The organism is Nonomuraea roseola (genome assembly GCF_039535395.1).
GTDB classification, from domain to species: Bacteria; Actinomycetota; Actinomycetes; order Streptosporangiales; family Streptosporangiaceae; genus Nonomuraea; species Nonomuraea roseola.
The window spans coordinates 1-46,534 of the sequence record NZ_BAAAXC010000003.1; the positions used below are offsets into that span (position 1 = coordinate 1).

General features: G+C 70.9%; 48 protein-coding genes and 3 pseudogenes. 27 read left to right on the forward strand and 24 right to left on the reverse strand.

The features are described 5' to 3' along the window. Positions 1-499: 499 nt before the first annotated feature. Entirely contained in the window at positions 500-853 is a 354-nt protein-coding gene (locus ABFX55_RS00610; protein WP_346116557.1) for a hypothetical protein, read from the reverse strand. Between the two features lie 66 nt (positions 854-919). On the opposite strand from ABFX55_RS00610, the gene ABFX55_RS00615 reads away from it, so the two are divergent. After that, the gene (locus ABFX55_RS00615; RefSeq protein ID WP_346116559.1) at positions 920-1,258 is read left to right on the forward strand and encodes a cupin domain-containing protein; all 339 of its coding nucleotides are present in this window, start codon (positions 920-922) and stop codon (positions 1,256-1,258) included. Positions 1,259-1,630: 372 nt separating this feature from the next. Here ABFX55_RS00615 and ABFX55_RS00620 read toward each other — a convergent pair whose 3' ends face one another. Further along, positions 1,631-2,680 (reverse strand): LacI family DNA-binding transcriptional regulator, encoded by a 1,050-nt coding sequence (locus ABFX55_RS00620; RefSeq protein ID WP_346116560.1) that lies wholly within the window; start codon positions 2,678-2,680, stop codon positions 1,631-1,633. A gap of 241 nt (positions 2,681-2,921) precedes the next feature. Between ABFX55_RS00620 and ABFX55_RS00625 the strand changes: the two genes are divergently transcribed. The 4 genes from ABFX55_RS00625 (at position 2,922) to ABFX55_RS00640 (ending at position 7,295) form a co-directional block, all read left to right on the forward strand. Beyond that, positions 2,922-3,806 carry a carbohydrate ABC transporter permease gene (locus ABFX55_RS00625; RefSeq protein WP_346116562.1) on the forward strand — a complete coding sequence of 295 codons (885 nt, stop codon included), beginning with the start codon at positions 2,922-2,924 and terminating at the stop codon, positions 3,804-3,806. Beyond that, complete coding sequence (locus tag ABFX55_RS00630; RefSeq protein WP_346116564.1) at positions 3,806-4,630, forward strand: carbohydrate ABC transporter permease; 825 nt, start codon at positions 3,806-3,808, stop codon at positions 4,628-4,630. The genes ABFX55_RS00625 and ABFX55_RS00630 overlap by 1 nt, the downstream gene beginning before the upstream one ends. Before the next feature lie 21 nt (positions 4,631-4,651). Continuing rightward, a complete protein-coding gene (locus tag ABFX55_RS00635; protein ID WP_346116566.1) occupies positions 4,652-5,914 on the forward strand; it encodes an ABC transporter substrate-binding protein in 1,263 nt (420 codons plus the stop codon). A gap of 166 nt (positions 5,915-6,080) precedes the next feature. After that, on the forward strand, positions 6,081-7,295 hold the full coding sequence (locus ABFX55_RS00640; RefSeq protein ID WP_346116568.1) for a hypothetical protein: 1,215 nt from the start codon (positions 6,081-6,083) through the stop codon (positions 7,293-7,295). Between the two features lie 47 nt (positions 7,296-7,342). On the opposite strand, the gene ABFX55_RS00645 is transcribed toward ABFX55_RS00640, so the two are convergent. After that, a complete protein-coding gene (locus tag ABFX55_RS00645; protein WP_346116569.1) occupies positions 7,343-7,777 on the reverse strand; it encodes a hypothetical protein in 435 nt (144 codons plus the stop codon). 56 nt (positions 7,778-7,833) lie between these two features. Between ABFX55_RS00645 and ABFX55_RS00650 the strand changes: the two genes are divergently transcribed. Continuing rightward, entirely contained in the window at positions 7,834-8,454 is a 621-nt protein-coding gene (locus ABFX55_RS00650) for a TetR/AcrR family transcriptional regulator (RefSeq protein WP_346116571.1), read from the forward strand. Between the two features lie 76 nt (positions 8,455-8,530). Here the strand turns inward: ABFX55_RS00650 and ABFX55_RS00655 are convergent, their stop codons facing one another. Both ABFX55_RS00655 and ABFX55_RS00660 read right to left on the reverse strand, forming a co-directional pair. Further along, positions 8,531-9,778: a PP2C family protein-serine/threonine phosphatase gene (locus ABFX55_RS00655; RefSeq protein ID WP_346116573.1), complete on the reverse strand. Its 1,248-nt coding sequence runs from the start codon at positions 9,776-9,778 to the stop codon at positions 8,531-8,533. Positions 9,779-9,812: 34 nt separating this feature from the next. Beyond that, a complete protein-coding gene (locus ABFX55_RS00660; RefSeq protein WP_346116575.1) occupies positions 9,813-10,619 on the reverse strand; it encodes an AraC family transcriptional regulator in 807 nt (268 codons plus the stop codon). Positions 10,620-10,673: 54 nt separating this feature from the next. Between ABFX55_RS00660 and ABFX55_RS00665 the strand changes: the two genes are divergently transcribed. Further along, on the forward strand, positions 10,674-11,891 hold the full coding sequence (locus ABFX55_RS00665; protein WP_346116577.1) for an MFS transporter: 1,218 nt from the start codon (positions 10,674-10,676) through the stop codon (positions 11,889-11,891). On the opposite strand, the gene ABFX55_RS00670 is transcribed toward ABFX55_RS00665, so the two are convergent. Both ABFX55_RS00670 and ABFX55_RS00675 read right to left on the reverse strand, forming a co-directional pair. Continuing rightward, positions 11,882-12,238, reverse strand: a complete 357-nt coding sequence (locus tag ABFX55_RS00670) for a hypothetical protein (protein WP_346116579.1) — start codon at positions 12,236-12,238, stop codon at positions 11,882-11,884. The genes ABFX55_RS00665 and ABFX55_RS00670 overlap by 10 nt on opposite strands. Positions 12,239-12,416: 178 nt before the next feature. Next, positions 12,417-12,920 carry a MarR family winged helix-turn-helix transcriptional regulator gene (locus tag ABFX55_RS00675; RefSeq protein WP_346116581.1) on the reverse strand — a complete coding sequence of 168 codons (504 nt, stop codon included), beginning with the start codon at positions 12,918-12,920 and terminating at the stop codon, positions 12,417-12,419. Positions 12,921-13,030: 110 nt separating this feature from the next. Between ABFX55_RS00675 and ABFX55_RS00680 the strand changes: the two genes are divergently transcribed. Beyond that, complete coding sequence (locus ABFX55_RS00680; protein ID WP_346116583.1) at positions 13,031-13,828, forward strand: alpha/beta fold hydrolase; 798 nt, start codon at positions 13,031-13,033, stop codon at positions 13,826-13,828. 21 nt (positions 13,829-13,849) lie between these two features. After that, complete coding sequence (locus tag ABFX55_RS00685) at positions 13,850-14,359, forward strand: cupin domain-containing protein (RefSeq protein ID WP_346116585.1); 510 nt, start codon at positions 13,850-13,852, stop codon at positions 14,357-14,359. Positions 14,360-14,420: 61 nt separating this feature from the next. On the opposite strand, the gene ABFX55_RS00690 is transcribed toward ABFX55_RS00685, so the two are convergent. Beyond that, positions 14,421-16,043, reverse strand: a complete 1,623-nt coding sequence (locus ABFX55_RS00690) for an amidohydrolase (RefSeq protein WP_346116586.1) — start codon at positions 16,041-16,043, stop codon at positions 14,421-14,423. A gap of 32 nt (positions 16,044-16,075) precedes the next feature. Next, a complete protein-coding gene (locus ABFX55_RS00695; RefSeq protein ID WP_346116588.1) occupies positions 16,076-16,681 on the reverse strand; it encodes a TetR/AcrR family transcriptional regulator in 606 nt (201 codons plus the stop codon). A 95-nt stretch (positions 16,682-16,776) separates the two neighbouring features. Here ABFX55_RS00695 and ABFX55_RS00700 point away from each other — a divergent pair, with 95 nt between their 5' ends. The 4 genes from ABFX55_RS00700 to ABFX55_RS00715 all read left to right on the forward strand — a co-directional run bounded on the left by ABFX55_RS00700 (position 16,777) and on the right by ABFX55_RS00715 (position 21,084). Next, positions 16,777-18,231, forward strand: coding sequence for a purine-cytosine permease family protein (locus ABFX55_RS00700; protein WP_346116590.1), 1,455 nt, complete (start codon positions 16,777-16,779; stop codon positions 18,229-18,231). Beyond that, positions 18,228-19,325, forward strand: a complete 1,098-nt coding sequence (locus ABFX55_RS00705) for a C45 family autoproteolytic acyltransferase/hydrolase (RefSeq protein ID WP_346116592.1) — start codon at positions 18,228-18,230, stop codon at positions 19,323-19,325. The genes ABFX55_RS00700 and ABFX55_RS00705 overlap by 4 nt, the downstream gene beginning before the upstream one ends. A gap of 44 nt (positions 19,326-19,369) precedes the next feature. After that, the gene (locus ABFX55_RS00710; RefSeq protein WP_346116594.1) at positions 19,370-19,867 is read left to right on the forward strand and encodes a MarR family winged helix-turn-helix transcriptional regulator; all 498 of its coding nucleotides are present in this window, start codon (positions 19,370-19,372) and stop codon (positions 19,865-19,867) included. Positions 19,868-20,013: 146 nt separating this feature from the next. After that, positions 20,014-21,084: a glycerophosphodiester phosphodiesterase gene (locus tag ABFX55_RS00715; RefSeq protein ID WP_346116596.1), complete on the forward strand. Its 1,071-nt coding sequence runs from the start codon at positions 20,014-20,016 to the stop codon at positions 21,082-21,084. A 117-nt stretch (positions 21,085-21,201) separates the two neighbouring features. On the opposite strand, the gene ABFX55_RS00720 is transcribed toward ABFX55_RS00715, so the two are convergent. Then, positions 21,202-22,092 (reverse strand): diacylglycerol/lipid kinase family protein, encoded by an 891-nt coding sequence (locus ABFX55_RS00720; protein ID WP_346116598.1) that lies wholly within the window; start codon positions 22,090-22,092, stop codon positions 21,202-21,204. Between the two features lie 98 nt (positions 22,093-22,190). On the opposite strand from ABFX55_RS00720, the gene ABFX55_RS00725 reads away from it, so the two are divergent. Together ABFX55_RS00725 and ABFX55_RS00730 are read left to right on the forward strand one after the other, a co-directional pair. Continuing rightward, the gene (locus ABFX55_RS00725) at positions 22,191-22,937 is read left to right on the forward strand and encodes a phosphatase PAP2 family protein (protein WP_346116600.1); all 747 of its coding nucleotides are present in this window, start codon (positions 22,191-22,193) and stop codon (positions 22,935-22,937) included. Then, complete coding sequence (locus ABFX55_RS00730) at positions 22,924-23,601, forward strand: phosphatase PAP2 family protein (RefSeq protein ID WP_346116602.1); 678 nt, start codon at positions 22,924-22,926, stop codon at positions 23,599-23,601. Before ABFX55_RS00725 ends, ABFX55_RS00730 begins: the two co-directional genes overlap by 14 nt. A 46-nt stretch (positions 23,602-23,647) precedes the next feature. On the opposite strand, the gene ABFX55_RS00735 is transcribed toward ABFX55_RS00730, so the two are convergent. From ABFX55_RS00735 to ABFX55_RS00755, 5 genes are all read right to left on the reverse strand, one after another. Next, positions 23,648-24,439 carry a DUF1206 domain-containing protein gene (locus ABFX55_RS00735; protein WP_346116604.1) on the reverse strand — a complete coding sequence of 264 codons (792 nt, stop codon included), beginning with the start codon at positions 24,437-24,439 and terminating at the stop codon, positions 23,648-23,650. Positions 24,440-24,502: 63 nt separating this feature from the next. Continuing rightward, positions 24,503-25,402 (reverse strand): DNA-3-methyladenine glycosylase family protein, encoded by a 900-nt coding sequence (locus ABFX55_RS00740; protein ID WP_346116606.1) that lies wholly within the window; start codon positions 25,400-25,402, stop codon positions 24,503-24,505. 39 nt (positions 25,403-25,441) lie between these two features. Next, entirely contained in the window at positions 25,442-26,581 is a 1,140-nt protein-coding gene (locus ABFX55_RS00745) for a serine hydrolase domain-containing protein (protein WP_346116608.1), read from the reverse strand. A 174-nt stretch (positions 26,582-26,755) separates the two neighbouring features. Then, positions 26,756-27,415: a TetR/AcrR family transcriptional regulator gene (locus tag ABFX55_RS00750; protein ID WP_346116609.1), complete on the reverse strand. Its 660-nt coding sequence runs from the start codon at positions 27,413-27,415 to the stop codon at positions 26,756-26,758. Then, positions 27,412-28,935 carry an N-acyl homoserine lactonase family protein gene (locus tag ABFX55_RS00755; protein ID WP_346116610.1) on the reverse strand — a complete coding sequence of 508 codons (1,524 nt, stop codon included), beginning with the start codon at positions 28,933-28,935 and terminating at the stop codon, positions 27,412-27,414. Before ABFX55_RS00755 ends, ABFX55_RS00750 begins: the two co-directional genes overlap by 4 nt. Before the next feature lie 120 nt (positions 28,936-29,055). On the opposite strand from ABFX55_RS00755, the gene ABFX55_RS00760 reads away from it, so the two are divergent. Further along, positions 29,056-30,267 carry an acyltransferase family protein gene (locus ABFX55_RS00760; protein WP_346116611.1) on the forward strand — a complete coding sequence of 404 codons (1,212 nt, stop codon included), beginning with the start codon at positions 29,056-29,058 and terminating at the stop codon, positions 30,265-30,267. 48 nt (positions 30,268-30,315) lie between these two features. Here the strand turns inward: ABFX55_RS00760 and ABFX55_RS00765 are convergent, their stop codons facing one another. Both ABFX55_RS00765 and ABFX55_RS00770 read right to left on the reverse strand, forming a co-directional pair. After that, a complete protein-coding gene (locus ABFX55_RS00765; RefSeq protein WP_346116612.1) occupies positions 30,316-30,927 on the reverse strand; it encodes a TIGR03619 family F420-dependent LLM class oxidoreductase in 612 nt (203 codons plus the stop codon). A gap of 58 nt (positions 30,928-30,985) precedes the next feature. After that, a pseudogene (locus ABFX55_RS00770) lies at positions 30,986-31,492 on the reverse strand (hypothetical protein); the annotation flags it as partial. Between ABFX55_RS00770 and ABFX55_RS00775 the strand changes: the two are divergent. Further along, a pseudogene (locus ABFX55_RS00775) lies at positions 31,392-32,477 on the forward strand (YibE/F family protein). The pseudogenes ABFX55_RS00770 and ABFX55_RS00775 sit on opposite strands and share 101 nt — an antisense overlap. On the opposite strand, the gene ABFX55_RS00780 reads toward ABFX55_RS00775, so the two are convergent. Further along, complete coding sequence (locus tag ABFX55_RS00780) at positions 32,393-32,803, reverse strand: hypothetical protein (RefSeq protein ID WP_346116630.1); 411 nt, start codon at positions 32,801-32,803, stop codon at positions 32,393-32,395. The pseudogene ABFX55_RS00775 and the gene ABFX55_RS00780 sit on opposite strands and share 85 nt — an antisense overlap. Positions 32,804-33,115: 312 nt before the next feature. Here ABFX55_RS00780 and ABFX55_RS00785 point away from each other — a divergent pair, with 312 nt between their 5' ends. Next, a complete protein-coding gene (locus ABFX55_RS00785) occupies positions 33,116-33,277 on the forward strand; it encodes a hypothetical protein (RefSeq protein WP_346116614.1) in 162 nt (53 codons plus the stop codon). Between the two features lie 614 nt (positions 33,278-33,891). After that, the gene (locus ABFX55_RS00790; RefSeq protein WP_346116616.1) at positions 33,892-34,275 is read left to right on the forward strand and encodes a CPCC family cysteine-rich protein; all 384 of its coding nucleotides are present in this window, start codon (positions 33,892-33,894) and stop codon (positions 34,273-34,275) included. A gap of 75 nt (positions 34,276-34,350) precedes the next feature. Here ABFX55_RS00790 and ABFX55_RS00795 read toward each other — a convergent pair whose 3' ends face one another. From ABFX55_RS00795 to ABFX55_RS00805, 3 genes are all read right to left on the reverse strand, one after another. Beyond that, on the reverse strand, positions 34,351-34,473 hold the full coding sequence (locus tag ABFX55_RS00795) for a hypothetical protein (RefSeq protein WP_346116618.1): 123 nt from the start codon (positions 34,471-34,473) through the stop codon (positions 34,351-34,353). A gap of 183 nt (positions 34,474-34,656) precedes the next feature. Next, positions 34,657-34,962 (reverse strand): hypothetical protein, encoded by a 306-nt coding sequence (locus ABFX55_RS00800; protein ID WP_346116620.1) that lies wholly within the window; start codon positions 34,960-34,962, stop codon positions 34,657-34,659. A gap of 42 nt (positions 34,963-35,004) precedes the next feature. Further along, the gene (locus tag ABFX55_RS00805) at positions 35,005-36,363 is read right to left on the reverse strand and encodes a YibE/F family protein (protein ID WP_346116622.1); all 1,359 of its coding nucleotides are present in this window, start codon (positions 36,361-36,363) and stop codon (positions 35,005-35,007) included. A gap of 220 nt (positions 36,364-36,583) precedes the next feature. Here ABFX55_RS00805 and ABFX55_RS00810 point away from each other — a divergent pair, with 220 nt between their 5' ends. After that, positions 36,584-37,438 (forward strand): TIGR03619 family F420-dependent LLM class oxidoreductase, encoded by an 855-nt coding sequence (locus tag ABFX55_RS00810; protein WP_346116624.1) that lies wholly within the window; start codon positions 36,584-36,586, stop codon positions 37,436-37,438. A gap of 49 nt (positions 37,439-37,487) precedes the next feature. On the opposite strand, the gene ABFX55_RS00815 is transcribed toward ABFX55_RS00810, so the two are convergent. After that, positions 37,488-38,699 carry an acyltransferase family protein gene (locus ABFX55_RS00815; RefSeq protein ID WP_346116611.1) on the reverse strand — a complete coding sequence of 404 codons (1,212 nt, stop codon included), beginning with the start codon at positions 38,697-38,699 and terminating at the stop codon, positions 37,488-37,490. Positions 38,700-38,819: 120 nt separating this feature from the next. On the opposite strand from ABFX55_RS00815, the gene ABFX55_RS00820 reads away from it, so the two are divergent. The 5 genes from ABFX55_RS00820 to ABFX55_RS00840 all read left to right on the forward strand — a co-directional run bounded on the left by ABFX55_RS00820 (position 38,820) and on the right by ABFX55_RS00840 (position 44,108). Next, on the forward strand, positions 38,820-40,343 hold the full coding sequence (locus ABFX55_RS00820; protein WP_346116610.1) for an N-acyl homoserine lactonase family protein: 1,524 nt from the start codon (positions 38,820-38,822) through the stop codon (positions 40,341-40,343). Continuing rightward, positions 40,340-40,999: a TetR/AcrR family transcriptional regulator gene (locus tag ABFX55_RS00825; protein WP_346116609.1), complete on the forward strand. Its 660-nt coding sequence runs from the start codon at positions 40,340-40,342 to the stop codon at positions 40,997-40,999. The genes ABFX55_RS00820 and ABFX55_RS00825 overlap by 4 nt, the downstream gene beginning before the upstream one ends. A gap of 174 nt (positions 41,000-41,173) precedes the next feature. Further along, positions 41,174-42,313, forward strand: a complete 1,140-nt coding sequence (locus tag ABFX55_RS00830) for a serine hydrolase domain-containing protein (RefSeq protein ID WP_346116608.1) — start codon at positions 41,174-41,176, stop codon at positions 42,311-42,313. Positions 42,314-42,352: 39 nt separating this feature from the next. Beyond that, the gene (locus ABFX55_RS00835) at positions 42,353-43,264 is read left to right on the forward strand and encodes a DNA-3-methyladenine glycosylase family protein (protein WP_346116626.1); all 912 of its coding nucleotides are present in this window, start codon (positions 42,353-42,355) and stop codon (positions 43,262-43,264) included. Between the two features lie 52 nt (positions 43,265-43,316). After that, positions 43,317-44,108: a DUF1206 domain-containing protein gene (locus ABFX55_RS00840; RefSeq protein WP_346116604.1), complete on the forward strand. Its 792-nt coding sequence runs from the start codon at positions 43,317-43,319 to the stop codon at positions 44,106-44,108. 46 nt (positions 44,109-44,154) lie between these two features. Here ABFX55_RS00840 and ABFX55_RS00845 read toward each other — a convergent pair whose 3' ends face one another. Continuing rightward, entirely contained in the window at positions 44,155-44,832 is a 678-nt protein-coding gene (locus ABFX55_RS00845; protein ID WP_346116602.1) for a phosphatase PAP2 family protein, read from the reverse strand. Continuing rightward, the gene (locus tag ABFX55_RS00850; protein WP_346116600.1) at positions 44,819-45,565 is read right to left on the reverse strand and encodes a phosphatase PAP2 family protein; all 747 of its coding nucleotides are present in this window, start codon (positions 45,563-45,565) and stop codon (positions 44,819-44,821) included. Before ABFX55_RS00850 ends, ABFX55_RS00845 begins: the two co-directional genes overlap by 14 nt. A 98-nt stretch (positions 45,566-45,663) precedes the next feature. Between ABFX55_RS00850 and ABFX55_RS00855 the strand changes: the two genes are divergently transcribed. Further along, a complete protein-coding gene (locus ABFX55_RS00855; RefSeq protein ID WP_346116628.1) occupies positions 45,664-46,059 on the forward strand; it encodes a diacylglycerol/lipid kinase family protein in 396 nt (131 codons plus the stop codon). Further along, positions 46,059-46,534: pseudogene (locus tag ABFX55_RS00860) on the forward strand (hypothetical protein); the annotation flags it as partial. The gene ABFX55_RS00855 and the pseudogene ABFX55_RS00860, both read left to right, overlap by 1 nt.

A 46,534-nucleotide genomic window follows, 5' to 3' on the forward strand; every position in this document is an offset into this window, starting at 1 on the left:
ACTGCCTTAATATGCACTCTAAATTCGTTCCAGGGCTGCAGCCCTGGCCTACGGAACGGGAAACATGCATGCTGGAAACAGCCTACCGCCGAGCGCCATGCTGGGTAGGTCGCTCCCTGCCCGCGCTCGAGCAGCCGCCGCCGCGCAGCGTTCCTGGGTGAACGCGCGTGCCCAGCCCAATGACCATGCACCAGGCCGGGCTCGACCGACGAGCCCTGTGATAGCTCGGCTGGACCGCGTCCTGATAGGCTCCAGCACCGCGGCAGGGCGGGGGCGTATAACTCTCTGGATCGCGCCTGTAGGGCGCGATGACGGTGACCGCGTGCTCCACCGCCTCCAGCGCCCCGCGATGCCCGACATCTGCTGAACATACACCCACTCGCTGCATGACGACCTCGCCCGCCGGGAGCGCAGAGCGTGAAGTCATACCACGGCCCGCCCCCCCTGTCTGGGCAGGCGCATGAGGTCCGACAGCTGCTCGGGGCGCTCGACCCCCAAGCTACGAAGGGTCGAGCCGCTCGTCGACAGCATCATCAACGCCCCGAGCGAGGATTCTTGCGGCAATCGTGCGCATTCCTAGTCCACTCACTAGCCCCCGCCCCAGGCCCGCCAGAGTGTCGGCATGAGCCCCAACCAACCTCTTCTGTGACCTGCCAGACCGCGCCTGCGCCTCTTTTCCCCTTCTTTTTTCCCCCCCCCTTTTTCCTATTTCCTTTTTCCCCCCCCCCTTTTTTTTACTTTGTTTTTTTTTTTTTTTTCCTTTGCCCTTTTTTTTTCTACCTTTTTTCTTTTTTTTCACCCCCTCCCCTCTTGCTTTGTCCGCCTTTTTTTTTCTTTTTTTTTCGCCCCCCACTTTTCCCCCATTTTTTTTTTTATTCTTACCTTCACCGCACTCTGGAGCCCGCGGATCGTCGCACGGGTGAACGACTACGACGTCAGGATCGCCAAGGTCGAGGGCGAGCACCTCTGGCACGCCCACGACGACACCGACGAGTTCTTCCTGGTGCTGGACGGCGAGCTGGCCATCGCGCTGCGCGACGACGACTCGAGAACGGAACGGACCGTCACCCTGCCCAAGGGCGCCGTCTTCGTCGTCCCGCGCGGGATCGAGCACAAGCCGTCCTCGCCCGCGGGGGCCTCGATCCTGATGTTCGAGCCGACCGGCACCCTGAGCGTGGGCGATCGCCACGAGGCCGTGCCCTCCCACGTCGACGCCACCACCGGCCATGCCCTCACCGGATCCGCCCCTGCCAGGTGAGGACCTCTCCGAAGGGCGACCGGCGAAGGCATCCCCCGCGACGGCGGCCCGGTCCGCGAGCCGAGCCACTGTCGCGGGGAAGCGCGGCAGCAATCAGCCGAGCGGGACGCCCACGCGGAGGTCGTCGAAGTCGACGGCGGCCCGGCCCGTGACCGACTGCACCGATCCTGGTCCAGTGATCGGCTTCGGGTAGGTGACGGTGACCCGCGGCGTCGCCTCCCCGCCGACGAAGGCCTTGATCTCGGTGTCCCGCAGTTCGACCCGGAGCGTCGTCGGTATGCGTGGCCGCCAGGCGACCCGGCGGCCCGCGATGCGCGCGCGGGCCGTCCCCAGGACGGCTCGGCGGCCACGGGCGCCCGGCCCGGGGCGTTGCTACGCGTGCCCGTCCCCCACGGGGAGCGAGGTCGCTCGAACCACGAGCTGCGGGTCGAAACGACCCCGCGTGTCCTCTTCGCCTTCGATGCCGAGCAGGATCCGGACCGCGCTGGCGCCGAGCGCCGCGGAGGGGTGCCGGATGGACGTGAGCGGCACGATCGCGAAGTCGGCGAACTCTATGTCGTCGTAGCCGACGAGCGAGAGATCCTCCGGCACCCGGACCCCCGCCACGATGAGGCCGTGCAGGAGCCCGAGCGCGAGCAGGTCGTTGCCCGCCAGGATTCCGTCGGGGAGGCCGGACCTCGGGCGCTCGAGCAGCGTCCGCGCGACCGTCTCGCCGACCTTCGCGGTCTGGACCTGCACGCGGACGACCTCGAGCGAGGCCGGTGCCATGGACTCGGCGACCGCTCGCCTGGCCCCTGCCAGGCGCAGGTCGATGTGGGGGTGCGTGCCGCCCACGAACAGCAGGCGCCGCCTGCCCTGGGCGAGCAGGTGGGAGGCGGCGAGGTAGCCGCCCCGCTCGTTGTCGCCCGAGATGGCCGGATAGCTGTGCGGGCCCGGGGCGATGCCGACCAGGACGAACGGTGTCCCCCGCCTGCTCAGCCCGAGCAACTCCGCGGGAACGTCGCCCACCGGAGCGGCCACGACGCCGCTCACCTGCTGGGACTCGAAGAAGTTGATGTAGGCGCGCTCGCGCTCGGGGCTCTCGTCGCTGTTGGCGACCAGGATGAAGCGGCCGTGCGCGGCGGCCTCCGCCTCCGCGCCCGCCGCGATCTCCGCGTAGACGGGGTTGCCCGCGCTGGAGACGAGCAGCCCGAGCGCGAGGCTGTGGCCGACGCGCAGCCGCCGCGCCGCGTCGTTGCCGACGTAGCCGAGCTCGTCGGCGGCCTCGAGGACGCGCCGGCGCAGTTCGGGCGAGACCCGGTTGGGCTGGGTGAAGGCATAGGAGACGGTCGCTCGCGAGACTCCGGCACGCGCCGCGACGTCGCCCACCGTGGGGGCGGAACCGTCGGCCTTCGACCGCCGTGGCACCGGTTCAGAGGTCATCGGACTCCTTGTCGTCCATGGTCGACTGCAAGCCTAGCGCAGTTGTGAATCGATTCACGCCGCACCATTGACACCCGATGGGGCGACGCGTAATCTGCCCGACATGCTGTGAATCGATTCACAGCATGTCATGGAGTTGGCCTCTCGATGGCCGTACCCCCGCCATGGACATCTGCGAGAGGAGTCACACGTGGCCTTGCCGCATGCGACGACGACACCGTCTGGGATACGGGAGCCCTCCGTGGCCGGCCGGACCCGCCGCGAAGTGGGCGTGCGCGCCCCGTGGTGGTTCGTGGTCCCGGCGATCGCGGTCTACCTCTTCATCGTCGTCGTCCCCAGCGTCAACGGCGCGCTGTTCTCCTTCACCGACTGGAACGGGCTGCGGCCCGACTGGGCGGTGGTCGGCCCGGACAACTACGCCAGGGTCTTCGCGGACAGGACCGCCCGCGACGCCCTCGTCAACACGCTGGTCCTGGCCGCGGCGGCGACCGTGGTACAGAACGTCGTCGGGCTGCTGCTGGCCCTCGGCGTCAACAGCATGGTCAAGAGCCGCTACGTGCTCCGCGTGATCTTCTTCGCCCCCGTGGTGCTCACGCCCCTGGTCGCGGGGTACGTGTGGAGCTTCCTGCTCTCGCCCAACGGCGCGGTCAACGACGCGCTGCGCGCCGTCGGCCTGGGCTCTCTGGCGCACGACTGGCTGGGTGACCCCGACACCGGGCTGTACGCGATCGTCGCCGAGATCGTCTGGCAGTTCTCCGGCTACTCGATGGTGATCTACCTCGCAGGACTGCAGGCGATCCCCTCGGAGGTGCTGGAGGCGGCCACGATCGACGGGGCGGGCGCGTGGAGCAAGTTCCGCCGCGTCGTGCTGCCGCTCCTCAACGGCGCGGTCGTGATCAACGTGATGCTCTGCCTGATCGGCGGGCTCAAGCAGTTCGACCAGGTGATGGCCATGACCGGCGGCGGGCCCGGCACCGCGACGGAGACGATCTCCACGACGATCTACAAGAGCGCCTTCTCGCTGGGCGACTTCCCGTTCTCGATCGCGCTCGCGGTCGTCATGACCGTGGTCATCGCGGTGCTGGCAGGGATCCAGTTCCGCCTGACGCAGAGGAAGAGCTCCTGATGCACGCGCGATACACCTGGCGGACGCTCACCCGCGAGGCCACGCTGATCCTGCTGGCCCTGGTGTTCCTCATCCCGCTGGTCGGCCTGCTCAACGTGTCGCTGAAGTCGCAGGACAGCCAGACCAGCGCCCTGGCCTTCGACTTCCCGCCCACCTTCGACAACTACGCGCAGGCCTGGAACCAGGCCAGCCTGGGCGCGGCGCTGGCCAACAGCTTCGCCATCACGGCCGTCAGCGTCGTCCTCATCATCGCCTTCTCCGCTCTGGCCGCCTACCCGCTGGCCAGGGTGACCCGCGGCTGGTCGCGCCACACCTTCTCCTTCGTCATCGGCGGGCTGCTCATCCCCGGTCAGCTCGCGCTGCTCCCGCTGTACGCGACCATGCGGGACCTGGACCTGCTCGGCTCCATCTGGTCGGTGATCCTGATCAACGTCGGGCAGCAGATGCCGTTCTCGGTCTTCCTCTACACGATGTTCCTGCGCGAGCTGCCGCTCGACTACGAGGAGGCGGCCCTGCTCGACGGGTGCGGCCCGGTGCGCTCGTTCGTCACCGTCGTCTTCCCGCTGCTGCGGCCCGTCACCGGCACCGTGGTGATCCTCAACACCGTCGGCATCTGGAACGAGTTCTTCACACCGCTGCTCTACCTGGGCGGCAGCGACAACACCACCGCTCCGGTGGCCATCTACGGCTTCGTCAGCCAGTACGTCTCCCAGTGGCCGCTCATCTTCGCCGGCCTGGTGATCAGCGTCATCCCGATCCTGGTCGTCTACTTCGCGCTGCAGAAGCACATCATCAAGGGCTTCGCCGGCGGACTCAAAGGCTAGCCCCACCCTCAGGAGTCTGACATGAAGATGATCAAGACGTTGGCCTGCCTCGCTCTGGCGGCCACCGCGTGCTCCACCTCGACCGGCGACACCACCGGCGCCTCCTCCTCCAACCAGATCCTGACGCTGGCCGCCGCGGGCCAGGGTCCGGCCAAGGCCGCGGTCGAGGCGTTCGAGAAGGCCAACCCCGGCGTCACCGTGAAGACCACCTTCACCGAGGACGACGCCTCCTACCAGCAGCAGCTGCGCACCCAGCTCGCCTCGGGGACCGCGCCCGACGTGTTCCGCATGTGGCCCGGCGGCGGCAACACGATGGCCGTGCGCGACCTGGGCGAGGACGGCATGCTCATGGACCTGTCGGGCGAGAGATGGGCGGGCGGGCTGAGCAGCGACCTCAAGTCCGTGACCAGCGACCCGGCGGGCAAGGTGGTGGCCGTCCCTGTGACGATCGGCGCCATCGGCGCGGTCTGGAACGACCAGGCCATGCAGAAGAGCGGGCTGAGCAAGCCGACCACGTGGCCCGAGGTCCTGCGGTTCTGCAAGGACGCCAAGGCCAAGGGCGTCGTGCCGTTCGCGCTCGGCCTGAAGTCGGCGTGGGTGACCCAGCTCGTGCCGTACGCGCTGACCGCCTCCCTGGTCTACGGCCCCAACGCCGGCTTCACCCAGCAGCAGAAGGACGGCAGGACGACCTTCGCCGCCTCGCAGTGGAAGCAGGCGCTGGAGAAGTACCTGCAGATGCGTGAGGAGGGCTGCTTCAACGACAGTCCCAACGGCGTCGGCTACGACGAGCAGATGCAGATGTTCGGCCAGGGCAAGGCGCTGGGCGTGGTGCACGTGCTGTCGGCGGTGCAGTCGGCGGTCGAGTTCGCCCCTCAGGGCACCACCTTCTCGATGACCCCGTTTCCCGCGACCGACAGCGCCGACGGCACCTACGTGCCGGTGTCGGTGGGCATCGTCTACGGCGTCAACGCCAAGGCCAAGAACCCGGACCTGGCCAAGAAGTTCATGCGCTTCCTCGCCTCCCCCGAGGGTCAGGCGCTGTACGCCACGGCCTCGGGCAGCAGCCCGGCGATGGGCAGCCCCTCCTTCAATGCCGACGCGCTGCAGCAGCCGGTGCTCGACGCGGTCGAGTCGGGCAGGTCCACGCTCTACCCGGACCAGGGCTGGCCCAACCCGAAGGTCCAGCAGGAGCACCTGACCTCGATCCAGGAGCTGTTCAACGGGACCGTGGACGTGCCCACGGTGCTCACCCGCATGGACGAGGCGTTCGCCTCCACCAACTAGCCACCACTCCCCCGTCCTCGAAGGAGACCATGACGTTGGGCACCACCGCCGCGCTTGAGACCATCCCGCCGAACGATGAGCGTTCCGGCCCCAGGACGCGCGCCGCGCGGTCCGGCACGCGGCTCGACCTCCCGGCCGCCCGGTGACGGCCGCGGTGGAGACGGGCATGGAGGCGTGTCTGTGGATCACGCCCAAGATGTTCGACGACCTGCGTGACCCGGCGCCGGGGATGGCGGCGTTCTTCGACCACCACGCCGCCTGGCTGAGCGACCGGCCCGTCACGGTGGTGTTCTGCGCGGGCAACGGCGATCACGTGCTCAACTACGCGGGCGGCCACGCCTGGGACGACCGCTTCGACTGGGCCCGCTACAACTGCTTCGCCCTCGGGCCCGGCGGGCCCGCCGCCATAGCCAGGGCGCACAACCGTGACTGGCTGGCCAGGGTGCGCGACGGCGGCGAGCGCTCGGCCAACCCGTACTCGGCGGGGCCGATGTTCGCCCTCTCCGACCAGCCCATGGACTACCGCACGCTGGCGGGGATCTACGCCGCCGTTCGGGCGGAGGCGGGCAGACGCGGGCTTCGGGTGAACCTGCTGGAGTATCTGGAGCCGGGCCCGGAGTTCTGCCGCAGCGAGTGGAAGACCGTCAGGCACCCCGAGGCGGCGGCAGGCTCCGCCGACGCGGGAGGCCACCTGGTCCCCGGGGTCATCGACGTGACGGCCCCGCTCTCGGCCGACCCTCGTCCGTATGCCGCCTTCCCCTCCGGCATCCCGTCCGGGCTGCCTGCCGGAGACTTCGTCGCCGCGCAGACGGCGGCGTTCGCGGCCGACTTCGGGCTGGACGGCGTCATGCTCGGCAACCAGTTCGGCCTGGTCGGGTTCTGGCACCCGGACAACGCGCCACCGCTCACCCCCGAGCGGTCGGCCGGGATCGAGCGGTTCTTCGTGCGGCTGCGCGAGGCCATGGGCGAGCGCCTCGTCTACTGGATGGACACCTACTGGCGGGCCGAGGTCGAACGGGCGGCGTGGGGCATGACCGACACCGCCTACCAGACCCTCGACGCGATCCTCGTCAGCACGTTCGCCGTGCTGGTCGAGCGGACCGAGATCGTGCCCAACCTGCTGAGCAAGGCCGCGCTGGGCCGCCCCCGCGCGCTGCTCGGCCTGGACTTCGTCGATCCCTGGTACTGGTACCGCACCTACCTCGACGACCGGCGCACCTACCTCTACCAGCGGGAGGTCCTGGCCGCGCACGCCGCCTCCGTGGCCGGTGTCTCCTTCTTCGCCAACGACACCTTCGGCCACTTCGTGCCCGAAGCCGAGCTGACGGCCACGCTCGAGGTGGTCAGGAAAGGGGAGATCGGCGCGGCGACTCGGCTCTGACCCCGGGACGGCGTGGTGGCGTACGCCGCGTAGCCGGCGAATCGTCTCTACGTGGTGCGGAGGATCAGCGACCACAGGCACTGCTTCCGGCGGCCCCCGAGCGGCTCCGTGAGCGAGGCGGGGCTCAGTACGACCCCGGTCGCGGCGTGGAGCCGGTGCCTGTGCTGCTCGTCGGCCCCGACGAGCGCGGGGTGATCGGTGTTCGCGTCCAGCATGCGCCTGGCCGCGGGCATCGTCAGAGCGAGGTCCCGCCACTCCCTGACCAGCGCGTCGTGGAGGTCGCGCGGCCACTCCTCCAGCACCGCGTCGAGCCTGGCGTCGAACGCCCGGTACCAGCGCCGCTGCACCTCCTGGAGGAACCCGCCGAAGTCGCCGAACTCGGCGTCGACCTCCGCGGCCAGGCCGGGCGGAACGGTCGTCAGCCCGGAGGCCAGCACGGCATGGACCAGCTCATGGCGGCGATGCACCCGATCCCACGACATCGTGGACACCTACTCTGTGTCGGAAACATACACACTGTATGTCGTATACTTCCCGCATGCCACCTGTCAAGAGTCGTCGTGAGCAGTACTCGCAGGCGACCAAGGCCGCGCTGCTCGAAGCGGCCACCCGTCGTTTCGCCGACCACGGCTTCGCCGGCACGGCGCTCGAGGATGTCGCGGCCGACATCCAGGCCAGCCGTGGCGCGGTCTATCACCACTTCGCCAGCAAGACCGCGCTGTTCGAGGCGGTGGTCGAGGCGCTGGAGACCGAGATGATCCGCGAGGTCATCGAGGCGGCCGCGACGGGGCCCGACACCTGGCAGGCGGCGATGACGGCGATGGAGATGTTCCTCGACCACTGCTGCGACCCCGACTACGGACGCGTGGTCTGGCAGGAGGCGCCCATCGCGCTGGGCTGGAAGCGCTGGAAGGAGTGCGAGGAGAAGTTCGCCTACGGCCTCATCGAGCAGCTCATCAAGGCGCTCGTCGACAGCGGGGAGGTGCCGCCGCTGCCGCTGGAGCCGATGACCCGCATCACCTTCCACATTCTCGGATCCGCGGGGATGGCGCTGGCCGAAGCCTCCGCGCAGGACAAGCGCAGGGTCAGGGACGAGTACTCCCTGGCGATCCGGCACCTGCTGAACGGAGCGCGCAGGCGGACGGACAGTTCTTCCTGACCTCGTTCAGCGCGCGAGCCCACTCCCACCCATCGGTCGTTCACCGGTCCCGACCGGCGGGCACCGTGGCCGGTCGTCACCCCAGGGTGAGTTGATACTGCCGGTGGGCGCGCCATTCGACCGTCAGCACGGTGGCGTCGTCCTGCAGCCGTTCGTGCTGGTGCTCGAGGATGGTCTGGATCAGCCGGCGCAGGGTCTCGGGAGCCGGCACGCCGTCGGCTTCGCGGCGGATGACGAAGTCGATGAAGCGCTCAAGGCCGAACAGCTCCCCCTCCGGGCTCTGGGCCTCGATGATGCCGTCGGTGTAGAACAGCAACCGGTCGCCGGGCTGCAGCCGATAGTGGAGCAGGCCGGTGGAGGTATCCATGCGAAAGCCCATCGGCGGGTCGGGGAGGCTGGCCAGGGTGGCGACCAGCCGCCCCTCACGGATCACCAGCGGGGGGTGGTGTCCGCGGTTGACCCAGCTCAGCAGACCGCTCTGAAGGTCCAGGGAGGCCAGGATGCCGGTGGCGAAACGGCCGGTGAACTGCTCGGCGATCTCCGCGTCGATGATCTCGCTGGTCGCGAACAGATCCACGCCCTGACGGCGGCTGTTACGGCAGGCGCCCACGGCGAGGGTGGCGGTCAGTCCCGCGGCGGTGTCGTGGCCCATGGCGTCGAAGATCGACAGGTGCAGCGTGTCGCCGTCGATGGCGTAGTCGTAGGCGTCGCCGCCGACGGCGTAGGCGGGCTCTAGAGCGGCGCTGACCACCACGTCGTTGTTGGCGAAGGTCCCCGGCGGCAGCAGGTTCCACAGCACCTCGGCCGACAGCGCCATGGGGCTGGTGCGCACCAGCTGCGCGTAGGAGTCGCTGTGGGGACGCTTGCTGACGACCAGCACCGAGATCAGGGCCGCCAGCTGGCTGACCCGCCACTGGATGATCTCCCCGCCCTCCGGGACGGTCACCCCGAGCACGCCGACCCGTTCGGTTCCGTCCAGCAACGGCGCCCACAACCGCATCGGGCCCTCGCCCGCGGGCACGTGGGCCCTGTCGGCCGCGTGCGGATCGGAGAGGGAGCGCGCCTGGACGATCTCCACCTGCCGGAAGGCCCGCCCTGCCATGGTGACGTCGACGCGGATGGGTTCGAGCGGCTCGCCGAACACGTCGTGCTGGCCAGGCAGCGGCACGAGCAACTGCTGCTGCAGGTCGGCCACGTAGATCAGGGTATGGGAGAAGCCGACCAGCTTCGCGTGCTCGGCGACCAGGGCCGGGAGGTCCTCCATCGCGGCCAGGTGGTGGGCGTGCAACAGGCCGCCCAGCATCCGCTCACCGTCGTTTCCCACGCTCCTGCCCTTCTGGCCGGCGGTTCCCCTCCGCCTACAGTGGCTCTCCCTGCAGTGGCTCTCCTACCCTCCTGGCGCACATCGGCTCATCCTGCCTTGGGCGGCGGCTGTGGGCGCCGGGGGTGTAGCCGAAGGCGCGGCGGAAGACGTCGATGAAGGCGCTGGTGGACGACCAGCCGCAGCGATGGGCGACCGAGGTCACCGGCACGTCGTCGGCCAGCATGCGCAGGGCGTGGTACAGGCGTAGCTGGGTGCGCCACTGGGGGAAGGTCATGCCCAGTTCGCGGCGGAAGAGACGGCTGAGGGTGCGCTCACCGGCTCCTGCGGTGGCCGCCAGGGTGGCCAGGCCGCGCGGGTCGGCGGGGTCGCGGCGCAGGAGGTCGCAGACGGCTGCGAGCCGGGGGTCAGTGGGGGCGGGCAGCTGGACGGCCTGCTGGGGCGAGGCGCGCAGCTGGTCGAGCAGGACCGCCCGCAGGCGCAGCCGTTCGGGGGTGTCGTCGTGCGGGTCTCGGGTGCAGGCGAGGATCAGTTCGCGCAGCAGGGGGCTGACGGCAAGGACGGTGGGAGCGTCGAGGCCGAGGGGGTTGGTGTCGGCGGGCAGGCCGAGCAGGTGCAGGTCGAGGTGGCCGTGGGCGCGGTGGGCGTGGACGCATCCTGCCGGGACCCAGATGGCCCTGGTGCCCGGGGCGAACCAGGTGCCCGCGTCGGTGGTGACGGCCAGCACGCCGGAGCCCGCGTAGACGATCTGGTGGTCGTCGTGACGGTGCGCGGCGATGCTCTCTCCCGGAGCCAGCGCCTGGGTGCGGGTGGGCGCCTCGGGAGTGTGGCGGATTTCCGACATACATTGGCATTTTATCGGAAGAGCGCGAGCGCGCTGCGCGGCCACGATGGACAGGTGTCGACGAACCAGACCCCACGCATCCGGCCCATCACGCTGCTCTCGTCGGGGCACGCCTGCGTGGACGTCTACCAGGGCGCGGTGGCCGCCCTCGTGCCGTTCTTCGTCTCCGAGCGGGCCTACACCTATGCGGCGGCCTCCGGAATCGTGCTGGCCGCCTCCCTGCTCTCCTCGGTGGTGCAGCCACTGTTCGGGGCGCTGACCGACAGGTGGGCGCTGCCGTGGCTGCTGCCGGTGAGCACGCTGGTGGGCGGCGCGGGCGTCGCGCTCGCCGGTGTCGGCGACTCCTACCCCCTCACCCTGCTCGTGGTCGCCGTCTCGGGGCTCGGCGTCGCCGCCTACCACCCTGAAGCCGCCCGCGTCGCACGCGAGGTCAGCCGCGGCAGTCACACCGCGATGGGCTGGTTCTCCCTCGGCGGCAATCTCGGCTTCGCCGCCGCCCCTTTGCTGGTCTCCGCCGTCATCGCCACCGGCGGCCTGCGCGCCTCACCGCTGCTGGCCGTCCCCGCCCTCGCCGGGGCGGCGCTGTGCGCGGCCGCGCTGCGGGCGGTCAGGACGCCCGCGCGGGCGACGGCCGCCGCCCGCGCGAGCCTGGCCACCGGCCGGGACGACTGGCCCTCCTTCCTCAGGTTGTCAGGGGCCGTCGGCTGCCGCTCGATCGTCTTCGTCGGACTCAGCGCGTTCATCTCGCTGTACGCGCGCCAGCGCACCGGCGGAGGAGACCTCTCGGGTACGGCAGCGCTGTTCGTGCTCTACCTCGGCGGCGCCGTGGGCACCGTGGCCGGTGGGAGACTCGCCACCCGCTTCGGCCGCCTCCCCGTGGTGCGGTGGTCCTACGCCCTGACCGTGCTCGCCGTCGCCGGCGTCGTCTTCGCCCCCGGCCCGTCGTTCCATCTGTTCGCGGCGCTCGCCTCGGCGGGGCTGTACGTGCCCTTCTCCCTGCACATCACCCTCGGCCAGGACTACCTGCCCCGGCGCGTGGGCACCGCGAGCGGCGTCACCCTGGGCCTGGCCGTCAGCGTGGGAGGCCTGGCCAGTCCTCTTGTCGGCGCCGTCGCCGACGCCACCTCCCTGCAGGCCGCCCTCGCCCCGCTGATCGCCCTGCCCGCCCTCGGCTGGCTCCTCCTGCGCACCCTGCGCGAGCCCGGCCTGCCGCGAGCAGCCCCCGGCGGACCGGGGCCCGGCGCGGGGGCCGCCAGGGCGGGTCACGAGTAGAGCCGTACCTCCTCGCCCGAGTCGGCGTCGCACTGCCCGTGCTCGTTCTCCTCCTCGGCGGTCTGGAACTGCCGGCAGTTCCAGGAGGTCCCGTCGACCGTCACCGTGACGCTGTCGTCCTCGCCCTGCGGGAGATCGCGCAGGTAGGCGTTGGCCACCTTCAGAGCGGTGGCGCACGCGGTGGCCTCGTCCTTCTGGCTGTCGGCGGTGACGCTCAGCCCGTTGGAGGCCTGACCGCACTGGAAGACCTGCGCGGACTCCTGCGCGGAGGCCGCCGACGCGGTGGCGGCGGCGACAGCGCCCGCCACCATCAGGGCCGTGAACGAACGCGTCGTGATCCTTGCCATAGACGACCTCTCCCCCGTATCCGGAAGTGTCCTGACGCCTTCAGCATGACCCGCGAGACGGCTGCGGCAGGCCACGGTCACGTGAGGAGCGTTCAAAACGACTGTCTGGCCAGGGCGCGCAACGGCGATCCAAACCTCGCGTTCGGGTAAGCGCTCGCGGGGAGTCACGCCGCCCGGATCACCCGGGGGTCGGGGTGTCGCCGTACGACTCCAGCAGGGCGGCCAGCGTGGCGGCCAGGTGCTCGCGCTCCTCCTGACCGAGGGCCTCGAGGAGACGGGCCTCGTTGGCCACGTGCAGAGGCAGGACCCTGTCGATCACCTCGAGCCCGCGATCGGTGAGACGGATCTTGACCGAGCGTCGGTCAGCGGTGTCGCGCACCCGCGTGACCAGGCCTTTGTCCTCCATCCGGTCCACGCGCAGGGTGATCGCGCCCGTGGTGACGAGGGAGGTCTTGAGGAACGTGCCGGCGGTCAGCTCGTACGGCTCGCCCGAGCGCCGCAGGGTGGACAGCACGTCGAACTCGCCGGGCTCGAGGCCGTGCCCTGCCAGGAAGTCCTTGATCTCCTTGTCCCACATGCGGGAGATCCGCATGATCCGGCCGACGACCCCGATCGGCCGGATGTCGATGTCGGGACGCTCGCGGCGCCACTGCTCCAGCACCGCCGCCACCGCGTCGGCCATGAACCCTCCCACGGGAACTAAGTGAGCACTCATCTAATTGACACTCACACAACCACTGATTATCTTAGCGCTCATCTTATCAGCAACGACCTTACGAGTGGGGACCGACCATGCCTTTCATCCCAGTCCGCGACACCGACGTCCACTACGAAGCCGAAGGGCAAGGGCCCGGCCTGGTGCTGGTCCACGGCACAGGCGGCGACGCCGACAAGGTCTTCGGCAACGTGGTGCACCACTTCAGCGCCACCAGGACCGTCGTGCGGCCCAACTTCAGCGGCAGCGGGCAGACCACCGACGACGGCACGGAGCTGACCGTCGACCTGATCACCGATCAGGTCGCCGCGATCACGCGGCAGGCGGTACGCGGCCCCGTGGACCTGCTCGGCTTCTCCCTCGGCGCGGTCGCGGCCGCCGCCGTCGCCGCCACCCATCCCGAACTGGTGCGCAGGCTCGTCCTGGTCGGCGGCTGGGCGCACTCGACCGCCCCCCGCGACCGGTTCTACTTCGAGACCTGGCGCAAGCTCCTCGACACCGACCGCGAACTGTTCAAGCGGTTCTCCACCCTGACCGGCTTCGGCCCGGCCACCCTGAACGCCTTCGGCCACCAGGGTCTCGCCCACTCCCTGGCCGACGAGTGGCCCCCGCCCGGCATCGGCCGCCAGATCGACCTGGGCGCCAAGGTCGACATCCGCGACCTGCTGCCCAAGATCACCGCACCCACCCTGGTCATCGGCCTCGCCGGAGACAACATGATCCCGGTGGACGGCTCGCGGCAGCTGCACGCCGCGATCCCCGGCAGCCGCCTGGTCGAGATCGAGGACGAGGGTCACATGGACTGGTTCGCCGACCCCACCCGGCTGATCGACCTCACCCGCGCATTCATCGACGCGCCCGACGCGACCGTCTAGACCTCACCTCAGGAGTCAGAGATGTCCTATCCGGATCCCCGCTACCTCGGCGAAGACGGCGAAGTCAACGCGCTCTTCCGTCCCGCCACCACCGCCCCCGACTTCGTCTCGGCGCCCGTGACGTCCTCAGGACCCCGCGTCAGCGGGGGAACCGCCTACCACTACCTGTCCACCACCGCTTCCACCGGCGGGGAGTACGGCCTCTACCGCGTGGACATGGGCCCGGAGTTCGGCGGCCCGAGCACCCACTTCCACAGGTCGATGTCGGAGTCGTTCTTCATCCTGTCGGGCACGATGCGGCTGTTCGACGGCGAGCGCTGGGTCGACGCCACCGCGGGCGACTACCTGTACGTCCCGGTCGGAGGGCTCCACGCCTTCCGTAACGAGTCGGGCGAGCCGGCCTCCATGCTGATGCTCTTCGCCCCCGGCGCTCCCCGCGAAGAGTACTTCGAAGGGATCACCCGGCTCGCCGGACTCGACCCTGCGGAGCGGGCCGAGTTCTTCCTCCGCCACGACAGCTTCTTCGTCTGACCGCGGACCTGCCGATCACGGACCTGCCGCGCCTTTGTCCCGCTGCGGCCCCGCGCAGGCGTCACAGGCTCGCGTCGCGGTGGGTGGGGCGGCCGTCGAGGACCGTGAGCAGCACGGGCAGGTCGGGCAGGTCGGTGGCGGCGGTGGTGAGCGGGTCGTCGGCCAGGACGGTGAGGTCGGCGCGGTGGCCGACGGCGAGCCGTCCGGCCTCGTGCTCCTCGCCCGCCGCGTGGGCGGCGTTGACGGTCATGCCCTGGAGGGCCTCGAGGGCGGTGAGCGCCTGCTCGGGACCGTGCGGCGGCAGGCTCAGATCGCGGCTCGGCCGCCGGTGGCGGGCCCCGGCCATCACGCCCAGCGGGGGGAAGGGGGCGATGGGCCAGTCGGAGCCCAGGACGACCCTGGCGCCGGAGTCCCACAGGTCGCGGCAGCGCCAGGCGCGCGAGGCCCGCTCCTCGCCGAGGCGGCGCGACCAGTTGTCGGTGTGGTCGGCCCTGGTGTAGTCGCAGCAGTGGGTGGGCTGCATGGACGCGATGACGCCGAGCCGGGCGAAGCGGCGCAGGGTGTCGTCGGGCACGGTCTCGATGTGCTCGACGCGGTGCCGCACCCCGCGCTCGCCCGTGGCCATGGCCTTCTCGACGGAGTCGAGGACGTGCCGTACCGCAGCGTCACCGATGGCGTGGGTGGCCGTGGGCACCCCCGCCCTGTGCAGTTCGCCGACGATGTGGGTGTAGGCCTCGGGGTCAGGCCAGAAGGAGTGCGTGGACTCGCCGTGACAGTCGGGGCGCTCCAGCCAGGCGGTGCCGTTGTCGACGGTGCCGTCCATGAAGAGCTTGACGCCCTCCGTCCGCCACAGCGCCCCGCCCGCGCCCTGCTGCTCGATGAGGGCGCGCAGCGCGGCGGCGTCGGCGCCCGGCTGGCACCAGGGCGCGACGCGCAGCCGCACCGGCAGCTCTCCGGCGGCGTCGAGCTCGGCGTAGAGCGCGAGGCTGTCGCCGTTGGCGTCCATGGCGTGGCCGCCGGTGAGCCCCGCGGCCGCCATGTCCCGCAGGGCGGCGGCGAGCCTGGCGCGGCGCTCGGCGTGCGTGGGCCGCGGGGCGGCGCGCTCGACGAGTTCGCAGGCGGCGTCCTCCAGGAGCAGACCGGTGGGCCGGCCCGCGTCGTCGCAGACGACCTCGGCCGCCTGGGCGAAGGCCCGCGGCCCGTCGACGCCCGCGAGTTCGAGCGCGCGCGGGCTGGCCAGCATGGAGTGGGCGTCGAAGAGCAGGAGGAGGGCCGGGACGCCGTCGAGCACAGGGGCGAGGGCGGCGGCCTCGACGGGCCGCTCCCCGAAGACGTTCGGGTCCAGGCCCCAGGCGTGCAGCCAGGCGCCGGGCGCGAGGGTGCGGACCTCGCCGGCCAGCGCCTCGCGCACCGCGTCGAGGTCGGCGCAGCCCGAAAGGTCCAGCCCGTGGGTCAGCTCGGCACCCGAGACGGGGTGGAGGTGCCCGTCGACCAGGCCGGGGGTCACCACGGCCCCCCTGAGGTCGATCACCGTCGTCGAGGGGTCCGCGAGGGCGCGTATCCGGCGGTCGTCGCCCAGGGCGGAGATCCGCCCTCCGGACACGGCCAGGGCGGTCTGCGGGAGGAAGCCGCCGGTGAGGGGGTCGAGCAGGCGGGCGGAGAGCAGGACGAGACGGGTGCGCACAGCGGTTCCTCGAAGCACGGGTAGGGAGAGGGTCAGTCGGAGGCGGCGAGCGTGCCGCTCGCCAGGCCGAGCTCGCGCTCGGCCGTGGTGACGGCCATGCGCGTCACCGCCTCGGGGCGATTGCCGGTGTCGGTGTTGGCATGGACGCCGAGGCCGTCGAGCACGACCAGGATCTGAATGGTCGCCACCTCGGGGTCGTCCGTATGGAACTCCCCCCGCTCGACGCCCTGCCTGATGAGCTCGCCCAGCCGCCCACGCCAGGCGGCCTCCTGCTCGGCGACCCGGTCGCGCAGGACGGACCGGTAGCGGCTGAGGTGCCGCGCGTTGATCCAGAGCCTGCTGATGTCGTCGTAGGCCTCCCCCTCGGCGTGCTCGAAGAAGCGCGCCAGGTGCTGCGTGGCTGTCGCTCCGGACCGCTCGGCCGGCAGGAGCGCGTCGAGCTCGGCGCTCGCCGCGCTGCCGAACGCCTCAGCCACGAGGTCCTCCGCCGAGGGAAAGTAGTGGCTGATCAGCCCCGGCCGTACCCCGAGCGCCTCGCCGATCCGCCGCAGGGTGACGCACTCGAGCCCTTCGGTCAGGGCGACGGTGGCGGCCGCGTCGACGATCTCCGCCCGCCTGGCGGCCGGAGCTTTCCTCATTCGCTTGCCCTGGACGCTTGACGACATACCCGGGATGTTATTGAGTGTGCGACCAATAAGCAAGCACGTGGGTACGACCAGCACCGGAGGGCTCCATGGCGGCCACGATCCCCGACCCGCGTCCAGACACGCACACCGCACACGAGACCCCGCCGCCCTCGAACCGGCCCGGCCGCATCGAGGTTCACGGCATCGACCACATCGCCGAACACGAGCGGCACGGCCGCGCCCGCGAGCTGTTCACCGTCTGGGCTGCGGCGAACGTCAACTATCTGAGCCTGGTGGTCGGCGGCGCCCTCATCCTCATGGGCCTGAGCCTGTGGCAGGCCCTCGTGGTGATCGTCGCGGGCAACCTGTTCTGGGTGGCGGTCGGCCTGCTCGCCGTCTCCGGCCCCGCCTCGGGCACACCGAGCGAGGTGGTCATGCGGGCGATGTTCGGCATCCGCGGCAACCGCGTGAACATCGCGGTCACCGGCTGGGTGATCTGCATCTGCTACATCGCGCTCAACATGGCCGCGGCCGCGCTGGCCGCCTTCTCCCTCGTCGGGAAGGCCGGCATCGCGCCGACCACCGGCGTCAAGATCGCCGTCGTGGCGGTCATCGCCGCTCTCACCCTGGCCATCAGCGTCTACGGGCACGCCACGATCGTGAAGCTCTACCTCCCGATCACCGTGGTCCTCACCGCCGCGTTCGCCGTCGTGGCCTTCAGCGTGCTCGGGCACGCCGACTTCGGCTACGAGCCCGCCGAGCCGCTGACCGGCGGCGCCCTGTGGGCGACGCTCGTCGCGGGCGTCACCCTCATCGCCTCGGGCCCGCTCTCCTACACCAACAGCGCCGACTTCTCCCGCTACCTGCCCCGCGCGACCTCCCCGAGGGCGATCGTGGGCTGGACCGCGCTCGGCGGCTTCCTGCCCAGCGTCGTCGTCACCTCCCTGGGCGCGTTCGCCGCGACCGCGGTCGACATGACCGACCCGCAGACCGCGCTGGAGACGATCCTGCCCCGCTGGTTCACCCCCTTCTTCCTGCTGGCCCTGGTGCTCGGCACCATCTCCCTCAACGCCATGACGGCCTACAGCTCCGGCCTGGCCCTGCAGGCCGTCGGCGTCCGCATCCGCCGCTCCCTCAGCGTGATCGTCGACGGAGTCCTCGCCGTCGCCCTCACCCTGTACGCGCTGCTCGTGTCCAACTTCCTCGACACCGTCAGCAGCGTCCTCCAGCTGACCGTCGTCCTGCTCGGGCCCAGCATGGCCATCTACGCCACCGACATCCTGCTGCGCCGCAACCGCTACGACGGCCTCGCGCTCACGGACGAGAGCCCCGGCAGCCCCTTCTGGTTCACCGCGGGAGTCAACCGGGCCGGCGCCCTGGCGCTCACGCTGGGCACCGCCGCTGCCGCGCTCTGCGTCAACACCCTGTACACCGGCCCCCTCGCCCACGCCATGGGCGGGCTGGACCTCGCCCTGCCCGTCGGCGTCGTCGTAGCCTCGGCCGTCTACGCGACCCTGACGCGGCGCTCCCGCGCCGGCCTCGGCACGGCGGTGCGCGCGTGAGCCGCCGTACGGTCCTGCGCGTCGCGGGAGACAGCCCGAAGCGGCGCGGCCACGACCGGGGACGTCAGGCCCGCGACGGGATCGCCCGCACGTGGCGCGTCTACGACGACCTCTTCACGACCGTCGCGGCGGCGGGCGGCATGACGCTCGACGTCCCCGCGCTCGCGCTGCGCACGGTCGCCGCGACCCGCGCGTGGGCGCCGGAGCTGGCCGAGGAGATGGAGGGGGTCGCCGAGGGCGCCGGCGTGCCGTTCTGGGTGGTGGCCGCGCTCAACGCACGGACCGAGATCCTCGCCGAGGCGGGTGCGCCCCGCGCGGGCGAGTGCTCCACGCTGGTCCACAGCGGCGCCCGCACCACCGGCGGCCAGTGCTGGGACTGGCACGAGGAGCTGGCCGGCTCCTGGCACGTCCAGGCGGTGCGCGGCGACACCTGGGGGTTCGCGGGGATCACCGAGTACGGCATCCTCGCGAAGATCGGCGTCAACGAGGCCGGCGTGGGCGTGCTGTTCAACATCCTCGGCCACACCGACGACGCGGCCACCGGCGTGCCCGTCCACCTCGTCGCCCGTCACGTGCTCGGCACTGCGGGGTCGTTCGCTGAGGCGATCGGCATCCTGACCGGCGCCCCGGTCTCCGCCTCCACCGTCATGAGCGTCGTGACCGCCGACCTGGCGGCGTCCGTCGAGACGAGCCCTGCGGGCTCCGCCGTGATCACGCCGGACGACGAGGGGTGGCTGGTGCGCACCAACCACTTCCTCGATCCGGTCCTCGCCGCCGGCGAACTGCGGGGACGGCGGGAGCCTGAGACCTACGATCGACACCGCCTGCTCACCGCACGCGTCCTCGGACGCCCTGGCCCGGACGACCCCGGCGACCTCGCCGGCCTGCTCAGCGCCCACGGCGACGACGGCGCGGAGGTGTGCTGCCACGCCCCGTCCGAAGGCGCGCTGGGCACCCGATGGGCCACGCTGGCCACGGTGGCGGTCGAGCCGGTGGAACGGCGCCTCGTGGTGCACGAGGGCGGTCCTTGCTCGGCCCGGCCCTCGACGTGGACGACCGTCACCGCACCACCGCGCCGAGCCGCTTGTATGTGAGCATACATATATGTTCGCGCCAGCACATGCCCTACGATGAGGGCATGACGAACGAGCCGACCTCAGCCGACGAGCTGCTGGACGCCGTGGGCCCGGCGTTCTCCAAGCTGCGCCGTACGTCATTGCTGGAGGTCGAGAACCCGATCTCGGCCAAGGACCTGAGCAGGACCCTCGTCCTCAACTTCGTCGAGGAACTGACCAAGGACCCCGACAAGGAGATCACCGTGGGGTCGGTGGCCGAGTTCCTCGCCGTGGACCCCTCGGTCGCCAGCCGCATGGTGAGCGACAACATCAAGGCCGGTTACCTCATCAGGGCCGCCTCCCAGCAGGACGGCCGCCGCACCGTCCTGCGGCTCAGCCCGCAGGGCGCCGAGCTCATGGCGCGCTTCAGGCGGCACCAGCGCTCGGCGTTCGAGTACATCACCGCCGACTGGTCCGAACACGACCGCCTGGAGTTCGCCCGGCTGATGCTCAGATACGTCGACTCACTGGCCGCCCTCAGCAGCCGAGGCCCGTCCGCCGAGCCGCCCCGGAGCCCATAGCGCCGCCTCGGGTCGGGAGCGGGCCGGCAGCCTGGCTCGGAGATCTCACGCACCTTTCGCCTCATGCTCAACTTCCGTACGCTCATCGGCCTCGCCCCCGATGGATCTTCGAGGGTATGCACGGCCCTTCAACGGACGGATCACACATGAGCAGATGGCGCGCGCTGCCCGCGTTCGCAGTTCTCGGCGCCACGCTGGCGGCCACCTCCGGTACGGCAGGCGCCGCCGAGGCCGGTGGCCGCCGCGGCTTCGACCTGCAGGCGCACAGGGGCGGGATGGGTCTGGTCGTCGAGAGCACGCTCCCCGGTTTCGCCAACGCGCTGGAGCTGGGGGTCAGCACGCTGGAGCTCGACATCCAGATCACCGAGGACGGCCAGGCCGTCGTCACCCACGACCGGCGGATCAGCGGCAGGGTGTGCCGCGACACCGCGCCCGCCGTACCGGACGATCCGGAGTTCCCCTACGTCGGCAGGTACATCAACACGCTGACCCTCGCCCAGGTGAGAACGATGGACTGCGGCTCGGCGACCAAGCCGGAGTTCCCCGGGCAGCGGCCGGTGCCCGGAGCCAGGATGGCGCTGCTTCGCGAGGTGTTCGACCTGGTCAACCGCTATCGCGCGCACCGGGTCGCGCTGAACGTCGAGACCAAGGTCGAGGCGGGCGCGCCGCACGAGACGGCGCCGAGGGAGCAGTTCGTGCAGGTCGCCGCGGAGGAGATCCGGCGCGCAGGGCTGCTGCGGCAGGTCACCGTCCAGAGCTTCGACTGGGGCGCCCTCATGCGGATGCGGGAGGTCGAGCCCCGCCTGCCGATCGTCGCCCTGACCAACCGCGACTTCCTGCAGACCGGACGGCCCGGCGCCTCGCCGTGGCTCGGCGGGATCGACATCGACGACTTCGGCGGCGACCCGCTCAAGGCCGTCAAGTCCTTCGGCGCCGACGCGTTCTCGCCGGTGCACGGGTTCCCCCAGAACGGGAAGATCACCGACCCCGGCTACCAGCCGTACGTGACCAGGGAGATGGTCGAGCAGGCGCACGGGCTCGGGATCAAGGTCATCCCGTGGACGATCGACGACGAGCCGACGATGAACAAGCTGATCGACGACGGGGTGGACGGCATCATCACCGACTACCCCGACCGGCTGCGGCAGGTGATGGCCGAGCGAGGGTTCAAGCTGCCCAAGCAGTACCGGCCCAGGGGGCACCACCTGGAGCCGTGACCGGCGGGTCCGCGGCATGCCTCGTCCGGGCCGCGCGCCAGGACGAGTCGGCGTCGCGGACCCACCTTCTCGGACCCGCCTTCGCGGCCGGGCGGGCAGGGCCGGGCGGGGCCTGGCTCAGGGCTGCTCGACCGGCGGGAGGCAGACGGTGAGAGCGCCGGGGACGACCTTGGCCTCGAGCTCGGTGGTGGCCTCGCGGTCTCCGCCGTCCAGCTCGTACGTCAGCGGGGCGCCGAACGTGGCTGACACCTTCCTGGCGCGGGTGATCCGGACGAACGGGGAGTCGTCGGAGCGTCCCGTGGCCATCCTGCCGATCACCCTGGCCCACTGAATCGGCCCCTTGGCGGTGGAGACGCCGACCTCCAGCCAGCCGTCGTCGGGCCTGGCGTCGTCGAACGCCTCGATGCCGGCGGCGATCGTGCTCACGTTGCCCAGCAGCAGACAGCTGGCCTCCCCGTCGAACCACGTCGTCCCGTCAATCGTGATCTTCATGGGCACCAGCGGGCCGCCGACGTGCCGTACGGCCGCCTTGACGTAGCTCAGCTTGCCGAGCCGCTCCTTGGCCTGCCCGTCGGCGTCGGCGATCATCTCGGCCTCGAACCCGGCGCCCGCCATCACCGCGAAGTGCTCGCCGTTGAGCACGCCCAGGTCGAGCTTCTCCCGCCGTCCATGGAAGCCGATCCGCACCGCCTCCTCCAGGTCGATGGGGATGCCGAGGTTGTTGGCGAACAGGTTCGCGGTCCCGGCAGGGAGGATGGCCATCGGCACGCCCGAGGTGGCCAGCTCGTCGGCACACCGTTGCACCATGCCGTCGCCACCCCAGACGAAGACCAGGTCGGCGCCCTTCTTGAGCGCCTTGCGAACCTTCTTCGGCGCCTTCTTGCTCTTGGGCACCTCGAACCAGAGCAGGTCTCCGACGTCCTGTTCGGTGATGAGCGTGCGCAGCCTGTCCAGGCCTGCGCCGAGAGTCTTCTTGCGATGCGCGACAACCGCCACAGTGGGGGACATGTCCTTCTGGCTACCCTCAGCGCCGCCTTTCAGGCAGGAATCAATTCCCCCTGCCGGGGTAGCCGAGCGCGAATGCGCATCGAGGAGAGGCCGGAACTGTGAGGCGGCAATGGCTCAGGACCCGCGTCGGCAGGGACCGCAGTCTGGGGCTGCGGCTGACGATCGCGAGCTTCGCGGCGGCGCTCGTCATGATCCCCTTCAGCCTGCTGCTCGTGGTGGCCAAGATGCCCGTCAACGGGCTGGACGCCCAGGTCGCCAGGGAGCTGCACGCGTACGCGCTCGCCCATCCCGACGTGACCAGGCTGCTCATCGTCTGGTCGGAGCTGTTCGGGCCGTGGCCATGGCGTGTCGCGGTCATCGCCTACGCCGCCTGGCTGCTGTACAGGGGAGCGCCGAGACTGGCGGTCTGGGCGGTCACCACCATGGTCGTGGGCGGGCTGATCGGCCTGGCCCTCAAGATCGTCGTTGCCCGCGCCAGGCCGCACCTGCCCGATCCCGTCGCGCTCGCGCCCGGCGACTCCTTCCCCTCGGGCCACACGGTCCACGTGACGCTCGGCGCGGGAGTGATCGTCCTTCTCCTCCTGCCCGTGCTGTCGCGGGCGGGACGGGTCGTGGCCTGGGCCGTCGCCGCTTTCCTGGTGCTGTCGGTCGGCTACACCAGGATCGCGCTCGGCGTGCACTGGGTGAGCGACGTGGCCGGAGGGATCGTGCTGGGCTCGGCCGTCATCGCCGCCACCGCGGCGGCATTTGAGACCTGGCGGCGTGAGCAGGGCCGCAGGCCCGCCTCGCCATTGGCCGAAGGAGTGGAACCCGAGTCGGTGAAGGTGATGCATGACCAGAACTGAGCACGTGAAGTACTACGCTCTGACGATTTTACTGCCCATGATCCTGATGGCCGGGGCGACGTTCGGCGTGGGCAAGCTGATCCTCGCCCTGCCCAGCGGTGAGGCGGCCGTGAGCCGGAGCCTGGCCGCCGACCGCACCTCGTTGTGGAACGCGCTCACCGATATCGGCAGCAGCCTGTCGGACACCCCTTACATCGTTGCGGCCACCGCGATATGCGCGATCATCTTCAGACTCGTGTACAAGCGCTGGCGCGAATCCGTCTTTCTCATCGCGGCCGTCTGGAGCCAGTCGCTCGTCTTCCTGGCCACCACCATGATCGTCGGACGGCACCGGCCGCCGGTGCGCCACCTCGACGAGGCCCCGCCCACCAGCAGCTTCCCCTCCGGGCACGTCAGCGCTGCCGTCGCGTTCTACTGCGGGGTCGCGCTCATCCTGAGCTCGCATGTCCGCAACAGGGGGCTCCAGGTGGTGATCTGGGTGCTCGGGATCGCCGCCCCGCTCGCGGTCGGCTTCTCCCGCGTCTACCGCGGCATGCACTTCCTCACCGACGTCCTCTGGGGCCTGCTGCTCGGCGTCGGCTGCGTCGTGATGGCCGCTCGCGCGATCCTGTACCGGCGTGAGAGGCAGCGCCGGCGGGCCTCGGAGCTGGTCCGCCCCGCCTAGCCTGCGGCGACTGGTTCCTCGAAGGCGAGGAACCAGTCGCCGATCCTCAGGTCCTGCGCCAGCGCGCCTCTCCCAGGCAGTATCCGGCGAACAGCAGCACCCCGAGCGCCACCACGACCAGCAGCCACGGCCCCGCGGGGGTGTCGGCGAACGCCCTGAGCGTCGCGTCGATGCCGCCGGCCTTGTCCGAGTCGAAGGTGATGGCCGCCTGGATCACGAAGACCCCGGCCAGCCCGGCGATCACCCCGCGCGCGATGTAACCGGCGAGCCCGAGCCGATCCATCACCGAGCCGGCCCGCGGCGGCATCGGCCTGAGCTGTTTGCGGAACTCCTTCTTGATTCCGTAGCGCACCCAGTAGACGCCGAGCGCGACGATGCCGAGCCCGATCGCCCCCACGATGATCTGTCCCGCGGGCAGTGCGAGCAGCTTGCCCGTCAGGTCCTGGGAGGCCTTGTCGTCCGATGTGCTCTCGCCGGACAGCAGCATGGTCAGCAACGCGATGCAGATGAACGCGTAGACCACGACCCTGCTGACCGACTCGATCCTGTCCTTGGCCCTGCGGGACCCGAAGATCGCCTCACAGGCCTGCCACACGGTCAGCGCGGCGAACCCCACGACCATGATCCACAGGATCACGGCCCCGAACGGCAGCTCGGCGACCGTACTGATCGCGCCGTTCTTGTCGGCCTCCCGACCGCCCTCGCCGAACGCGATCTGGAGCGCCAGCACCCCGATCAGCCCGTAGAGCACGCCCCGGCACACCAGCCCGACCCGCGCTAACTTGTCCATCGCCGGGCTGTCCGCCGCCCGGCGGGCCATGGCCTCAGCCTCACTCATGAATTCTCCCGAGAGTCGTCAAAGACCCTCGAACTGCCCTCGATCGCGCGTTCTAGGCCCTGATCAGCTCCGCGCTCCCTCCCGATCGTCCATGACGCCGAAGGTGGAGGCCCGGAACAGGAAGGAAGCCCACGAGCGGTAGGGCCGCCACGTATCGGCCAGCCTGCGGTAGGCGGCCGGTGGCGCGTCGTGCGGCAGGCCGTACACCTCGCGCAGGGTCGCGAACAGGCGCGGCTCGTCGCCGGGGAACGCGTCCGGCGCGCCCGCGCCGCGGATGAGGATCAGGCCCGCGGAGAACGGGCCCACGCCAGGCAGGGCGCGCAGTTCGGCCAGCGCCTCCTCCGGCTCGAGCGCGCGCAGGTGCTCGGCGGTGAGCACGCCGTCGAGCGCCGCGCGGGCCAGCCCGTGCACCCACTCCTCCTTCTGCGCGGGCAGGCCGAGGCCGCCGGCCTCCAGCAGCGTGACGGGCGGGGGGAAGGCGGCGTACACCTGCCCGTCCACGGTGACCTTCGCGCCGAACCGCTCCGCGATGCGCTGCTTGATCTTCGAGGCGATGAGCATGGAGGAGCGCTGCACGATCACCGCCCAGCACGCCGCCTCCCACGGGCTCCAGAAGCACACGGGCCGCAGGCCTGGACGGCGCTGCTGCAGGTCGCCGAGCACGGGGTCGGCCTCCCCCAGCTCGGCGAAGCCCGTGCCGTCCACGTCGAGGGAGAGGATGCGCGCCACCTCGCCCCTGATCCCCGGACCCGCCGCCCTCGTCGTGGCGACGGCGACCCCGCCGGGCGCGGCGGTCACCGTCACGCCGATCGGCAGCCAGTCCGACTCCGCGCTGTAGGCGAAGCGCAGCGACCGCCCGTCGGAGGGCAGCGCGCTGGTGGCCGGCCAGTCCTCGACGAAGCGCAGCGAGGCGCCGAAGTCGAAAGGGCCCTCGGCTGTGAGCGTGAATCCGTGCGTGGTCATGCGCGTATGGTAGGAGGCCCTCCGACCGGCCGGGACGTGCTAGGCGCGGTTCGCCGCCCGCACGACGGAGGCCACCAGGCGGCGGTTCTCCGGGGCTCCGCCTCCCCCGCCGAAGGAGAAGCGGCGGCGGGTGTAGGCGTAGGCGATGCCGCTGCGGGGGTCGGCGAAGGACTGCGCGCCGACCGCGCCGCTGTGGCCGAAGGCGTCCGCGCCCAGCTCGGGATAGCGGACGGCCTGCGCCTCGAAGCCCAGCAGGAAGTGGTCGCGCTCCCCCGTGACCAGGTCGGGGCCCGTGGAGTGCGGCCTGGTGAACTCCGCGAGGGTGCCGGGTTCGAGGAGGGGCGGCCTGCCGTCGATCTCGCTGATGGCGGCGGCGTACATTCCGGCCAGTCCCCTGGCGTTGCCGACGCTGCCCGACGAGGCCGGGCCCAGCGCCCGTACCGTGCGGGTGTTGGCGAAGGCGGCCAGATCGGTGGGCGGCGTGGCGTTGAGGTTGAAGGCGATCCCCATCAGGCTGTCGGGGGCCGGCGCGTGCGCCTCCGCCATGGCGCGCTCGTCCGGCCGCAGCGGCTGGACCTCCACGTAGCGGGGTTCGAGCGCCTCGGGCAGGCCGAGGTAGAAGTCCAGCCCGTACGGCGCGCGGACGCGCTCGTCGTACACCTGCTGGAGCGACTGTCCCGTGGCGCGGCGGACGACCTCACCGATCAGCGCTCCGATCACGAACGCGTGATAGCCGTAGCCGGAGCCCGGCTGCCAGTACGGCCGCTGTCCGGCGAGCCGGGCGGCGAGCAGGCGGTCGTCGGCCAGCTCCGCCGCGGTGAAGCCGCCCTCCACGCCGATCAGCCCGGCGCGGTGCGCCAGCAGGACCCGCAGGGTGAGCTCGCCCTTGCCCTCGGCGGCGAACTCGGGCCAGTAGGAGGCGACGGCCGCCTCCAGCTTCAGCGTGCCGTCCTGCACGAGCAGGGCCGCGACCAGGTGCGCCGCGCCCTTGGCGGAGGAGTACAGAGCGTGCAGCGAGTCGCCGGAGACGCCGTCGCCGGTCCAGAGGTCGACGACCCGCCTGCCGTTCAGGCAGACCGCCAGCTGGGCGCCGAGCCCGGCCTCGCCGTCGGCCACGGCGGCGAACTCCGCCCTGACCTCCTCGAACCCCTCCGACACCGTTCCGTGGATCTTCGACATGCTCTTCTCCTTCCAGACACCGACGACGGCGGGGTGATGTCTTCGCCGTCCTCGCGGTGCGCACCTGGCCCCGTGACCGCGCGTACGATCATCACACGCTGGAGCGTCCCGCCCCCGAGGCGGGGGGCGCAGACGAAGCCAGGATGACCCTGACGCAGGGAGATCAGGTGCGGCTCAGCTCTGCTCCTCTGCGCCCGGGGGGGCGGCCGTGCGGTGTTCGGTGCGCCGGAGCAGCCGCTCGGCCTGACCGACGATGTCGGCCAGGCCGTGGCTCGTCGCGTCGGGGTCACCGGATGAGGCCGGGCCGATGAGCATGCGGTACATCGCCGCGCCCACGACCATGTCGATCACGGCGTCGATGTCGGCCTCCTCGGCCAGCCGCCCTTCCCGCCTGGCGCGCTCGAGCGCGGCGTGGATCACTCGGCGCCGGGGCAGGATGTAGTGCTCGCGGTAGGCGGCGAGCAGTGACGGGTAGCCGATGCTGGAGCCGATGAGCTGGGCGAGCACGGCGCGGAAGCGCGTGTCGCCGAACGTCCGTTCCCACGAGTCCATGAGCCGCTCGTCGAGCGGTGGACCCTGCGCGTCCGCGGCCGCCCAGATCTCCTCCTCGGGCACGAGGGTGCGGGCCTGCTCGATCGCCTGGATCAGCAGCTCCTCCTTCGAGGACCAGCGCCGGTAGATCGTCACCTTGGCCACGCCCGCGCGCTTGGCGATCTGCTCGAAGTTCGCCCCTTCCACGCCGCGCTCCACGAACAGTTCCAGCGCGGCTCTCATGATCTGCTCGTCGGCCTCGGGGTCGCGCGGCCGTCCTCTGGTGCGCCGGGTGGAGGTCATCGGAAGGCCACCTGCCCGACGCCCGCGCCGGAGGAGGACGGCACGAAGTGGGGCGCCTGGCCCGGGCGCAGGCGCCAGTCGGGCGTGAGGACGGTGTCCATGTGCCGGCGAAGGGCCAGCACCCCCGCCGCGTCGGGCCTCCCCTGGGAGAACGCGGATGCGACCGCGTGCCGGTAGCGGGTGTTGTCGTGGGCGAACAGCGGCACGGTGTCGGTGGCCGAGACCAGCAGCCGTTGCACGCGGCGGGCGGCCTCGACCTGATCGGCGGTGTCCGCGCCGCCGATCGTCATCTGGCGTACCTGGTCGACGGCCAGATGGGGCAGCGTGTAGAGGGTGTCGCCCATGAACAGCGCGCTTGCGCCGTCCATGCGCACCAGCACGCACATGTGGCCGGGTGAGTGCCCCGGCGTGGGCAGGAGCACCACGCTGCCGTCGCCGAAGTGGTCCTGGCTGTGGGGGAAGGCGAGAAGGGGGCCCGAGTCGAAGGCGGGGAAGGACAGACGCTCCTTGACCAGGTCGAAGGAGTAGGGATAGAGGACGCCGTCGTTCCAGTCGCGCCGGTCCATCACCACCGTCGCCCGGGGCAGGGAGCGGAGACCTCCCGCGTGATCGTCATGGACGTGAGTGAGGAACACGGTCGCGATCTCCTTGACGTCGTAGCCGAGCCTGGCCACCTGGACCCGCAGGTCCTGGCCGGCGGCCAGCCTGTACTCGTGCCGCTCGGTCAGCAGGCGCGAGGCCATGCCGCCGTGGCCGTAGTACCCATCATGATCGTGCGCCTGCTCCCAGCTGACGCCGGTGTCGACCATCATCAGCCCATGCAGGGGGTGGTCGATGAGATAGGCGTAGACCGGCACCGCGATCTGCGCCTTGTCCAGCAGGGTACGCGTGTAGCCGGTCAGCCCCTCCCAGCCGTCGAGGCCGCCGTAGAACTGGCCGTACGTGACGACGGTGTCGCCGGTGTGCAGGGGGAAGACCCGTACCGAGCCGCCGGCGCGGCGCCGCCTGGCGCCCGGGGCTCGCACCGCCTCCTCCAGGTCCTTCGCGCCCTGTGCCAGCAGGTCGCGGCGATGGCGATCGACCCGGCTGACGGACAGCCCGCTCAGCGCGCCGAGCGCCAGACCGGCGCCGCCGAGCAGCAGGGCCCTTCTGGAGCGCCCTGCGGCCGCGCCGGCCGTGCCCCGCCTCCCCCGCAGGCCGACGACCAGCGCCCCCGCCAGGGCCGCCGCGCAGGCGAGGCCGAGCAGGACGGGCACGTCGGTGACGTAGAAGACGACCGCGAAGTAGAGGCCCAGCGTGGCCAGGGCGGCGGGAGCGCCGAGGAGCGCCAGCGCACGGGTGCGCGTGGAGCGCCGTCCCAGCGCGTGAGGCCACAGCAGCCCGATCGCGAGGCCGAGCACCAGGAGGCCGTAGGCCACGATCAGCGGTGCCGGCACGTCCTTCAGTCGCAGGACGACCAGCCAGGCGGCGCTCACCGCAAGGGCCGGCACGAGTAACGCGATCTTGCAGAGGATCTTCATCGATCGTTCACCTTCATTTATGTAAACGCAAACGGATGCGTTTACATAATAGGGCCGCCGAGAGCTGCTCAATTCCCAGCAAACCCAGAGATTGCGGACATTGATCGTTAGCATGTCCGGATGCTAAGCACCCAAGCGCCCGAGCAGACCCGGCAGCGCCTGGCATGGCTCGACGCTCTGCGCGGCATCGCCGCTCTCCTGGTGGTCTTCGAGCACGCGCTCAAACCGCTGCTGCCTGAGGCCAGGGTGCCGGTCAAGGCGCTCTTCGAGCCCGGCTGGTACGGCGTGATCGTGTTCTTCCTGGTCAGCGGCTACATCGTGCCCGCGTCGCTGGAGCGGCGAGGCAGCGTGCGGGCCTTCTGGATCTCTCGCCTGTTCCGGCTGTATCCACTGTTCGGTGTGTGCGTGGCCGGCATGGCGCTGCTGGTGGCCGTTGGATGGGACGGCCTGCACATCTGGTGGAGCGATCGACCCGCCTCCATGGTGCTGGGTCATCTGACGATGCTGCAGAACCTGCTGTACGTGCCGAACCTGGTCAACGTGCTGTGGACGCTGTCGTACGAGATGGCCTTCTACCTGCTGCTGACCGCGATGTTCACGCTCGGGGTGCACCGCAGGAGCGTCACCGGCGCCCTGGGCTTCGCCGCCGTGGCGGTGCTGGGCGCGGCCGCGTTACCCGTCAAGCTGCTGTCGGCCGGCGGTGCCGGCCGGATGCTGACGGTCGTGCTGGTGGTGACCGCGCTGGTGGCGGGCGGCCTGGCCGCCGTGCTGAAGGGCTCGGCCCCGGTACGGCGCGCGGGTGCGATCGTCCTCGGGGTGACCGTGCTCGGCCTGCTGGCGGTCAATCAGAGTTATCCGGACCCATGGCAGGGGCTGCTGATCCTGGCCACCATGTTCGCGGGCACGGCGCTGTATCGGGCCGAGCAGGGCGAGATCTCCTGGACGGCGGCCGGATGGGTGGTTCTGGTGCCGCTGGCCTGGACAGGGCTGGCGTGGGGAGAGCTCGGCCTGCAGACGGCCATGGCCGCCGCCTGGCTCACTTTCGCCGTGGGGATGAGGCTGCGACACAGGCGGGTGCCGCGGCCTCTGGCGTGGCTGGGGCTGGTCAGTTACTCGATCTACCTGCTCCACCCCCTGCTGCTGGAAAGCGTCGAGCGGTTCTGGCCAGAACCGCTGGTCGTGCCGCTGGGCCTGCGGCTGGTCGCGCTGGCGTGCGTGGTGGGGGTGCTGCTGGCGCTCAGCGCGCTGACCTGGCGCCTGGTGGAGGCTCCGGCCCAACGGCTGGGCAGACGCCTCGCCTCCGCCTCCCCTCGACCCGGGAGAGCCAGCTGACGGGGGGACAGGAACTCTCCTGTTGGAGTGCCGCCGGGCGGGAGAGGTTCAGCTGAGGGAGAACCGCTCGGCGAACGCGGACATCTCCTCGCGCTGCCGGTCCGGTTCCGCGGAGGTGGCGCTGACGACGACGCGCGTCACGCCCTGGGCGGCGAGCGCCTCGACCTGTTCGACGGTCATGTCGATCGAGCCCGGCCGCGTGTACTCCAGCGCCTGCGCGCTACGACCCGCTTCGGCGGCGGCCGACCTGGCCAGGTCCAGCTGGAGGGCGCGCTCGTCCGGGTGGAGCGCGCCGCCGGGGTGGTAGCCGTCGCCGCGTCGCCCCGCGCGGCGGGCGGCCGCCCTGCTCGATCCGCCGACGTGGATCGGCAGGCTCGTGACCCCGTAGGGCTTGGGGTACTGGCACAGGTTCTCGAAGGCGAAGAACTCCCCTTCGAAGCTGACGCCCTCCTCGCCACCGGCCCAGAGCAGCCGCATCACGTCGATCGCCTCGTCGGCGCGACGGCCGCGGGTGGCGAAGTCCACGCCCATCGCGCGGGCCTCCCCCGGCAGGGCGCCGAGCCCCACGGTCAGCAGCCGCATCCGTCCCCTGGACAGCACGTCGATGGTCGCCAGTCGCTTGGCCAGCACCACCGGGTGGTGGTACGGCAGCAGCAGCACGCCCTGTACCGAGCAGGATCCGCCGCGTGGCCGCGGCCACGAAGCTCAGGCAGTCGAGCGGATCCACATACGGCAGCGAAGGCGGCAGCTCGTACGGCCCCACCATCGCACCGGGATACAGCGCGATGTGCTCGGGCAGGTACAGCGACTCGAAGCCGCACTCCTCGGCATGGCGGGCATAGGCCACGATCCGGTCGGGGTCGACACCGTAGTAAGGCGTGCTGTAGCTGATCCCGAACTTCATCTCATTCCTCCGGTCTGCGACGCGCGACCGTCTCCGCCGCAGCGGACCCCGGCACCGGAGCCGAGGACGGCGCGCGCGCTCACGGTAGAGCCCTGTCACCGGTGTCAAGGCAAGTGGCGCGAGCGGCTTGGCCGTGTCCTGGCCGTCGAGCCGGGGTGGTCCGGGTGCGACGGTAATGTACTGTCCTCCATCGTTGAGGGCTTGAGGAGATCTTTTCGTCATGGGCGCGAACCACGCGCACGGCCCCGCCATCCCCGCCTCCCGCCGCACCGTGTGGTTGACCCTGGCCGTGATCATCCCCCTGGCCCTGGGCACCGTCATCGGGCTGATCGCGCTCTGGCCTTCGGACAAGCCCGGAGCCGGAGCCGCCCCCGGGCTGGAGCGACTCACCGGCACGATCACCTCGATCACCCTCAAGCCGTGCCCCGAGCTTCCCCCCGAAGAGGGCGTCGCCGCGGGCACCGAGCAGCCACCTCCGGATCCGGCCTCCTGCGGCGATGCCGAGATCCAGCTGACCAGCGGCGCCGACGCGGGACAGCGCATCACCACCGACCTTCCCAGCGGCCCTGGAGCACAGCGGTTCGCCGAGGGCGACGACGTCGTGCTCGTTCACACCCCTGACAGCACGCTCGACGCGTCGCCGTACCTGCTCTCGGACCACGACCGGTCGACGTCACTGTGGATCATGGGCGCGGCCTTCGCGCTCGCTGTGGTCGCGTTCGGCCGCTGGCGCGGCGTGACGGCGCTCGTGGGCCTCGGCGTGACCTTCACCCTGCTGCTGCTGTTCGTGATTCCCGCCATCCTCGCGGGCGAGCCGCCACTGGCGATCGCCATCGTCGGCTCCGCGGCGATCATGCTCGCGGTGCTCTATCTCACCCACGGGTTCACGCTGACCACCTCGATGGCGGTCCTGGGCACCCTCAGCAGCTGACCCTCACCGGGCTGCTGTCCTACGGCGCGATCGGACTCGCCCAGCTCAACGGCATCACCGACGAGAGCTCGCCTCTACCTGGACATGAGCTACCGCATCGACGCTCAGGGACTCCTGCTCGCGAGCATCCTCATCGGCTCCCTCGGCGTGCTCGACGACGTCACCGTCACCCAGGCCGTCACGGTCACCGAACTCGCCCACGCGAACCCGTCCTACGGCTTCCTGCAGCTGTACAGGGGCCCGCAGGCAGGGTCGGGCCGCGCGCAACATCGCGTCGGTGATCAACACGATCATCCTCGCCTACACTCCGGCGCCTCTCCCTGCCGCTGCTGCTGCTCATCAGCGTCGCGAAGCAGCCGCTCGGTGAAGTGCTGACCAACCCGCTCCATCGCCCAGGAGATCGTCCGCAGCGTCGTCGGGACGCTCGGCCTCATCGCCGCCGTCCCCCTCACCACCGCCCTGACGCGCTCGTCAGCTCCCGGCGTCCCGGCCTCGACCACCACGGCGACGCCTCGCCGGCGTCCCGGCACCGGCGACGCGCGAACGACCTGCCGGAGACGGCCGCGCCATCTCCAGGCGTGCTCGAGCCCGCTCATGACAGGCCCCGGCCTGTACGGCACGACCACGGCTTCTGGGACGATCCCCGCGATCAGTGACGCGCTGCGGTCCCCCGGACGCGCGGCGATAGCGTTCCCGATCATGATGGAGCACACAGGCGTTGACGCCGGGCCGGCCGGGGCGGGCAGGCTCCTCGCGGAAGTCGCCGAGGAGGCGGAATACGCGCGGGATCCGGCGGACAAGGCGCGTGCCGTTCGCGAGGCCGTACAACGGCGGTCCAGCGGGTGGATCCCGCAAGCCTGGAGGCGGCGGTGGCGCCTCGCCGTGCTGGGCGGCGCCGAGCTCCGCGGGCCACATGGTCAACCGCGTGGACACGGGCTGGTGGGAGGAGGACTCGAAGCCCATCGCCCGGATCCCGCCCGAACGGCGCCGGCCGCGCTCTCGTGGATGAGGCGGTGTCCGCGCGGGCCCGGCACGTGCTGTCCCTCGACCCGACCAACAACCTCGCCGCCTACCTCGAAGGGCTGGCTCACGAGTGCGGCGGCGCGCACGAGCGGGCGTTGGGCGGCTATCTTGCGGGCGCTGGAGCTCGATCCGTGGGACCTAGGGCGCGCTGACCCGCGCGAAAGCGCTCGACGGGTGGACTGGGCGGTCGTGGACCTCGACGAGCCGTCGCCCGGTTCGCGCCTGCCGTCCGGACAACCGGTACGCGCCGACGGCCGCGTCCACTTCGACGGACGGCAACGACCGTCGAAGGAGTGTCGTTCGAGAAGCGTGCGAGGGATCTTCGTCGGGCGAGCCGTCCGGCGGGCCGGCGTCGCTGGTCGACCGCCGTCAGCCCGGGGGACGCCAGAATCCGGTGTCGCGATAGCGCCACCAGTACAGGACAGTGCGGTCGTCCGCCACGCGGCCAGCTGGACGGCCTGAGGCTCGAAGCGGTCGCGTTCGGGGTCGATGGGGCGCCAGCTCGGGTCCCAGCGGTTTCATCGTCCCTGGGTGGACGGACGTGTCCCAGTGATCGCTTCGTCGCATGCTCCGTGGTCCTGAAAGTGCTGCTGGGCCCCTCGATCAGGGGATCCGGTTGGCCCCTGCGACCCGTAGGCATCGCAGCTGAACCGCGTCGTCCTCCCCAGAAGCAGACCGTGCAGATCTGATGGGAGCCGAGGCGTTTCTCGCACCCGGGAACACCTGGGCGACGGCGGTCGTGAACCCTTCCGTCAGGATGACCGGCATGATCCTGAAGTATCCCTGCGTATGCTGCGGCCGTCTGACCATGGAGGAGCCGCCCGGCTCCCATCAGATCTGCCCGGTCTGCTTCTGGGAGGACGACGCGGTTCAGCTGCGATGGCCTGACCGGGTCGCAGGGGCCAACCGGATCCCCCTGATCGAGGCCCAGCAGCACTTTCAGGACCACGGAGCATGCGACGAGCGATCACTGGGACACGTCCGTCCACCCAGGGACGATGAACCGCTGGACCCGAGCTGGCGCCCCATCGACCCCGAACGCGACCGCTTCGAGCCTCAGGCCGTCCAGCTGGCCGCGTGGCCGGACGACCGCACTGTCCTGTACTGGTGGCGCTATCGCGACACCGGATTCTGGCGTCCCCCCGGCTGACGCGGTCGACCAGCGACGCCGGCCCGCCGGACGGCTCGCCCGACGAAGATCCCTCGCACGCTTCTCGAACGACCCTCACTCCTCGACGGGTTCGTGCCGTCCGTCGAAGTGGACGCGGCCGTCGGCGCGTACCGGTTGTCCGGACGGCAGGCGCGAACCGGGCGACGGCTCGTCGAGGTCCACGACCGCCCAGTCCACCCGTCGAGCGCTTTCGCGCGGGTCAGCGCGCCCTGGTCCCACGGATCGAGCTCCAGCGCCCGCAGATAGCCGCCCAACGCCCGCTCGTGCGCGCCGCCGCACTCGTGAGCCAGCCCTTCGAGGTAGGCGGCGAGGTTGTTGGTCGGGTCGAGGGACAGCACGTGCCGGGCCGCGCGGACCGCCTCATCCACGAGAGCGCGGCCGGCGCCGTTCGGGCGGGATCCGGGCGATGGGCTTCGAGTCCTCCTCCCACCAGCCCGTGTCCACGCGGTTGACCATGTGGCCGCGGAGCTCGGCGCCGCCCAGCACGGCGAGGCCCACCGCCGCCTCCAGGCTTGCGGGATCCACCCGCTGGACCGCCGTGTACGCCTCGCGAACGGCACGCGCCTTGTCCGCCGGATCCCGCGCGTATTCCGCCTCCTCGGCGACTTCCGCGAGGAGCCTGCCCGCCCCGGCCGGCCCGGCGTCAACGCCTGTGTGCTCCATCATGATCGGGAACGCTATCGCCGCGGTCCGGGGGACCGCAGCGCGTCACTGATCGCGGGGATCGTCCCAGAAGCCGTGGTCGTGCCGTACAGGCCGGGGCCTGTCATGAGCGGGCTCGAGCACGCCTGGAGATGGCGCGGCCGTCTCCGGCAGGTCGTTCGCGCGTCGCCGGTGCCGGGACGCCGGCGAGGCGTCGCCGTGGTGGTCGAGGCCGGGACGCCGGGAGCTGACGAGCGCGGTCAGGGCGGTGGTGAGGGGGACGGCGGCGATGAGGCCGAGCGTCCCGACGACGCTGCGGACGATCTCCTGGGCGATGAGCGGGTTGGTCAGCACTTCACCGAGCGGCTGCTTCGCGACGCTGATGAGCAGCAGCAGCGGCAGGGAGGCGCCGGAGTAGGCGAGGATGATCGTGTTGATCACCGACGCGATGTGCGCGCGGCCGACCCTGCCTGCGGCCCTGTACAGCTGCAGGAAGCCGTAGGACGGGTTCGCGTGGGCGAGTTCGGTGACCGTGACGGCCTGGGTGACGGTGACGTCGTCGAGCACGCCGAGGGAGCCGATGAGGATGCTCGCGAGCAGGAGTCCCTGAGCGTCGATGCGGTAGCTCATGTCCAGGTAGAGCGAGCTCTCGTCGGTGATGCCGTTGAGCTGGGCGAGTCCGATCGCGCCGTAGGACAGCAGCCCGGTGAGGGTCAGGCTGCTGAGGGTGCCCAGGACCGCCATCGAGGTGGTCAGCGTGAACCCGTGGGTGAGATAGAGCACCGCGAGCATGATCGCCGCGGAGCCGACGATGGCGATCGCCAGTGGCGGCTCGCCCGCGAGGATGGCGGGAATCACGAACAGCAGCAGCAGGGTGAAGGTCACGCCGAGGCCCACGAGCGCCGTCACGCCGCGCCAGCGGCCGAACGCGACCACAGCGAGCGCGAAGGCCGCGCCCATGATCCACAGTGACGTCGACCGGTCGTGGTCCGAGAGCAGGTACGGCGACGCGTCGAGCGTGCTGTCAGGGGTGTGAACGAGCACGACGTCGTCGCCCTCGGCGAACCGCTGTGCTCCAGGGCCGCTGGGAAGGTCGGTGGTGATGCGCTGTCCCGCGTCGGCGCCGCTGGTCAGCTGGATCTCGGCATCGCCGCAGGAGGCCGGATCCGGAGGTGGCTGCTCGGTGCCCGCGGCGACGCCCTCTTCGGGGGGAAGCTCGGGGCACGGCTTGAGGGTGATCGAGGTGATCGTGCCGGTGAGTCGCTCCAGCCCGGGGGCGGCTCCGGCTCCGGGCTTGTCCGAAGGCCAGAGCGCGATCAGCCCGATGACGGTGCCCAGGGCCAGGGGGATGATCACGGCCAGGGTCAACCACACGGTGCGGCGGGAGGCGGGGATGGCGGGGCCGTGCGCGTGGTTCGCGCCCATGACGAAAAGATCTCCTCAAGCCCTCAACGATGGAGGACAGTACATTACCGTCGCACCCGGACCACCCCGGCTCGACGGCCAGGACACGGCCAAGCCGCTCGCGCCACTTGCCTTGACACCGGTGACAGGGCTCTACCGTGAGCGCGCGCGCCGTCCTCGGCTCCGGTGCCGGGGTCCGCTGCGGCGGAGACGGTCGCGCGTCGCAGACCGGAGGAATGAGATGAAGTTCGGGATCAGCTACAGCACGCCTTACTACGGTGTCGACCCCGACCGGATCGTGGCCTATGCCCGCCATGCCGAGGAGTGCGGCTTCGAGTCGCTGTACCTGCCCGAGCACATCGCGCTGTATCCCGGTGCGATGGTGGGGCCGTACGAGCTGCCGCCTTCGCTGCCGTATGTGGATCCGCTCGACTGCCTGAGCTTCGTGGCCGCGGCCACGCGGCGGATCCTGCTCGGTACAGGCGTGCTGCTGCTGCCGTACCACCACCCGGTGGTGCTGGCCAAGCGACTGGCGACCATCGACGTGCTGTCCAGGGGACGGATGCGGCTGCTGACCGTGGGGCTCGGCGCCCTGCCGGGGGAGGCCCGCGCGATGGGCGTGGACTTCGCCACCCGCGGCCGTCGCGCCGACGAGGCGATCGACGTGATGCGGCTGCTCTGGGCCGGTGGCGAGGAGGGCGTCAGCTTCGAAGGGGAGTTCTTCGCCTTCGAGAACCTGTGCCAGTACCCCAAGCCCTACGGGGTCACGAGCCTGCCGATCCACGTCGGCGGATCGAGCAGGGCGGCCGCCCGCCGCGCGGGGCGACGCGGCGACGGCTACCACCCCGGCGGCGCGCTCCACCCGGACGAGCGCGCCCTCCAGCTGGACCTGGCCAGGTCGGCCGCCGCCGAAGCGGGTCGTAGCGCGCAGGCGCTGGAGTACACGCGGCCGGGCTCGATCGACATGACCGTCGAACAGGTCGAGGCGCTCGCCGCCCAGGGCGTGACGCGCGTCGTCGTCAGCGCCACCTCCGCGGAACCGGACCGGCAGCGCGAGGAGATGTCCGCGTTCGCCGAGCGGTTCTCCCTCAGCTGAACCTCTCCCGCCCGGCGGCACTCCAACAGGAGAGTTCCTGTCCCCCCCGTCAGCTGGCTCTCCCGGGTCGAGGGGAGGCGGAGGCGAGGCGTCTGCCCAGCCGTTGGGCCGGAGCCTCCACCAGGCGCCAGGTCAGCGCGCTGAGCGCCAGCAGCACCCCCACCACGCACGCCAGCGCGACCAGCCGCAGGCCCAGCGGCACGACCAGCGGTTCTGGCCAGAACCGCTCGACGCTTTCCAGCAGCAGGGGGTGGAGCAGGTAGATCGAGTAACTGACCAGCCCCAGCCACGCCAGAGGCCGCGGCACCCGCCTGTGTCGCAGCCTCATCCCCACGGCGAAAGTGAGCCAGGCGGCGGCCATGGCCGTCTGCAGGCCGAGCTCTCCCCACGCCAGCCCTGTCCAGGCCAGCGGCACCAGAACCACCCATCCGGCCGCCGTCCAGGAGATCTCGCCCTGCTCGGCCCGATACAGCGCCGTGCCCGCGAACATGGTGGCCAGGATCAGCAGCCCCTGCCATGGGTCCGGATAACTCTGATTGACCGCCAGCAGGCCGAGCACGGTCACCCCGAGGACGATCGCACCCGCGCGCCGTACCGGGGCCGAGCCCTTCAGCACGGCGGCCAGGCCGCCCGCCACCAGCGCGGTCACCACCAGCACGACCGTCAGCATCCGGCCGGCACCGCCGGCCGACAGCAGCTTGACGGGTAACGCGGCCGCGCCCAGCACCGCCACGGCGGCGAAGCCCAGGGCGCCGGTGACGCTCCTGCGGTGCACCCCGAGCGTGAACATCGCGGTCAGCAGCAGGTAGAAGGCCATCTCGTACGACAGCGTCCACAGCACGTTGACCAGGTTCGGCACGTACAGCAGGTTCTGCAGCATCGTCAGATGACCCAGCACCATGGAGGCGGGTCGATCGCTCCACCAGATGTGCAGGCCGTCCCATCCAACGGCCACCAGCAGCGCCATGCCGGCCACGCACACACCGAACAGTGGATACAGCCGGAACAGGCGAGAGATCCAGAAGGCCCGCACGCTGCCTCGCCGCTCCAGCGACGCGGGCACGATGTAGCCGCTGACCAGGAAGAACACGATCACGCCGTACCAGCCGGGCTCGAAGAGCGCCTTGACCGGCACCCTGGCCTCAGGCAGCAGCGGTTTGAGCGCGTGCTCGAAGACCACCAGGAGAGCGGCGATGCCGCGCAGAGCGTCGAGCCATGCCAGGCGCTGCCGGGTCTGCTCGGGCGCTTGGGTGCTTAGCATCCGGACATGCTAACGATCAATGTCCGCAATCTCTGGGTTTGCTGGGAATTGAGCAGCTCTCGGCGGCCCTATTATGTAAACGCATCCGTTTGCGTTTACATAAATGAAGGTGAACGATCGATGAAGATCCTCTGCAAGATCGCGTTACTCGTGCCGGCCCTTGCGGTGAGCGCCGCCTGGCTGGTCGTCCTGCGACTGAAGGACGTGCCGGCACCGCTGATCGTGGCCTACGGCCTCCTGGTGCTCGGCCTCGCGATCGGGCTGCTGTGGCCTCACGCGCTGGGACGGCGCTCCACGCGCACCCGTGCGCTGGCGCTCCTCGGCGCTCCCGCCGCCCTGGCCACGCTGGGCCTCTACTTCGCGGTCGTCTTCTACGTCACCGACGTGCCCGTCCTGCTCGGCCTCGCCTGCGCGGCGGCCCTGGCGGGGGCGCTGGTCGTCGGCCTGCGGGGGAGGCGGGGCACGGCCGGCGCGGCCGCAGGGCGCTCCAGAAGGGCCCTGCTGCTCGGCGGCGCCGGTCTGGCGCTCGGCGCGCTGAGCGGGCTGTCCGTCAGCCGGGTCGATCGCCATCGCCGCGACCTGCTGGCACAGGGCGCGAAGGACCTGGAGGAGGCGGTGCGAGCCCCGGGCGCCAGGCGGCGCCGCGCCGGCGGCTCGGTACGGGTCTTCCCCCTGCACACCGGCGACACCGTCGTCACGTACGGCCAGTTCTACGGCGGCCTCGACGGCTGGGAGGGGCTGACCGGCTACACGCGTACCCTGCTGGACAAGGCGCAGATCGCGGTGCCGGTCTACGCCTATCTCATCGACCACCCCCTGCATGGGCTGATGATGGTCGACACCGGCGTCAGCTGGGAGCAGGCGCACGATCATGATGGGTACTACGGCCACGGCGGCATGGCCTCGCGCCTGCTGACCGAGCGGCACGAGTACAGGCTGGCCGCCGGCCAGGACCTGCGGGTCCAGGTGGCCAGGCTCGGCTACGACGTCAAGGAGATCGCGACCGTGTTCCTCACTCACGTCCATGACGATCACGCGGGAGGTCTCCGCTCCCTGCCCCGGGCGACGGTGGTGATGGACCGGCGCGACTGGAACGACGGCGTCCTCTATCCCTACTCCTTCGACCTGGTCAAGGAGCGTCTGTCCTTCCCCGCCTTCGACTCGGGCCCCCTTCTCGCCTTCCCCCACAGCCAGGACCACTTCGGCGACGGCAGCGTGGTGCTCCTGCCCACGCCGGGGCACTCACCCGGCCACATGTGCGTGCTGGTGCGCATGGACGGCGCAAGCGCGCTGTTCATGGGCGACACCCTCTACACGCTGCCCCATCTGGCCGTCGACCAGGTACGCCAGATGACGATCGGCGGCGCGGACACCGCCGATCAGGTCGAGGCCGCCCGCCGCGTGCAACGGCTGCTGGTCTCGGCCACCGACACCGTGCCGCTGTTCGCCCACGACAACACCCGCTACCGGCACGCGGTCGCATCCGCGTTCTCCCAGGGGAGGCCCGACGCGGCGGGGGTGCTGGCCCTTCGCCGGCACATGGACACCGTCCTCACGCCCGACTGGCGCCTGCGCCCGGGCCAGGCGCCCCACTTCGTGCCGTCCTCCTCCGGCGCGGGCGTCGGGCAGGTGGCCTTCCGATGACCTCCACCCGGCGCACCAGAGGACGGCCGCGCGACCCCGAGGCCGACGAGCAGATCATGAGAGCCGCGCTGGAACTGTTCGTGGAGCGCGGCGTGGAAGGGGCGAACTTCGAGCAGATCGCCAAGCGCGCGGGCGTGGCCAAGGTGACGATCTACCGGCGCTGGTCCTCGAAGGAGGAGCTGCTGATCCAGGCGATCGAGCAGGCCCGCACCCTCGTGCCCGAGGAGGAGATCTGGGCGGCCGCGGACGCGCAGGGTCCACCGCTCGACGAGCGGCTCATGGACTCGTGGGAACGGACGTTCGGCGACACGCGCTTCCGCGCCGTGCTCGCCCAGCTCATCGGCTCCAGCATCGGCTACCCGTCACTGCTCGCCGCCTACCGCGAGCACTACATCCTGCCCCGGCGCCGAGTGATCCACGCCGCGCTCGAGCGCGCCAGGCGGGAAGGGCGGCTGGCCGAGGAGGCCGACATCGACGCCGTGATCGACATGGTCGTGGGCGCGGCGATGTACCGCATGCTCATCGGCCCGGCCTCATCCGGTGACCCCGACGCGACGAGCCACGGCCTGGCCGACATCGTCGGTCAGGCCGAGCGGCTGCTCCGGCGCACCGAACACCGCACGGCCGCCCCCCCGGGCGCAGAGGAGCAGAGCTGAGCCGCACCTGATCTCCCTGCGTCAGGGTCATCCTGGCTTCGTCTGCGCCCCCCGCCTCGGGGGCGGGACGCTCCAGCGTGTGATGATCGTACGCGCGGTCACGGGGCCAGGTGCGCACCGCGAGGACGGCGAAGACATCACCCCGCCGTCGTCGGTGTCTGGAAGGAGAAGAGCATGTCGAAGATCCACGGAACGGTGTCGGAGGGGTTCGAGGAGGTCAGGGCGGAGTTCGCCGCCGTGGCCGACGGCGAGGCCGGGCTCGGCGCCCAGCTGGCGGTCTGCCTGAACGGCAGGCGGGTCGTCGACCTCTGGACCGGCGACGGCGTCTCCGGCGACTCGCTGCACGCTCTGTACTCCTCCGCCAAGGGCGCGGCGCACCTGGTCGCGGCCCTGCTCGTGCAGGACGGCACGCTGAAGCTGGAGGCGGCCGTCGCCTCCTACTGGCCCGAGTTCGCCGCCGAGGGCAAGGGCGAGCTCACCCTGCGGGTCCTGCTGGCGCACCGCGCCGGGCTGATCGGCGTGGAGGGCGGCTTCACCGCGGCGGAGCTGGCCGACGACCGCCTGCTCGCCGCCCGGCTCGCCGGACAGCGGCCGTACTGGCAGCCGGGCTCCGGCTACGGCTATCACGCGTTCGTGATCGGAGCGCTGATCGGTGAGGTCGTCCGCCGCGCCACGGGACAGTCGCTCCAGCAGGTGTACGACGAGCGCGTCCGCGCGCCGTACGGGCTGGACTTCTACCTCGGCCTGCCCGAGGCGCTCGAACCCCGCTACGTGGAGGTCCAGCCGCTGCGGCCGGACGAGCGCGCCATGGCGGAGGCGCACGCGCCGGCCCCCGACAGCCTGATGGGGATCGCCTTCAACCTCAACGCCACGCCGCCCACCGATCTGGCCGCCTTCGCCAACACCCGCACGGTACGGGCGCTGGGCCCGGCCTCGTCGGGCAGCGTCGGCAACGCCAGGGGACTGGCCGGAATGTACGCCGCCGCCATCAGCGAGATCGACGGCAGGCCGCCCCTCCTCGAACCCGGCACCCTCGCGGAGTTCACCAGGCCGCACTCCACGGGCCCCGACCTGGTCACGGGGGAGCGCGACCACTTCCTGCTGGGCTTCGAGGCGCAGGCCGTCCGCTATCCCGAGCTGGGCGCGGACGCCTTCGGCCACAGCGGCGCGGTCGGCGCGCAGTCCTTCGCCGACCCCCGCAGCGGCATCGCCTACGCCTACACCCGCCGCCGCTTCTCCTTCGGCGGGGGAGGCGGAGCCCCGGAGAACCGCCGCCTGGTGGCCTCCGTCGTGCGGGCGGCGAACCGCGCCTAGCACGTCCCGGCCGGTCGGAGGGCCTCCTACCATACGCGCATGACCACGCACGGATTCACGCTCACAGCCGAGGGCCCTTTCGACTTCGGCGCCTCGCTGCGCTTCGTCGAGGACTGGCCGGCCACCAGCGCGCTGCCCTCCGACGGGCGGTCGCTGCGCTTCGCCTACAGCGCGGAGTCGGACTGGCTGCCGATCGGCGTGACGGTGACCGCCGCGCCCGGCGGGGTCGCCGTCGCCACGACGAGGGCGGCGGGTCCGGGGATCAGGGGCGAGGTGGCGCGCATCCTCTCCCTCGACGTGGACGGCACGGGCTTCGCCGAGCTGGGGGAGGCCGACCCCGTGCTCGGCGACCTGCAGCAGCGCCGTCCAGGCCTGCGGCCCGTGTGCTTCTGGAGCCCGTGGGAGGCGGCGTGCTGGGCGGTGATCGTGCAGCGCTCCTCCATGCTCATCGCCTCGAAGATCAAGCAGCGCATCGCGGAGCGGTTCGGCGCGAAGGTCACCGTGGACGGGCAGGTGTACGCCGCCTTCCCCCCGCCCGTCACGCTGCTGGAGGCCGGCGGCCTCGGCCTGCCCGCGCAGAAGGAGGAGTGGGTGCACGGGCTGGCCCGCGCGGCGCTCGACGGCGTGCTCACCGCCGAGCACCTGCGCGCGCTCGAGCCGGAGGAGGCGCTGGCCGAACTGCGCGCCCTGCCTGGCGTGGGCCCGTTCTCCGCGGGCCTGATCCTCATCCGCGGCGCGGGCGCGCCGGACGCGTTCCCCCGGCGACGAGCCGCGCCTGTTCGCGACCCTGCGCGAGGTGTACGGCCTGCCGCACGACGCGCCACCGGCCGCCTACCGCAGGCTGGCCGATACGTGGCGGCCCTACCGCTCGTGGGCTTCCTTCCTGTTCCGGGCCTCCACCTTCGGCGTCATGGACGATCGGGAGGGAGCGCGGAGCTGATCAGGGCCTAGAACGCGCGATCGAGGGCAGTTCGAGGGTCTTTGACGACTCTCGGGAGAATTCATGAGTGAGGCTGAGGCCATGGCCCGCCGGGCGGCGGACAGCCCGGCGATGGACAAGTTAGCGCGGGTCGGGCTGGTGTGCCGGGGCGTGCTCTACGGGCTGATCGGGGTGCTGGCGCTCCAGATCGCGTTCGGCGAGGGCGGTCGGGAGGCCGACAAGAACGGCGCGATCAGTACGGTCGCCGAGCTGCCGTTCGGGGCCGTGATCCTGTGGATCATGGTCGTGGGGTTCGCCGCGCTGACCGTGTGGCAGGCCTGTGAGGCGATCTTCGGGTCCCGCAGGGCCAAGGACAGGATCGAGTCGGTCAGCAGGGTCGTGGTCTACGCGTTCATCTGCATCGCGTTGCTGACCATGCTGCTGTCCGGCGAGAGCACATCGGACGACAAGGCCTCCCAGGACCTGACGGGCAAGCTGCTCGCACTGCCCGCGGGACAGATCATCGTGGGGGCGATCGGGCTCGGCATCGTCGCGCTCGGCGTCTACTGGGTGCGCTACGGAATCAAGAAGGAGTTCCGCAAACAGCTCAGGCCGATGCCGCCGCGGGCCGGCTCGGTGATGGATCGGCTCGGGCTCGCCGGTTACATCGCGCGCGGGGTGATCGCCGGGCTGGCCGGGGTCTTCGTGATCCAGGCGGCCATCACCTTCGACTCGGACAAGGCCGGCGGCATCGACGCGACGCTCAGGGCGTTCGCCGACACCCCCGCGGGGCCGTGGCTGCTGGTCGTGGTGGCGCTCGGGGTGCTGCTGTTCGCCGGATACTGCCTGGGAGAGGCGCGCTGGCGCAGGACCTGAGGATCGGCGACTGGTTCCTCGCCTTCGAGGAACCAGTCGCCGCAGGCTAGGCGGGGCGGACCAGCTCCGAGGCCCGCCGGCGCTGCCTCTCACGCCGGTACAGGATCGCGCGAGCGGCCATCACGACGCAGCCGACGCCGAGCAGCAGGCCCCAGAGGACGTCGGTGAGGAAGTGCATGCCGCGGTAGACGCGGGAGAAGCCGACCGCGAGCGGGGCGGCGATCCCGAGCACCCAGATCACCACCTGGAGCCCCCTGTTGCGGACATGCGAGCTCAGGATGAGCGCGACCCCGCAGTAGAACGCGACGGCAGCGCTGACGTGCCCGGAGGGGAAGCTGCTGGTGGGCGGGGCCTCGTCGAGGTGGCGCACCGGCGGCCGGTGCCGTCCGACGATCATGGTGGTGGCCAGGAAGACGAGCGACTGGCTCCAGACGGCCGCGATGAGAAAGACGGATTCGCGCCAGCGCTTGTACACGAGTCTGAAGATGATCGCGCATATCGCGGTGGCCGCAACGATGTAAGGGGTGTCCGACAGGCTGCTGCCGATATCGGTGAGCGCGTTCCACAACGAGGTGCGGTCGGCGGCCAGGCTCCGGCTCACGGCCGCCTCACCGCTGGGCAGGGCGAGGATCAGCTTGCCCACGCCGAACGTCGCCCCGGCCATCAGGATCATGGGCAGTAAAATCGTCAGAGCGTAGTACTTCACGTGCTCAGTTCTGGTCATGCATCACCTTCACCGACTCGGGTTCCACTCCTTCGGCCAATGGCGAGGCGGGCCTGCGGCCCTGCTCACGCCGCCAGGTCTCAAATGCCGCCGCGGTGGCGGCGATGACGGCCGAGCCCAGCACGATCCCTCCGGCCACGTCGCTCACCCAGTGCACGCCGAGCGCGATCCTGGTGTAGCCGACCGACAGCACCAGGAAAGCGGCGACGGCCCAGGCCACGACCCGTCCCGCCCGCGACAGCACGGGCAGGAGGAGAAGGACGATCACTCCCGCGCCGAGCGTCACGTGGACCGTGTGGCCCGAGGGGAAGGAGTCGCCGGGCGCGAGCGCGACGGGATCGGGCAGGTGCGGCCTGGCGCGGGCAACGACGATCTTGAGGGCCAGGCCGATCAGCCCGCCCACGACCATGGTGGTGACCGCCCAGACCGCCAGTCTCGGCGCTCCCCTGTACAGCAGCCAGGCGGCGTAGGCGATGACCGCGACACGCCATGGCCACGGCCCGAACAGCTCCGACCAGACGATGAGCAGCCTGGTCACGTCGGGATGGGCGAGCGCGTACGCGTGCAGCTCCCTGGCGACCTGGGCGTCCAGCCCGTTGACGGGCATCTTGGCCACCACGAGCAGCAGGCTGAAGGGGATCATGACGAGCGCCGCCGCGAAGCTCGCGATCGTCAGCCGCAGCCCCAGACTGCGGTCCCTGCCGACGCGGGTCCTGAGCCATTGCCGCCTCACAGTTCCGGCCTCTCCTCGATGCGCATTCGCGCTCGGCTACCCCGGCAGGGGGAATTGATTCCTGCCTGAAAGGCGGCGCTGAGGGTAGCCAGAAGGACATGTCCCCCACTGTGGCGGTTGTCGCGCATCGCAAGAAGACTCTCGGCGCAGGCCTGGACAGGCTGCGCACGCTCATCACCGAACAGGACGTCGGAGACCTGCTCTGGTTCGAGGTGCCCAAGAGCAAGAAGGCGCCGAAGAAGGTTCGCAAGGCGCTCAAGAAGGGCGCCGACCTGGTCTTCGTCTGGGGTGGCGACGGCATGGTGCAACGGTGTGCCGACGAGCTGGCCACCTCGGGCGTGCCGATGGCCATCCTCCCTGCCGGGACCGCGAACCTGTTCGCCAACAACCTCGGCATCCCCATCGACCTGGAGGAGGCGGTGCGGATCGGCTTCCATGGACGGCGAGGAGAAGCTCGACCTGGGCGTGCTCAACGGCGAGCAACTTCGCGGTGATGGCGGGCGCCGGGTTCGAGGCCGAGATGATCGCCGACGCCGACGGGCAGGCCAAGGAGCGGCTCGGCAAGCTGAGCTACGTCAAGGCGGCCGTATCGGCACGTCGGCGGCCGCTGGTGCCCATGAAGATCACGATTGACGGGACGACGTGGTTCGACGGGGAGGCCAGCTGTCTGCTGCTGGGCAACTGTACGAGCACGATATCAGCCGCGGCATCGAGGCGTTCGACGACGCCAGGCCGACGACGGCTGGCTGGTAGGTCGGCGTGCTCCAACACGCCAAGGGCCGATTCAGTGGGCCAGGGTGATCGCAGGATTGGCCACGGGACGCTCGACGACTCCCTTCGTCCGGATCACCCCCGCCAGGAAGGTGTCAGCCACGTTCGCGCCCCGCTGACGTACGAGCTGGACGGCGGTTTTTGTCTTGACGTTAATCGCACTGGCTACGTTACGTGTTTGTCTCTGTCTACTCCACT

What these genes read in the sequence shown, in the direction of transcription:
- ABFX55_RS00620 (WP_346116560.1), bottom strand. Translation starts at nt 2,680, where the DNA reads ATGACCTCTGAACCGGTGCCACGGCGGTCGAAGGCCGACGGTTCCGCC.
- ABFX55_RS00630 (WP_346116564.1), top strand. Translation starts at nt 3,806, where the DNA reads ATGCACGCGCGATACACCTGGCGGACGCTCACCCGCGAGGCCACGCTG.
- ABFX55_RS00635 (WP_346116566.1), top strand. Translation starts at nt 4,652, where the DNA reads ATGAAGATGATCAAGACGTTGGCCTGCCTCGCTCTGGCGGCCACCGCG.
- ABFX55_RS00640 (WP_346116568.1), top strand. Translation starts at nt 6,081, where the DNA reads ATGGAGGCGTGTCTGTGGATCACGCCCAAGATGTTCGACGACCTGCGT.
- ABFX55_RS00645 (WP_346116569.1), bottom strand. Translation starts at nt 7,777, where the DNA reads ATGTCGTGGGATCGGGTGCATCGCCGCCATGAGCTGGTCCATGCCGTG.
- ABFX55_RS00650 (WP_346116571.1), top strand. Translation starts at nt 7,834, where the DNA reads ATGCCACCTGTCAAGAGTCGTCGTGAGCAGTACTCGCAGGCGACCAAG.
- ABFX55_RS00660 (WP_346116575.1), bottom strand. Translation starts at nt 10,619, where the DNA reads ATGTCGGAAATCCGCCACACTCCCGAGGCGCCCACCCGCACCCAGGCG.
- ABFX55_RS00670 (WP_346116579.1), bottom strand. Translation starts at nt 12,238, where the DNA reads ATGGCAAGGATCACGACGCGTTCGTTCACGGCCCTGATGGTGGCGGGC.
- ABFX55_RS00675 (WP_346116581.1), bottom strand. Translation starts at nt 12,920, where the DNA reads ATGGCCGACGCGGTGGCGGCGGTGCTGGAGCAGTGGCGCCGCGAGCGT.
- ABFX55_RS00680 (WP_346116583.1), top strand. Translation starts at nt 13,031, where the DNA reads ATGCCTTTCATCCCAGTCCGCGACACCGACGTCCACTACGAAGCCGAA.
- ABFX55_RS00685 (WP_346116585.1), top strand. Translation starts at nt 13,850, where the DNA reads ATGTCCTATCCGGATCCCCGCTACCTCGGCGAAGACGGCGAAGTCAAC.
- ABFX55_RS00695 (WP_346116588.1), bottom strand. Translation starts at nt 16,681, where the DNA reads ATGAGGAAAGCTCCGGCCGCCAGGCGGGCGGAGATCGTCGACGCGGCC.
- ABFX55_RS00700 (WP_346116590.1), top strand. Translation starts at nt 16,777, where the DNA reads ATGGCGGCCACGATCCCCGACCCGCGTCCAGACACGCACACCGCACAC.
- ABFX55_RS00710 (WP_346116594.1), top strand. Translation starts at nt 19,370, where the DNA reads ATGACGAACGAGCCGACCTCAGCCGACGAGCTGCTGGACGCCGTGGGC.
- ABFX55_RS00715 (WP_346116596.1), top strand. Translation starts at nt 20,014, where the DNA reads ATGAGCAGATGGCGCGCGCTGCCCGCGTTCGCAGTTCTCGGCGCCACG.
- ABFX55_RS00720 (WP_346116598.1), bottom strand. Translation starts at nt 22,092, where the DNA reads ATGTCCCCCACTGTGGCGGTTGTCGCGCATCGCAAGAAGACTCTCGGC.
- ABFX55_RS00730 (WP_346116602.1), top strand. Translation starts at nt 22,924, where the DNA reads ATGACCAGAACTGAGCACGTGAAGTACTACGCTCTGACGATTTTACTG.
- ABFX55_RS00735 (WP_346116604.1), bottom strand. Translation starts at nt 24,439, where the DNA reads ATGAGTGAGGCTGAGGCCATGGCCCGCCGGGCGGCGGACAGCCCGGCG.
- ABFX55_RS00740 (WP_346116606.1), bottom strand. Translation starts at nt 25,402, where the DNA reads ATGACCACGCACGGATTCACGCTCACAGCCGAGGGCCCTTTCGACTTC.
- ABFX55_RS00745 (WP_346116608.1), bottom strand. Translation starts at nt 26,581, where the DNA reads ATGTCGAAGATCCACGGAACGGTGTCGGAGGGGTTCGAGGAGGTCAGG.
- ABFX55_RS00750 (WP_346116609.1), bottom strand. Translation starts at nt 27,415, where the DNA reads ATGACCTCCACCCGGCGCACCAGAGGACGGCCGCGCGACCCCGAGGCC.
- ABFX55_RS00755 (WP_346116610.1), bottom strand. Translation starts at nt 28,935, where the DNA reads ATGAAGATCCTCTGCAAGATCGCGTTACTCGTGCCGGCCCTTGCGGTG.
- ABFX55_RS00760 (WP_346116611.1), top strand. Translation starts at nt 29,056, where the DNA reads ATGCTAAGCACCCAAGCGCCCGAGCAGACCCGGCAGCGCCTGGCATGG.
- ABFX55_RS00780 (WP_346116630.1), bottom strand. Translation starts at nt 32,803, where the DNA reads ATGATCGGGAACGCTATCGCCGCGCGTCCGGGGGACCGCAGCGCGTCA.
- ABFX55_RS00790 (WP_346116616.1), top strand. Translation starts at nt 33,892, where the DNA reads ATGATCCTGAAGTATCCCTGCGTATGCTGCGGCCGTCTGACCATGGAG.
- ABFX55_RS00800 (WP_346116620.1), bottom strand. Translation starts at nt 34,962, where the DNA reads ATGATGGAGCACACAGGCGTTGACGCCGGGCCGGCCGGGGCGGGCAGG.
- ABFX55_RS00805 (WP_346116622.1), bottom strand. Translation starts at nt 36,363, where the DNA reads ATGGGCGCGAACCACGCGCACGGCCCCGCCATCCCCGCCTCCCGCCGC.
- ABFX55_RS00810 (WP_346116624.1), top strand. Translation starts at nt 36,584, where the DNA reads ATGAAGTTCGGGATCAGCTACAGCACGCCTTACTACGGTGTCGACCCC.
- ABFX55_RS00815 (WP_346116611.1), bottom strand. Translation starts at nt 38,699, where the DNA reads ATGCTAAGCACCCAAGCGCCCGAGCAGACCCGGCAGCGCCTGGCATGG.
- ABFX55_RS00820 (WP_346116610.1), top strand. Translation starts at nt 38,820, where the DNA reads ATGAAGATCCTCTGCAAGATCGCGTTACTCGTGCCGGCCCTTGCGGTG.
- ABFX55_RS00825 (WP_346116609.1), top strand. Translation starts at nt 40,340, where the DNA reads ATGACCTCCACCCGGCGCACCAGAGGACGGCCGCGCGACCCCGAGGCC.
- ABFX55_RS00830 (WP_346116608.1), top strand. Translation starts at nt 41,174, where the DNA reads ATGTCGAAGATCCACGGAACGGTGTCGGAGGGGTTCGAGGAGGTCAGG.
- ABFX55_RS00835 (WP_346116626.1), top strand. Translation starts at nt 42,353, where the DNA reads ATGACCACGCACGGATTCACGCTCACAGCCGAGGGCCCTTTCGACTTC.
- ABFX55_RS00840 (WP_346116604.1), top strand. Translation starts at nt 43,317, where the DNA reads ATGAGTGAGGCTGAGGCCATGGCCCGCCGGGCGGCGGACAGCCCGGCG.
- ABFX55_RS00845 (WP_346116602.1), bottom strand. Translation starts at nt 44,832, where the DNA reads ATGACCAGAACTGAGCACGTGAAGTACTACGCTCTGACGATTTTACTG.
- ABFX55_RS00855 (WP_346116628.1), top strand. Translation starts at nt 45,664, where the DNA reads ATGTCCCCCACTGTGGCGGTTGTCGCGCATCGCAAGAAGACTCTCGGC.